The sequence below is a fragment of the Niveibacterium sp. genome (assembly GCF_041909475.1).
In the GTDB taxonomy this organism is placed as follows: domain Bacteria; phylum Pseudomonadota; class Gammaproteobacteria; order Burkholderiales; family Rhodocyclaceae; genus Niveibacterium.
Map to the genome: position 1 here is coordinate 1 of NZ_JAYRDJ010000031.1, position 48,598 is coordinate 48,598.

Annotated in this window: 39 protein-coding genes; 21 read left to right on the plus strand and 18 right to left on the minus strand. The window is 64.0% G+C overall.

The window, feature by feature from the left end:
- On the minus strand, positions 1–1,819 hold a 1,819-nt coding region (locus ACE3P0_RS16965), incomplete at its 3' end, for a transglycosylase SLT domain-containing protein (protein WP_374403911.1).
- A gap of 119 nt (positions 1,820–1,938) precedes the next feature.
- On the opposite strand from ACE3P0_RS16965, the gene ACE3P0_RS16970 reads away from it, so the two are divergent.
- From ACE3P0_RS16970 to ACE3P0_RS16980, 3 genes are all read left to right on the plus strand, one after another.
- A complete protein-coding gene (locus ACE3P0_RS16970; protein WP_374403912.1) occupies positions 1,939–2,574 on the plus strand; it encodes a 5-formyltetrahydrofolate cyclo-ligase in 636 nt (211 codons plus the stop codon).
- Between the two features lie 66 nt (positions 2,575–2,640).
- Entirely contained in the window at positions 2,641–3,273 is a 633-nt protein-coding gene (locus ACE3P0_RS16975; RefSeq protein WP_374403913.1) for a lysophospholipid acyltransferase family protein, read from the plus strand.
- A complete protein-coding gene (locus ACE3P0_RS16980; protein WP_374403914.1) occupies positions 3,270–4,265 on the plus strand; it encodes a phosphatidate cytidylyltransferase in 996 nt (331 codons plus the stop codon). Before ACE3P0_RS16975 ends, ACE3P0_RS16980 begins: the two co-directional genes overlap by 4 nt.
- A gap of 59 nt (positions 4,266–4,324) precedes the next feature.
- On the opposite strand, the gene ACE3P0_RS16985 is transcribed toward ACE3P0_RS16980, so the two are convergent.
- Positions 4,325–5,503 carry an NAD(P)H-dependent flavin oxidoreductase gene (locus ACE3P0_RS16985; protein WP_374403915.1) on the minus strand — a complete coding sequence of 393 codons (1,179 nt, stop codon included), beginning with the start codon at positions 5,501–5,503 and terminating at the stop codon, positions 4,325–4,327.
- 159 nt (positions 5,504–5,662) lie between these two features.
- On the minus strand, positions 5,663–5,848 hold the full coding sequence (locus ACE3P0_RS16990) for a lipoprotein (RefSeq protein ID WP_374403916.1): 186 nt from the start codon (positions 5,846–5,848) through the stop codon (positions 5,663–5,665).
- Positions 5,849–5,948: 100 nt separating this feature from the next.
- Here ACE3P0_RS16990 and cyaY point away from each other — a divergent pair, with 100 nt between their 5' ends.
- Positions 5,949–6,269: an iron donor protein CyaY gene (gene cyaY / locus ACE3P0_RS16995; protein ID WP_374403951.1), complete on the plus strand. Its 321-nt coding sequence runs from the start codon at positions 5,949–5,951 to the stop codon at positions 6,267–6,269.
- 38 nt (positions 6,270–6,307) lie between these two features.
- Positions 6,308–7,756: a cobyric acid synthase gene (locus ACE3P0_RS17000; RefSeq protein WP_374403952.1), complete on the plus strand. Its 1,449-nt coding sequence runs from the start codon at positions 6,308–6,310 to the stop codon at positions 7,754–7,756.
- On the opposite strand, the gene ACE3P0_RS17005 is transcribed toward ACE3P0_RS17000, so the two are convergent.
- A complete protein-coding gene (locus ACE3P0_RS17005) occupies positions 7,746–10,112 on the minus strand; it encodes a penicillin-binding protein 1A (RefSeq protein WP_374403917.1) in 2,367 nt (788 codons plus the stop codon). The two genes, ACE3P0_RS17000 and ACE3P0_RS17005, sit on opposite strands and share 11 nt — an antisense overlap.
- Positions 10,113–10,282: 170 nt before the next feature.
- Between ACE3P0_RS17005 and ACE3P0_RS17010 the strand changes: the two genes are divergently transcribed.
- The 13 genes from ACE3P0_RS17010 (at position 10,283) to ACE3P0_RS17070 (ending at position 28,651) form a co-directional block, all read left to right on the plus strand.
- Positions 10,283–11,362 carry a pilus assembly protein PilM gene (locus tag ACE3P0_RS17010; RefSeq protein ID WP_374403918.1) on the plus strand — a complete coding sequence of 360 codons (1,080 nt, stop codon included), beginning with the start codon at positions 10,283–10,285 and terminating at the stop codon, positions 11,360–11,362.
- A complete protein-coding gene (locus ACE3P0_RS17015) occupies positions 11,359–11,982 on the plus strand; it encodes a PilN domain-containing protein (RefSeq protein ID WP_374403919.1) in 624 nt (207 codons plus the stop codon). The genes ACE3P0_RS17010 and ACE3P0_RS17015 overlap by 4 nt, the downstream gene beginning before the upstream one ends.
- A 35-nt stretch (positions 11,983–12,017) precedes the next feature.
- The gene (locus tag ACE3P0_RS17020; RefSeq protein ID WP_374403953.1) at positions 12,018–12,659 is read left to right on the plus strand and encodes a type 4a pilus biogenesis protein PilO; all 642 of its coding nucleotides are present in this window, start codon (positions 12,018–12,020) and stop codon (positions 12,657–12,659) included.
- A complete protein-coding gene (locus ACE3P0_RS17025; RefSeq protein ID WP_374403920.1) occupies positions 12,656–13,177 on the plus strand; it encodes a pilus assembly protein PilP in 522 nt (173 codons plus the stop codon). The genes ACE3P0_RS17020 and ACE3P0_RS17025 overlap by 4 nt, the downstream gene beginning before the upstream one ends.
- Positions 13,174–15,306 (plus strand): type IV pilus secretin PilQ, encoded by a 2,133-nt coding sequence (gene pilQ / locus ACE3P0_RS17030; protein WP_374403921.1) that lies wholly within the window; start codon positions 13,174–13,176, stop codon positions 15,304–15,306. The genes ACE3P0_RS17025 and pilQ overlap by 4 nt, the downstream gene beginning before the upstream one ends.
- A gap of 31 nt (positions 15,307–15,337) precedes the next feature.
- Positions 15,338–17,179 carry an Ig-like domain-containing protein gene (locus ACE3P0_RS17035; RefSeq protein WP_374403922.1) on the plus strand — a complete coding sequence of 614 codons (1,842 nt, stop codon included), beginning with the start codon at positions 15,338–15,340 and terminating at the stop codon, positions 17,177–17,179.
- A 55-nt stretch (positions 17,180–17,234) separates the two neighbouring features.
- Positions 17,235–17,768 (plus strand): shikimate kinase, encoded by a 534-nt coding sequence (locus ACE3P0_RS17040; RefSeq protein WP_374403923.1) that lies wholly within the window; start codon positions 17,235–17,237, stop codon positions 17,766–17,768.
- Positions 17,738–18,832 (plus strand): 3-dehydroquinate synthase, encoded by a 1,095-nt coding sequence (aroB, locus tag ACE3P0_RS17045; RefSeq protein WP_374403924.1) that lies wholly within the window; start codon positions 17,738–17,740, stop codon positions 18,830–18,832. The genes ACE3P0_RS17040 and aroB overlap by 31 nt, the downstream gene beginning before the upstream one ends.
- Complete coding sequence (locus ACE3P0_RS17050; RefSeq protein WP_374403926.1) at positions 18,829–19,950, plus strand: deoxyguanosinetriphosphate triphosphohydrolase; 1,122 nt, start codon at positions 18,829–18,831, stop codon at positions 19,948–19,950. Before aroB ends, ACE3P0_RS17050 begins: the two co-directional genes overlap by 4 nt.
- 9 nt (positions 19,951–19,959) lie before the next feature.
- The gene (locus ACE3P0_RS17055; RefSeq protein ID WP_374403927.1) at positions 19,960–20,655 is read left to right on the plus strand and encodes a transposase; all 696 of its coding nucleotides are present in this window, start codon (positions 19,960–19,962) and stop codon (positions 20,653–20,655) included.
- A gap of 195 nt (positions 20,656–20,850) precedes the next feature.
- Positions 20,851–25,533: a glutamate synthase-related protein gene (locus ACE3P0_RS17060; protein ID WP_374403928.1), complete on the plus strand. Its 4,683-nt coding sequence runs from the start codon at positions 20,851–20,853 to the stop codon at positions 25,531–25,533.
- Positions 25,534–25,555: 22 nt separating this feature from the next.
- The gene (locus ACE3P0_RS17065; RefSeq protein WP_374403930.1) at positions 25,556–27,040 is read left to right on the plus strand and encodes a glutamate synthase subunit beta; all 1,485 of its coding nucleotides are present in this window, start codon (positions 25,556–25,558) and stop codon (positions 27,038–27,040) included.
- A gap of 177 nt (positions 27,041–27,217) precedes the next feature.
- Positions 27,218–28,651: a M48 family metalloprotease gene (locus ACE3P0_RS17070; RefSeq protein ID WP_374403931.1), complete on the plus strand. Its 1,434-nt coding sequence runs from the start codon at positions 27,218–27,220 to the stop codon at positions 28,649–28,651.
- Positions 28,652–28,667: 16 nt separating this feature from the next.
- On the opposite strand, the gene ACE3P0_RS17075 is transcribed toward ACE3P0_RS17070, so the two are convergent.
- Positions 28,668–31,595, minus strand: a complete 2,928-nt coding sequence (locus ACE3P0_RS17075; protein ID WP_374403933.1) for an EAL domain-containing protein — start codon at positions 31,593–31,595, stop codon at positions 28,668–28,670.
- A gap of 79 nt (positions 31,596–31,674) precedes the next feature.
- Entirely contained in the window at positions 31,675–32,076 is a 402-nt protein-coding gene (locus ACE3P0_RS17080; protein ID WP_374403934.1) for a DUF488 domain-containing protein, read from the minus strand.
- A 216-nt stretch (positions 32,077–32,292) separates the two neighbouring features.
- On the opposite strand from ACE3P0_RS17080, the gene ACE3P0_RS17085 reads away from it, so the two are divergent.
- On the plus strand, positions 32,293–32,910 hold the full coding sequence (locus ACE3P0_RS17085) for an MliC family protein (protein WP_374403935.1): 618 nt from the start codon (positions 32,293–32,295) through the stop codon (positions 32,908–32,910).
- A 71-nt stretch (positions 32,911–32,981) separates the two neighbouring features.
- On the opposite strand, the gene ACE3P0_RS17090 is transcribed toward ACE3P0_RS17085, so the two are convergent.
- Positions 32,982–34,022, minus strand: a complete 1,041-nt coding sequence (locus tag ACE3P0_RS17090; RefSeq protein WP_374403936.1) for a S66 peptidase family protein — start codon at positions 34,020–34,022, stop codon at positions 32,982–32,984.
- A 129-nt stretch (positions 34,023–34,151) separates the two neighbouring features.
- Between ACE3P0_RS17090 and ACE3P0_RS17095 the strand changes: the two genes are divergently transcribed.
- Positions 34,152–35,159, plus strand: coding sequence for a diguanylate cyclase domain-containing protein (locus tag ACE3P0_RS17095; RefSeq protein ID WP_374403937.1), 1,008 nt, complete (start codon positions 34,152–34,154; stop codon positions 35,157–35,159).
- 10 nt (positions 35,160–35,169) lie between these two features.
- Here the strand turns inward: ACE3P0_RS17095 and ACE3P0_RS17100 are convergent, their stop codons facing one another.
- Genes ACE3P0_RS17100 through ACE3P0_RS17110 form a run of 3 tightly spaced genes read right to left on the minus strand, consistent with a single transcriptional unit; the run spans position 35,170 to position 36,817 of the window.
- The gene (locus tag ACE3P0_RS17100) at positions 35,170–35,427 is read right to left on the minus strand and encodes a YkgJ family cysteine cluster protein (RefSeq protein WP_374403954.1); all 258 of its coding nucleotides are present in this window, start codon (positions 35,425–35,427) and stop codon (positions 35,170–35,172) included.
- Positions 35,427–36,155, minus strand: coding sequence for a hypothetical protein (locus ACE3P0_RS17105; RefSeq protein ID WP_374403938.1), 729 nt, complete (start codon positions 36,153–36,155; stop codon positions 35,427–35,429). The genes ACE3P0_RS17100 and ACE3P0_RS17105 overlap by 1 nt, the downstream gene beginning before the upstream one ends.
- A complete protein-coding gene (locus ACE3P0_RS17110; protein WP_374403939.1) occupies positions 36,152–36,817 on the minus strand; it encodes a YceH family protein in 666 nt (221 codons plus the stop codon). Before ACE3P0_RS17110 ends, ACE3P0_RS17105 begins: the two co-directional genes overlap by 4 nt.
- Positions 36,818–37,065: 248 nt before the next feature.
- Here ACE3P0_RS17110 and ACE3P0_RS17115 point away from each other — a divergent pair, with 248 nt between their 5' ends.
- Complete coding sequence (locus tag ACE3P0_RS17115) at positions 37,066–38,679, plus strand: methyl-accepting chemotaxis protein (RefSeq protein ID WP_374403940.1); 1,614 nt, start codon at positions 37,066–37,068, stop codon at positions 38,677–38,679.
- A gap of 103 nt (positions 38,680–38,782) precedes the next feature.
- Here ACE3P0_RS17115 and ACE3P0_RS17120 read toward each other — a convergent pair whose 3' ends face one another.
- The 8 genes from ACE3P0_RS17120 to ACE3P0_RS17155 all read right to left on the minus strand — a co-directional run bounded on the left by ACE3P0_RS17120 (position 38,783) and on the right by ACE3P0_RS17155 (position 48,430).
- A complete protein-coding gene (locus ACE3P0_RS17120) occupies positions 38,783–39,193 on the minus strand; it encodes a hypothetical protein (RefSeq protein WP_374403941.1) in 411 nt (136 codons plus the stop codon).
- Between the two features lie 10 nt (positions 39,194–39,203).
- Complete coding sequence (locus tag ACE3P0_RS17125) at positions 39,204–40,436, minus strand: hypothetical protein (protein WP_374403942.1); 1,233 nt, start codon at positions 40,434–40,436, stop codon at positions 39,204–39,206.
- Between the two features lie 137 nt (positions 40,437–40,573).
- The gene (locus tag ACE3P0_RS17130; RefSeq protein WP_374403944.1) at positions 40,574–42,022 is read right to left on the minus strand and encodes a diguanylate cyclase domain-containing protein; all 1,449 of its coding nucleotides are present in this window, start codon (positions 42,020–42,022) and stop codon (positions 40,574–40,576) included.
- Positions 42,023–42,132: 110 nt separating this feature from the next.
- A complete protein-coding gene (locus ACE3P0_RS17135) occupies positions 42,133–43,332 on the minus strand; it encodes an ABC transporter permease (RefSeq protein ID WP_374403946.1) in 1,200 nt (399 codons plus the stop codon).
- A gap of 13 nt (positions 43,333–43,345) precedes the next feature.
- Positions 43,346–44,566, minus strand: coding sequence for an ABC transporter permease (locus tag ACE3P0_RS17140; protein WP_374403947.1), 1,221 nt, complete (start codon positions 44,564–44,566; stop codon positions 43,346–43,348).
- Between the two features lie 81 nt (positions 44,567–44,647).
- Entirely contained in the window at positions 44,648–45,340 is a 693-nt protein-coding gene (locus ACE3P0_RS17145; RefSeq protein ID WP_374403948.1) for an ABC transporter ATP-binding protein, read from the minus strand.
- A 17-nt stretch (positions 45,341–45,357) separates the two neighbouring features.
- On the minus strand, positions 45,358–46,149 hold the full coding sequence (locus ACE3P0_RS17150; RefSeq protein ID WP_374403949.1) for a nucleotidyltransferase domain-containing protein: 792 nt from the start codon (positions 46,147–46,149) through the stop codon (positions 45,358–45,360).
- 1,096 nt (positions 46,150–47,245) lie between these two features.
- Positions 47,246–48,430: an efflux RND transporter periplasmic adaptor subunit gene (locus tag ACE3P0_RS17155; RefSeq protein WP_374403950.1), complete on the minus strand. Its 1,185-nt coding sequence runs from the start codon at positions 48,428–48,430 to the stop codon at positions 47,246–47,248.
- Between the last annotated feature and the right edge of the window lie 168 nt (positions 48,431–48,598).

A 48,598-nucleotide genomic window follows, 5' to 3' on the forward strand; every position in this document is an offset into this window, starting at 1 on the left:
TGTTGGCGAGCACCTTCTTCACATAGTCGCGCGTCTCCGAGATCGGGATCGTCTCGGCAAATACCGCGCCCTCGAGCGGCTCGGCCGCCTTCCAGCGCGGAATCCTTCCGGGGCCGGCGTTGTAGGCCGCCGACGCGAGCGCCGGATGGCCGTCGAGCCGGTCCAGCACCATCTTCAAGTATGCGGTGCCGAGCATCACGTTGGTATCGAGGTCGATCACCTGGCCCTTGGTGTAGGGCATGCCGATCTTCTTCGCGACGTAGCTCGCCGTGCCCGGCATCACCTGCATCAGCCCCTGCGCGCCGACCGACGAACGCGCTGCGGTGACGAAGCGGCTTTCCTGCCGCATCAGGCCGTAGACCCAGTACACATCGAGCCCCCAGCGCCGGCTCGCCGGCTCCACCTTGTCGTAGTACGGCACCAGGTAGCGCATGCCGAAGTCGTGCTCGGTCTGCGTGCGTTCGGCGCTGTAGATTGCACGGTCGTAGAGCTGCTCGCGGCGCGCGATTTCGGCCGCTGCCAGCAGAAAGCGATCGTCTGCGGCGCGCATCGCCCAGTTCCACTCGCGCACGCCGTCCAGCCGCCCTTCCAGACGGAACAGCGCCAACGCACGCCGCACCGACACATCGGATTCGACGCGCGCGATTTCGGCGCGCGTTGGCGGTTTGGCACCCTTCGGTGCGACAAACGGGCGGCCCAGCTCTTCCCCCGCCAGCATGCCGTAGAAGGTCGGCGCGCCGGCAATACGTTCGAGTTCTTCGCGCCCCTGTGCGGCGCGGTTGGTTTCGATCAGCGCACGGCCGTACCAGTAGGTCCATTCCGGCTGGCTGCGTTGCGCCGGCGTCATCGCCTCAACCGCGCGGCGCACTTCACCCCAGGCGCGACCACGCAACGCGGCGCGTACCTGCCACGCGCGCGATTCTTCCGACAGCGGTGCGCTGCCCGCGGCGCGATACCAGGCCAGCGCTTCCGGCTGGTTGCCGCGCGCGGCCTGCCAGCCCAATACGCCGGAGAGCCAGGCGCGGTCGCCCGGCGCCAGCGCAGTGCCGAGCGCTTCGACCCGTGCGGCGGCGCCGCGGTCGTCGGTCGGCGCGCGGCGCGACAGCGCCAGCACGGTGATCTCGCGTTGCGCACGGGTGCTGGGGTTCGGATTCTTTGCGAGCCAGCGCAGCGGATTGTCGAGCGCTTCCGCCACCGCGTTGCCAGACACGGCATTGCCCGGCAACGCTTCCAGCGTGGCGCGGGCGGCGCCGTAGCGCCGAGCATCGACCAGGCGGCGGGCGCGCTGCCAGTGGGCGTCGTCAGACTTGCTGGCGCTCAGCGCCGCGATCACCGGGGTGCAGGCTTCGCCCGGTTCGGCTGTGCTGTCCCACAGCGGTTCGGCATCCTTCAGCGCTTGCGGGTCACCGGTGTTGAAGCGGGCCTGCAGCACCCAGCAGCTCATCTCTTGTTCGGGCTGACGCAGCATCGCACCTTCGCGCATCACCACGTCCCAGCGCTGTGCGCGTGCCGCGGCGCGAATCCAGTCGCCACGCGCGCGCTCGGCGAGCAGGGTGCCTTCTTCCCGTGCGGTGAAGCTGGCCAGGTCGGCGTCTGCATCGTCCTTGCGAGCAAGGCGGATCGACAAGGCCCAATAGTCGATATAGGCGTCTAGCGGATCACCACCACGTTGTGCCGCAAGCTGGTTTATCCGCGCGAGGTCGCCGTTGCGGGCGGCTTCGCGGGCGGCCAGGAAGCGCTCCTCGCCGCCGGCTGCGTGGGCACCAGCACCCAGAGACAGGGCACCAATCGCGAGCGCCACGCACAATACCTGCTTCATTCCCTAAACTCCTCAAGGCCGCACTCTCGGCGACGGTACGGCACCGACCCGATCGCCTCTGTGCTGCGACAGCGGCATCGCTGGCAAGTTGCCGCGTGCCGAGCGGATACGGATCATTCATGAAGGATAGCACTTTGTCGTCCCCCTCCACCGTGCCGGAAGCCGCGCCGGACAAGGCTTTGCGGCAGGAAATGCGGCGCCGCGCGATCGCCGTGCGGGAAGCGCTCGGTGCCGCCGAACGGCAGCATCTGACGGTGCAGTTGTGCGCGCAGCTGAGTCCGTTGCTGAGTCGCCTTGCGCCGCGCAGCATTGGTTTCTGCTGGCCCTACCGCGGCGAGCCAGACCTCGTCGCCTTCGTTGGGGATTGGCTGGCGCAAGGCCGGGAGCGGCTGGCGGCGCTGCCGGTGGTGCTGGCGGCGGATGCGCCACTCATGTTTGTGCTGTGGCGGCCGGGGATGGCGCTGATGGACGACGCGTTCGGCATACCGGTGCCGGCGCAGCGCGAGGCGGTGGATCCGGACCTCGTGCTGGTGCCGCTGAATGCCTTCGATGATGCAGGCTACCGCCTGGGCTACGGCGGCGGTTTCTTTGATCGCACCCTGGCTGTGCGCCACCCCGCGCCGCTTGCCGTCGGTGTGGGCTTTGAACTTGGGCGCGTCGCGAGCATCCGGCCCGAGCCGCACGACCTGCCGCTTGACTGGATCGTGACAGAAAGCGGCACGTTCGGCCCGTTTCGCGGCAAGAACCCGATTTGATCTGGCTGCTTGCACTAAATACCCGCGCGGTACACCATTCGCGCCTTCCAAAATGCCGTACTGCTGATGTCTCTTGCATCTTTCGTTGCCTGGATGATCTGCGGGTTCGCCCGCATGCTCACCGGTGTGCAGGCCCGTTGGCTGGGCTGTGCGCCCGCACCGGTCCAGCGCATCTATTTCGCCAATCACTCCAGCCATGTCGACTTCGTGCTGATCTGGGCGAGCCTGCCCAAGTCGTTGCGTCGCCGCACGCGCCCGGTGGCCGGCTCCGACTACTGGGAGAAGTCGGCCGTGCGCCGCTTCCTGATCCACCAAGTGTTCCGTGCTGTGCTGGTGGATCGCGCCCGCACCGGCGGCGGTGACCCGCTGGAGGTGATGCGGGCGGCGCTCGACGCGGGCGATTCGCTGATCATCTTTCCCGAGGGCACGCGCAATCTCGGCGACGAACTGCTGCCCTTCAAGGGCGGGCTGTTCCATCTCGCCGAGAGCCATCCGAAGGTCGAGCTGGTGCCGGTGTGGCTCGCCAACCTCAACCGCGTGCTGCCCAAGGGCCAGATCCTGCCGGTGCCGTTGATCTGCACCGTCGGTTTTGGCGAACCGATCGCGCTTGCGCAGGACGAAGATCGCGACGACTTCCTGCACCGGGCGCGCAGCGTGCTGCAGTCCTGGGCGCCGAAGGGCGAGGAACCGCTCGAATGATGCCTTTCGACCCCTCCAAGTTGCCGGTACCGCCGTGGACCGGCCCCACGCTCGGGCCACGCACCACCACCGCGCTGTTGTTCGCTGGCGTTTTCCTGGTACTGATCCTCGCCACGCTGTTCGGCCGTTATCTACGCCGCCGCGTGCGGGGGCGCCGCGTTGGCGTGATCGAGAGCTACGTCGCGCGCGTGCGCGGCTGGTGGATCATGGTCGCGTGGATCGGCGTCGCCTTCCTCGCCGGTCGAAAGGGGGTGGCGCTGCTGTTTGCCTTTGCGTCGTTCGGCACGCTGCGCGAGTTCATCACGCTGTCTCCGACGCGCCTGGGCGACCACTGGACGCTGCTGGCGGCCTTCTTCCTCGTGCTGCCGCTGCACTACCTTGGCGTGTGGCATGGCTGGCTGACCTTCACCGAACTCTGGGTGCCGGTCTTTGCCTTCCTGTTCCTACCGATCATTTCGGCGCTGCGTGGCGACGCCAAACGTTTCATGGATCGCGCGGCCAACGTGCAGTGGGGGCTGATGATCTGCGTCTACTGCCTCTCCAACGTGCCGCAACTGCTGGGGCTTCGCATCAACGGTTATGCCGGACGCAACCTGCTGCTGATCGCCTTCCTGGTGCTCGTGGTGCAGAGCGGTGACGTGTTGCAGAAGTTCTTCTCGGCGCGCCTCGGGCGTACGCCGGCCGCGCCCGGTGTTTCGCTCACCCGGACTTGGGAAGGCCTGGTGCTGGGCGGTTTCGGTGCCGCGCTGCTCGGGGCGCTGCTGGCGTGGATCACGCCCTTCGGTGTGTGGGCGGCCTTTGGTATTGCGCTTGCGGCAACCTGGATGGGTTTCCTCGGCAGCTTGGTGATGACGGCCATCAAGCGCGACCGCGGTGTGCGCTACTGGGGGCATTCGATCGTTGGCCACGGCGGCATGCTGGATCGCGTGGCGCCGGTGGCCTTCGCAGCACCGATCTACTTTCACCTCGTCCGCTACTTCTACGCGACCTGAAGCGCGGCGGCAGATAGCAAAAAGCCGGCTTCGCGCCGGCTTTTTGTGAGGGCTTGGCCTCAGACCGCCAGCGGGCGGCGATCGGCGAGCAGGTATTCGACCAGTTCGCGCACCGAACGCATCTCGGTGCCGAAGGGCAGCGTGCCTTTGCCGCGGAAGAACAGGCCCTTGGCGATGTCGCCCTTCACCGCGTGCGCGAGCTGGTTGTCGATACAGAACTGTCCGAACTTCGCGAGCTTGTCGCGCAGGCCGCACTGCAGCAGGCAATCCCACTTCAGCGTGCATTGGCGCTCGCCGCCATCTTCGCGCGCCGCCGCGCTTTGCAGCTTCTCTTCGCGCTTGAGATAGTTGCTGAGCCAGGGCGTTGCGACAGCGCGTGCCGGCAGGCCCGCACAGCTTGTGAATTCGACGATGTCCTCCGCCCGGGCGCCCATCAGCACCTGCTTGAACTCGTCGGCGGCGTCGCCTTCGGCGGTCACGGCAAACGCGGTGCCCACCTGCACCGCCGAGCTGCCCAGTGCCATCATGCGACGCACCTTGTCGTGCGTGTCGATGCCGCCGGCCGGAATCAGCGGGATCTGTTCCGACGCGAGGCCAAGGCCGCGGATCGCTTCGAGACACTCCGGCACGACTTTTTCGAAGTCGAAACGCTGATCGGCGGTACCTGCCACGTTGGGTGCGCCAAGGTGGCCACCGGCCCAGCCCGGGTGCTCCAGCACGATCGCATCGGGCAGGCGGTTCTTCTTCATCCAGCGCTTGAGCACCACGCTCACGCCACGTGCGTCTGACAGGATCGGGATCAGCGCGATATCCGGGTGGTCTGCCGTCAGGTCGGGCAGATCGAGCGGCAGGCCTGCGCCCATCACGATCGCGTCGGCACCGCTGCGGCAGGCCTGGCGCACGAGCTCGGCATACTGGCTTACTGCGCGCATCACGTTCACCGCAACGACGCCCATGCCTTTGGCGAGTTCTCGCGCCGCGGCGATTTCGCGGTCGAGCGCGGTGAGGTTGGCAGCCTCGATCGCGGCCTTGTCGCGGCAGCGCGCGGTCGCTTCTTCGAGATCCGGGTGCATGCGGCGCAGGTCGACGCTGGCGATCGTGCCAACGCCGCCGAGAGCCGCAACCGCGCCCGCGAGGCGATGGGCCGACACGCCGACGCCCATACCGCCCTGCACGATCGGCAGGAGTTGCTTGCCGCGCAGAACGAGCGGTTTGAAGGCGTGCTGGATCGTCGACATCGGCGTGTTCCCTGAAGGCAAAGGCGCAGACTGTTGCATTGCCAGTGCGAGGGGGCCTTGATGCGACGCAAACGCGGCGGGACTATCGAGGCCGCGCGTGCCTGCCGTCGGCAGTGTGGCAACACTGCAGGGCGTGCGGCGTGCGCGCCCGCGGTGGTGTCAGGGCGTTACGGCTGCAGGGCTTTTGCTACCATCCGCGGCCGGTTGCGCGGGCGCAGACTGCGTTGCAGGGGGCGGTGCCGGCTGTGCGACCGGTGCAGGAAGATACAGCGGCCCCTTGATTCCGCAGGCCGCGAGAAGCAGAGCGGTGGAACAAAGCAGGGCGCGGGGCAGTCGGTAAGGCATGCGGGTTCCATAGGGCGGCGCGGTGTTGATGCCGGCCCGCTGTGCGCCAATCAAAGCAGTATCGTCCGGCTGGGCCGGATGCTAGCAGACAGGAACGATGATGGACGAAACGCAGTTCAACCCTTTGGCGGAACAGGAGCTTGACCGCATCGAACGTGCCTTCGATGCGGTCGGTATCGATGTCGAGGTGCAGCCGGGGGGCGTGTTGCAGGTCGAGTTCGATGACGGCAGCCAGATGATCATCAATCGCCACAGCGCGGCGCGTGAAATCTGGGTGGCGGCGAAGCTGGGCGGTTTTCACTTCCGCCCCGATGCCGGGCAGTGGATCGGCACCCGCGATGGCGTGGAGCTCTGGGCTGCACTGAACCGGCTTGCGAGCGCGCAGGCGGGGGAGACGATCGCGCTGGTCCGCCCGGCGTGAGCAAGGGGCTGCTGGTGCGCCCGCGTGCTGCGAGCCTGATGGTGCAGGGCACCACCTCGGACGCGGGCAAGAGCACGCTGGTGGCCGGCCTGTGCCGCGTGCTGGTGCGCCGCGGCGTGCGCGTGGCGCCCTTCAAGCCGCAGAACATGGCGCTGAACGCCGCCGTGACGACCGATGGCGGTGAGATCGGGCGCGCCCAGGCCTTGCAGGCGGCGGCCTGTCGCATCGCGCCGCATAGCGATATGAACCCGGTGCTGCTGAAGCCGACGACGGATATCGGCGCCCAGGTCATCGTGCAGGGGCAGGTGCGCGGCAACTACGCCGCTCAGGCCTATCACGCGCTGAAGCCGGCGCTGCGCGAAGCGGTGCTCGATTCCTGGCAACGCCTCGGTGCACAGTACGAGGCAATCGTCGTGGAGGGCGCGGGCAGCCCGGCCGAGATCAATCTGCGCGAAGGCGACATTGCGAACATGGGCTTCGCCGAGGCCGCGGATTGCCCGGTCATTATCGTCGCCGACATCGACCGCGGCGGGGTCTTTGCCCATCTGGTCGGCACGCTTGATCTGCTGGCGCCGAGCGAACAGGCGCGCGTGATCGGCTTTGTCATCAACCGCTTCCGCGGCGACATCGCCTTGCTCAAGCCCGGGCTGGATTGGTTGAAGCAGCGAACAGGCCGACCGGTCTTGGGGGTGCTGCCCTATCTGCAGGGCCTGACGCTTGACGCCGAGGACGCATTGCCGACACCCCAGCTGCGCAGCGACGCGGCGTTTCGCATCGTCGTGCCGGCCTTGCCAAGAATCTCGAACCACACTGACTTCGACCCGCTGCGCGCGACGCCAGGCGTGGAACTAGAATTCGTGCCGGGCGGACGAACATTGCCGCCCGCCGATCTGATCATTCTGCCCGGCAGCAAGAACTCGCGGGCCGATCTCGCCTGGTTGCGAGCGCAGGGCTGGGATACGGCCATCCGCCGCCATTTGCGCTACGGCGGCAAACTGCTGGGTATCTGCGGCGGATTTCAGATGTTGGGCGAGTGGGTAAGCGATCCGCTCGGGCTCGAAGGCGACGCGGGCGATACAGAAGGGCTCGGCCTATTTTCGATGCGCACAGAGTTGCGACCTGACAAACAGCTGCGCCGCGTAACAGGTCGGCTCTGTCGAGGCGGCGAGCGCCTCAGCGGCTACGAGATCCACGCCGGGGAATCATCCGGCTCCGCGTTGGAACGCCCGCTGTGCCGACTGGACGAAGGCTGGCCAGATGGCGCGCTGAGCGAGGATGGCTGTGTCGCGGGCACCTATGTGCACGGCATCTTCGATGAGCCGGACGCATGCCGCGCCCTGCTTGCATGGGCGGGCCTTGCTGTGGCCGAGGTGCCGCCGATTGGTTTGTTGCGCGAGACCGCGCTGGATCGGCTGGCGGATGCAATCGAGGCGCACTTGGATCTGGCGCGCCTCGATCAACTCACCGGACTGGGGTTCAGCCGGTAACTTCGTTGTGCGGCTGTGGCGGCCGAACCACCGGCGTCGGTGTTGGCTGCGCCGGAACAACCGGGGCCGGCGCAGGCGCTGGTGCGCTCTGCTGCGCAGGGGCTTCGCCATCGGCGGGCATTTCCGTCTCCGGTGGCGGGGTACCAAGCCGTTCTTCGTAGACGAAATCTTCCTTCCCGTCAGCGGTGGTAATTGTCAGCAAGCCGTGCGGCATCTCCAGGAACTTTTCCGGCACGCCTTGCAGCGCCTTGGCCATGAAGTTGATCCATACGGGCAACGCTGCGGCGCCGCCCGTCTCGCCGGAGCCCAGCTTGCGCGGTGTGTCGTAGCCGATCCATGTGATGCCGACGAGGGTCGGCTGGTAGCCGCAAAACCATGCGTCGACATACTCGTTGGTCGTACCGGTCTTGCCCGCGAGGTCGCCACGTTTGAGCGCGAGCGCCTTGGTGGCGGTGCCGCGGCGCACGACATCCTTCATCATGCTGTCCATCATCCAGGCGTTGCGCGGGTCGATCACGCGTGGCGCGCCATCGCCCGCGCTGGTGGTCTGCGTACGCGCCAGCACGCGGCCCTGACTGTCCTGCATCTCCTTGACGATGAACGGCTGCACCCGATAGCCGCCATTTGCAAACACCGAGTAAGCCTGCGCCATTTGCCACGGCGTTACCGACCCGGCGCCGAGCGCCATCGTCAGATACGCTGGATGCTTCTCCGGGTCGAAGCCGAAGCGGGCGGCGTAGTCCTGCGCATATTGCGGCCCGATCGAGTTGAGCAGGCGGATCGACACCATGTTCTTCGACTTCGCCAGCGCGGTACGGATCGACATTGGACCGTCGTACTTGCCGTCGTAGTTCTTCGGCTCCCAGGCCTGGCTACCTGTCTGGCCCGAGGAGAACGACAGCGGTGCATCGTCGACGACGCTGCTCGGGCTATAGCCCTTCTCCAGCGCCGCGGAGTAGATGAAGGGCTTGAAGCTCGACCCAGGCTGGCGCCAGGCTTGCGTCACATGGTTGAACTTGTTGCGGTTGAAATCGAAGCCGCCCGCGAGTGCGCGTACGGCGCCGGTTGCGGGTTCGACCGCGACGAAGGCGCCTTCGACTTCTGGCACCTGGACAATTTCCCAACCCTTGGCGCCCTCGGCGACCCGCACCACCGCACCGCGCCGCAGGCGCTTTGCCGGCGCCGCGTTGTCTGCCAGCATCGGCGACACGAACCTCAGCGCAGGGCCGGTGAACTCCATGACCTCGCCACCTCGACGATAGGCGCGGATACGCTTTGCGTTTGCCTCAAGCAGGATCGCCGGCACCATCTCGCCGTTATCGGGGAAATCCTCCAGCAGCACGTCTAGTTGTTCGTCCGTGTCGGAACGAACAGCCGACATATCCACGTATGCTTCGGCGCCGCGGTAGGCGTGGCGGCGCTCGTAATCGAGCAGGCCGCGCCGCAGCGAGTTGTAGGCAGCCTCCTGGTCGGAAGCCTTGATCGTCGTGATCACCCGGATGCCGGCCGTGTAGGCGGCGTCCTTGAACTGCTCGACGGCCATCTGACGCGCCATTTCGGCGACGTATTCGCCGTGCACCGGATAACTTTCCGCGCCGCCGCGAACGACCTTCAGCGGCGTCTTCAGTGCCTGTTCGTATTGCGCTGCGTCGATGTAGTTGAGCTCCCGCATCCGGCGCAACACGTAGTGCTGGCGCTGGGTCGCGCGCGTCGGATTGCTGATCGGGTTGTAGGCGGAGGGCGCCTTGGGCAGGCCTGCCAGCATTGCGGCCTCGGCAACATTCAATTGCGCAAGACTTTTGCCGTAGTAGATCTGGGCAGCCGCCGCGAAGCCGTAAGCGCGTTGGCCGAGGTAGATCTGGTTGAAGTACAGCTCGAGGATCTGGTCCTTGCTGAGGTTCTTTTCGATCTTGATCGACAGCAGGATCTCGTAGAGCTTGCGGCTGTAGCTCTTTTCCCGTGTCAGAAAGAAGTTGCGCGCGACCTGCATCGTGATCGTGCTGGCACCCTGACGCTTGCCGCCCGAGGTCAGGTTTGCCACTGCGGCGCGGGCAAAGCCGGCAACGTCGATGCCGCCATGCTCGTAGAAGCGGTCGTCCTCTGCCGCGAGGATCGCGTTCTTCATGTACGCCGGCACTTCCTGGATCTTGGCGAAGGTCCGGCGTTCCTCGCCGAATTCGCCAATCAATTGGCCGTCGGCGGTGAAGACGCGGAGCGGGATGCGGGGCCGGTAGTCGGTCAACACTTCCAGTGTTGGCAGCTTGGGCCATGCGAAGGCGACGGCAAGGCCGACGGTGGCCGCGGCGAGAAGCAGCAGTCCGACAAAAATCGCGAATATGTAGGTTGCGATGCGCATGGATCGGAGGGTGGGATGGGATGCCGGATTATAGGCGAGCCAAGGCCTGCGGCCCGTCGAACATTCCTAATTCATACTTTTGTCTTTACATACGCTGAAAGATGCTGCTAGGATTTCAAGTAAATTGTGGCAATTGTGCCTAATTTGTTGATTGAAAAGGGAATTTTCCCGTGATCGACTTCTCTTCGATCTTCGCCGGAAAAGCGCGCCCGCTGATTGGTCTGGACATCTCATCGTCCGCCGTCAAGCTGGTCGAGTTGTCCGACGTAAATGGCCGCCAAAGGCGCCTGGAACGCTACGCAATCGAGCCTCTGCCTCGCGATGCGGTGAGCGATGGCAATATCGCCCAGCTCGACGTTGTTGCCGATGCAGTACGACGAGCGTGGAAGCGGATGTCGACCACCACCCGGAACGTTGGAATGGCCTTGCCTGCTGGCGCGGTGATCACGAAGAAGATCATCCTGCCCGCCGGTCTGCGCGAGACCGACATGGAAGTTCAGGTCGAGTCCGAAGCAAATCAATACATTCCCTTTGCGATCGAAGAGGTCAATCTCGACTTTCAGGTCCTTGGTCCGGCGCCAGGCGGTGAAGAAGAGGTTGAAGTGCTGATTGCGGCATCACGCAAGGAAAAGGTCGAGGACCGCGTGGCAGTCGCCGAAGCCGCTGGCCTGAAGCCGCTGGTGATGGACGTCGAATCCTTCGCCTCGCAGAGCGCACTTGACCTCATTCGCGCACAACTGCCTGAAGGCGGAAAAAACCGCATTGTTGCGCTGGTCGATGCCGGCGCAAACATGCTCAAGACCACGGTATTCAGAAACGAGCAGCAACTCTATACACGTGAGCAGGCTTTCGGCGGTAACCAATTGTCGCAAGACATTGCCCGCCAGTACGGCATGAATGCCGACGAAGCCGAGTCTGCCAAGCGTACCGGCAGCCTGCCCGAGAACTACGAAGTGGAGTTGCTGCGTCCCTTCATGGATAGCCTCGCGCTCGAAGTCTCTCGCGCACTGCAGTTCTTCTTCACCTCGACGACCTTTAACCAGGTTGACCACGTCATCCTCGCCGGCGGCTGCGCCGTCATCCCGGGGCTCGATCAGGTGGTGGCCGCACGCACCCAGATCCCGACGACGATTGCCAATCCATTCTCCGGCATGGCCCTCGCCCAGCGAATCCGCCCGAAGACACTCTCGGCAGATGCCCCGGCACTGATGGTCGCTTGTGGCCTCGCTCTTCGGAGGTTTGACGAATGATCAGAATCAACCTCCTGCCGCACCGTGAGGAAGCCCGCAAGCTTCGGCGTCAGCAGTTCTATGCTTTTGCAGTGGCGGTTGTCGTTGTCGGCGCTGTTCTCGCCTTGCTTGTGCACTCGTTTAATCAGGCACGAATTGAAGCGCAACAAGCAGATAATGATTTTCTGAAGAGCGAGATCGCTAAACTTGACAAGGATATCGCCGAGATTCAGAGATTGAGGGAGCAGACGCAGGCGTTGCTTTCTCGCAAACAGGTCATTGAACTTCTCCAAAGCCACCGGGCCGAAACGGTGCATATCTTTAACGAACTCGCACGCCTCGTCCCGGACGGAGTCTACCTCGGGTGTGCCAAGTTGGATAAAGACTGCAAGGCGCTGAAGCAGACCGGAATGAAGATTACGCTAAATGGCGTGACCCAATCTAACGCACGTGTCTCTACTTTGATGCGAAACTTGGACGCATCTCCAATTTTCGAGCGGCCGCAGCTCTTGGAGATCAAGGCGGTTGAGGCAAACAAGCGCCGGCTGTCCGAGTTCACGCTGGAAGTGTTTGTCGAGCGGGCAAAGGTTTCTGCAGATGGCGACAAGCCTGTCGTCCCGAAAGCGGAGAAGAAATCGTGAAGACAAAAACGATTGGTACGCTTCGCGACATCCGCATGGATCAGCTGGCCCAGGACTTCAAAAATCTGGATCCAAATGACCCGGGTATGTGGCCTCTGGCGCCCCGGATTGTGGCGCTAGTGGGTTTGCTGGTTGTAATCCTTGGCCTGGCTTGGTGGTTTGACTGGAAAGGTCAGAGCGAGGATCTGGAGCAGCGCCGTACGCAAGAGACGCAGCTCAAGGATGAATGGTTGTCCAAGAAACGCCAAGCCGTGAATCTTGATGAATATAAGCGACAGCTCACTGAGATCGATCGACAGTTTGGCGCCCTGTTGAAACAGCTTCCGAGCAAAACGGAGATGGAAAATCTCCTCATCGATATTAATCAGGCTGGGCTGGGGCGTGGTTTGCAGTTCGAGTTGTGGAAGCCGAATTCAGAGTCTCCTCGCGACTTCTACGCGGAGCTTCCGATTGCAATTCGCCTGACCGGCAACTATCACGATCTCGGTAATTTCGTGGGTGACGTGGCGAAACTTCCTAGAATAGTTACATTGAACGATATCGCTATCGATACAGCGAAAGACGGCATACTGAAGATGGATGCGTTGGCTGTGACCTATCGATACCTTGATGATGAGGAGATCGCAAAGCAAAAGAAAGAGAAGGCGGCGAAAGTAAAAGAAGGAGGGGCGAAATGACCCGATTTCCAATTGTCGCTGGTTCCTTTTTCTTGCTCTGCCTGGCCGGCTGTTCAAGCGAGGAGCACTCCGGTGTCAAACAATGGATGGTCGATTCGTCGCGAGATCTGCGCGGTCGAGTTCCAGCGCTACCAACGATCAAGACTTTTCCTGTAGTGGCATATGAGGCAGGGGCTTTGGTGGATCCGTTCCGACCCTCGAAACTGGAGGCGGCGAAAGGGGCTGGCGGCGGGGGTATTCGCCCGGATATGAACCGTCGCCGCGAGCCTCTCGAAGCGTTCCCCCTCGAAAGCCTGAAAATGGTGGGGACTCTCACGATGAAGGGCAAGCCACTCGCAATCATTAACGCTGACCGTACGCTGTATCAAGTCGGGGTGGGGAATTACATGGGCCAGAATTTCGGCGTCGTAACGCAGGTATCCGAGAGCGAAGTCACACTCAAAGAGCTGATTGAAGACGCTAACGGCGATTGGGTGGAGCGCGTCAACACGCTGCAACTGCAGGAGGCATCAAAATGAATAGTGTCGTACGGCTAGCAGCGGCAGCGTTCTGCAGCGCTTTAGCGTTTGCGTCGCCAAATGTTCCCGCTCAGAGTGCACCCCAAACGACCGCGAATAGCATTGAATCGGTTGGCGTTGCGAAACAGGGAAATGGCGTCGTCGTGAAGATCACGCTGAAGAAACCCCTGGCGACTGCCCCCGGCAGTTTCTCAGTCGCTAATCCGGCGCGTATCGCCGTTGATTTTCCTGGAACGACGAATGGAACAGGGAAGAATGCTCAGGTCTTCAACGAAGGAGATTTGCGCAGCGCTAACATCGTTCAAGCTGGCGACCGTACCCGACTGGTTTTGAACTTGGCGAGGCCTCTTGCCTACGAAACGCGCGTTGATGACCGTACGGTAGTCATCGCGCTAGCCGGTGGGATTCCGACTGCGGCCACGTCGCAAACCGCGCGGTTCGCAGAGTCGGCGAATTCGGTGAGCGAGCACTCGATTCGAGATATCAATTTCCGGCGGGGCAAAGATGGCGAAGCTCGCATCCTTGTTGATCTCTCTGATCCGGGGGTTGGTATCGACATCCGGAACCAGGGAAGCAATCTGGTCGTGGAATTCGCCAAATCTTCGCTGCCGGATCAACTCCGGAAGCGTTTGGATGTTACCGACTTCGCCACGCCTGTTACGTCAGTTACGACGTCTGCGCAGGGGCAGACCGTGCGGATGGTAATTGCTCCGAAAGGAAACTGGGAGCACAACGCTTATCAGAGCGACAACCAGTTTGTGGTTGAGGTGAAGCAGGCGCTGGAGGACAGTAGGAAGCTGGCCGATGGTCGCCAGAAGTACTCAGGCGACAAGCTGTCCCTGAACTTCCAGAACATTGATGTTCGTTCGGTTTTGCAGGTGATCGCGGACTTCACGAACTTCAATATCATTACCAGTGACTCCGTTACCGGCGCGCTGACGCTCCGCTTGAAAGATGTGCCGTGGGATCAAGCCTTGGATATCATCCTTCAGGCGAAGGGTCTCGATATGCGCAAAAATGGTAATGTGATCTGGATTGCGCCCAGGGACGAGTTGGCGACGCGTGAAAAGCTCGAATTTGAAGCGAAGCAGGCGATCACGGAGCTGGAGCCTCTGCGAACTGAGACGTTCCAAGTGAACTATCACAGGGCAACCGCTGTTGCTGCGTTCCTAAAGAACAAGGACCAGACGATTCTCTCTAAGAGAGGCAGCGTCGTGGTTGATGACCGGACGAACAAGCTCTTTGTTTCGGACATTGGCTCGCGCCTTGATGATATTCGTCGTGTTGTTACTGAAATCGACGTTCCGGTTCGCCAGGTCCTGATTGAGGCGCAGATTGTTGAGGCGGCTGACACGTTCACGCGCAATCTCGGCGTGCGGCTGGGGTTTGGCGGTAGCGGTGGAGGCGTAATCGGCACGACCTCGGATGGGCGTCAAGTCGGTCGCACAACCTATGGCGGCGGCATTGCGCAGACCGGATACCAGTCTGGTCTGATAGAGACTAAGCCGGACACGCTGGCGCAGGCGCTGGGCGTGAATTTGCCAGCAGGTTCGATTGCTGGGGCGGCCGCTGGTGCTCTTTCGTTCGTGCTGTGGAATAGCAACGCTACGCGTTTTCTCGCGCTCGAAATATCGGCGCTTGAAGCAGACGGCAAGGGTAAAGTTATTTCGCGGCCGCGCGTCATGACGGCAGATCAGATTGAAGCGCTAATTGAACAGGGCGTGGAAATTCCGTACCAGCAGGCCACCAGTTCTGGTGCGACCAGTGTTTCGTTCAAAAAGGCCAACTTGTCCTTGCGCGTGAAGCCTCAAATTACTCCAGACGGAAAGATTTTGATGAGCCTTGATGTAAACAAGGATACGCCGAACACACAAATTTCGAATAACAGCGGGATTGCGATTGATACCAAGCACGTTAAGACTGAAGTCTTGGTTGAGAATGGCGGCACTGTGGTTATTGGTGGGATTTACACTCAAGAGACAACGAATAGAACGAACAAAGTTCCTTTTCTTGGCGACCTACCGATCGCAGGTTACTTGTTTAAAGATAATTCGCGTGTCGATAACAAGACGGAATTGTTGGTGTTCATCACTCCGCGCATCGTGTCCGAACAAACGGCGAGCCGTTGATCGGTCAGCTGGCATCATCAAGGAGTCATAAATGAAGTCAAAGAAGTTTGCGGCTTGGGCGTTGGCCGGAAGCCTGCTTGCGTCGCTAGTTGGGTGCGGTGGAGGAAGTGGTGCGCCGAGGATCGAACAGCCAACACCAGAAAAGCAACTTGCTCTCTCGCTCAATTTCGATTCTCCGCAGGTTATTACGGATGGTCGCAGTACAGTAACGCTTACCGCTGAAGTACGTGACAAAGCTTCGAACGCGGTCTTGGCGGATCAACCGGTCACTTTCTCGGTTGACTCTGGACGCCTGTCTGCCGCGACTGTAAGTAGTGATGCAGGTGGTACTGCTGTTACGGTGTTCGATTCAAATTCAAACAAGTCCAACCGGACCGTTACAGTGACTGCAAAAGCTGGAACTGCCACGGTGACTGCCCAGCTTCAGGTGCTGGGTACTTCGATTGTCTTTGGCGGAAGCCCGTCTACCGTAGTTGGTGAGGCGACGGACATTGTCGTGTCGGTCCTCGATGGCGCGGGTAAAAAGGTTCCGTTTGCTGACTTGGCGTTAAGTGTATCTGGAGGCGCACTCGATCAAACTGCGATAAAGACAGATAGCACTGGCAATGCTACGGTCAAATTTAGCGCAACTGTCAGCGGCACGGCCACAATTTCTGCATCCGGTATGGGTGCAAATAGCGCGACGAAGGTTAGCGTTTCAGGCCTAAATTTCAAGTTCCGTCCGTTGGCAACAACGACCATTGGAATTGACACTTGCACAGCGCTTAAAGTCGACTTGCTTGGATCTACGGATCCCGTGGGCTTCGCGACAACCCGTGGGACGCTGCATACTGATGCGGCGTGTGCCTTGGCCGGAACAACCTCGGTGACAGGGGTTCCGTTGGTCGGCGGTACCGCAACGATTTACACCAAATCAGGTCAGGCGGGCAGCGCCAGCGTGCAGGCTTACGTCGCAGGTGCGTCGACAATTCAGACTCTGAACTATGTCAGTGTGGCGCCAACTTCGCTACAGATCTCTGCATCACCAACCACAGTTGCTATTGGAGGTGATTCAGAGGTGCGTGCTATTGTGCGTGACGCCAAGGGGAATCCAGTCGAGAATCAGCAGGTGTTCTTTTCTAGCTCCGGAGCATCGCCATTCCCCCAAATCGCGACCACAAACTCTTCTGGCGTAGCGGTCTCCAAGTTCACGGCTGACAAAGTTCCGTCCGGGCAGGGTGCGGTGGAGATCAAAGCCGAAATGCCAACGTTTGGGCTTAGCGCTACATCAAATTTGACGATCTCGGGATCGCCCGTCCAGGTTAGCATTGGTTTGAACGATAAGATCGAAACTATTGAGTCGCCGCCGACCTATCGCTACGTTATGTCCGTTACCGTTAAGGATTCTAATGGTTCCCCGGTGCCGGGGCAGCTTGTAACGATGTCGTTGGCTATCCCAGAGTATCGAAAGGGGTGGTACGATCTCGGTACGCTCTGGGTACAAAGTGTTACTGCGACTTGTGACGCTGAGGATCCAAACGGGAATGGCGTCGTTGATCCATTGGAGATCGGTGACGTCAACGGGAATAAGGTGCTAGATCCGCAGAACGGCACAACGATTCGCGCCGCAAATTCGACCGCTGTCGGAAGCACATTCAATGTGAAGGTCGGCGATGACGGACGTGCAGCAATCTGGTTGGAATATCCGAAGAGTGAGGCTTCGTGGCTGAAGGTCGATGTAAGTGCGACCGCTTCTGTATCGGGCCAGAATGCAGTAGCTCACTCGACTTTCTACACCACGGTGCCCGCGGATGTCATTAAGAATAAGGACGCAACGCCTGCATTTGTCGTCAGCCCATTCGGTATGAGGGCTCCCTGTTCTGATCCACGCTAATTCGCGTGGCTTCTTTGCGACTAGAAACCGGCCTTCTGGGCCGGTTTCTTCACTTATGGGCTACTTTAAATCGCTGGTGCTTGTTGGGCTCATGGGGTCTGGCAAGACAACAATTGGCAGAGCCGTGGCTCGCCGGCTTGAACTACCTTTTTTTGACACCGACCACGAGATAGAGCGTCGTACGGGTGTCAGGATTCCGACGATCTTTGACGTCGAGGGCGAGGCTGGATTCCGTCGTCGTGAAGCACAGACAATAGCTGAGTTAATGCGCACTCCGAGGATCGTACTGGCGACGGGGGGCGGTGCTGTACTTGATTCGGAGAGTCGTGCTGTTATGAAAGAGAGCGGTTGGGTCGTCTATCTGGATGTTCCAACACGACAACTTTATGAACGAACGCGCAACGACCCGAACAGGCCGTTGTTGAAAGTGCGGGACCCACTCGCGCGACTGGAAGAGTTGCGCGTCGAGCGCGATCCGCTCTATCGCGAAGTCGCCGACTTCATTCTCGACGGCTCGCGGTACCATTCGTCTTCCGCGGTTAACAGGATTTTGAAGGAATGGGAGAAGCAGTCCGCGTCCTCGACGTAGCGCTGGGCGAGCGCAGCTATCCGATCCGTATCGGTTCCGGGCTCCTCGACAATCCGGCGCCTTTGCTTGCGGCGCTAGGCCGCAGGCGTGCGTTTGTGGTTACCAACGAGACCGTCGCACCGCTTTATCTAGGACGGGTTCTCGCAGGACTTCGCGCAAACGGTGTCGATGTTTCGGCGGTCGTATTGCCGGATGGCGAAGCGCATAAGGACTGGACAACGCTCAACCTGATTTACGACGCCTTGCTATCCGGCATGGCAGAGCGTTCGACCACCCTGGTCGCGCTGGGCGGTGGCGTGATCGGTGACATGACCGGTTTCGCCGCGGCGACTTATCAGCGCGGCGTCCCCTTCATCCAGATTCCCACCACCCTGCTTTCCCAGGTCGACTCCTCGGTGGGAGGCAAGACGGCGATCAATCATCCGCTAGGCAAGAACATGATCGGCGCCTTCTACCAGCCCAAATTGGTCCTGGCGGACATTGCGACCCTGAATACCTTGCCTGATCGCGAACTGAAGGCAGGCCTGGCCGAGGTGATCAAGTACGGGTTGATTCGCGATCTCACCTTCTTCGAGTGGTTGGAAAGCAACGTCGAGCGCTTGCTCGCGCGGGATTCGTCGGCGCTGGCGGAGGCTGTCGAGCGTTCGTGCCGGAACAAGGCCGAGGTGGTCGCCGCTGACGAAACTGAACAGGGTGAGCGCGCGACGCTCAATCTCGGTCATACCTTCGGGCATGCGATCGAAACCGGCATGGGCTACGGGGTCTGGCTGCACGGAGAGGCGGTCGCGGCCGGCACCATCATGGCGGCCGCCTTGTCCCGTATGCTTGGCTGGCTGAGCGAAGCGGATACAGCGCGGATCGCGCAGCTGTTCGCCCGCGTTGGACTGCCGGTGCAGGGCGCCCCCCTGGGGGCTGATCGATATTTGGAACTGATGCGCCACGACAAGAAAGTGGCCGACGGGCAGTTGCGGCTCGTACTGCTCAAGGCAATTGGCCGAGCAGTCGTATCGTCGGAGGCCAACGAAGCACAGATTCGGGCCGCGATCGAAGCCTGCGGGGGATGACCATGCTTGCGCCATACGCCGTTACTGAAGCGAATTCGAGAGGGCGGCGTGTCGCCGAGCCTGCGCCGCAGGGGCGCGGTGAGTTTCAGCGCGATCGCGATCGCATCGTGCATTCGACTGCGTTTCGCCGGCTCGAATACAAGACGCAGGTCTTCGTGAATCATGAGGGTGATCTGTTTCGCACCCGCCTGACGCACAGCATCGAGGTGGCGCAGATCGCGCGCTCGATCGCTCGTGTGCTGAATCTCAATGAGGACCTGTCCGAGGCGATCGCTTACGCACATGACCTTGGCCATACGCCGTTCGGCCACGCGGGGCAGGATGCGCTTAACGAGTGCATGCGAGATCACGGCGGGTTTGAACACAACCTGCAGTCCTTGCGCACCGTGGAGTCGCTCGAAGAGCATTACGCGGAATTTGACGGCCTCAATCTCGTGTACGAAACACGCGAAGGGATCCTCAAACACTGTTCCCTGCGGAACGCGCAGCAGCTTGGCGAGCTTGGGCTTCGCTTCATCGAGAAGCGCCAGCCTTCGCTTGAAGCGCAGCTCAACAACTACGCGGACGAGATCGCGTACAACAACCACGACATCGACGATGGGCTGCGAGCCGGGCTGATCACGCTGGCGCAACTCGAAGGCGTGGAACTGGTCGCCAAGCACCTCGCTGCGGTGAGAGCTACGTATCCCGGGCTGGGCGAACGTCGTTTGATCCACGAGACGGTGCGGCGCCTGATCAACGAGCAGACGCTCGATTTGCTGCGCACGACCGAGGCTGCGGTTAAGGCGAGCGGTGTCGCGAGCCTTGAAGATGTGCGGGCGGCGGGCCGGCTTGTGGGCTTCAGCGAACCCATGCACGCTGCACTCCAGCCGCTGCGCAAATTCCTTCGCGAGAATCTTTACTGGCACTTCCGCGTCTTGCGGGAGATGGCGAAGGCCAAGCGTGTGATCGCCGACCTGTTCGACGCCTTCATGAACGACCCGCGTCTCTTGCCCCCGCAATACCAGTTGCGAAGTGCGGACGACAAGCCCCGCGCGATCGCTGACTACATAGCCGGCATGACGGATCGCTATGCGATGAAAGAACATCATCGCCTGTTTTCGATCTCGCCAATCTGAGGCTGCTCGATGGCGCGGCTTGCGCGACTCTATGTGCCGGGGCTGCCGCAGCTGGTTACTCAGCGGGGTAACAACCGCAGCCTGATCTTCATCGACGAGACGGACTACCAGCAGTTTCTCGCCTGGCTGCGCGATGCGCTCAAGGAGTGCGACGTTGCGCTCCATGCCTATGTGCTGATGCCGGATCATGTGCATCTGCTGCTGACCGCCGCCGACGCCAATGGCGTCTCGCGCGTGATGCAGCGGCTCGGCCGTCGATACGTCCGCTGGTTCAATGATCGCCATCGGCGCACAGGCACCCTGTGGGAAGGGCGCTACCGTTCCACTGTCGTCGAGCCGGGCAGGTGGTTGCTGCCGGCCTATCGCTACGTCGAGATGAATCCGGTTCGGGCCGGGCTGGTGCCGGATCCCGCATTCTGGATCTGGTCCAGCGCGCGCGCTCATCTGGGGCACGAAAGCGACCCGTACCTGACTGACCATGCAAGCTTCTGGGCGTTGGGCAATACGCCGTTCGACAGGCAGGCGGCGTATCGCCGATCCATCGAGTCCGGCCTGACAGCCGAGGACCTTCAGGCAATCCGCTTCGCGGCGCATCGCGCCTGGATGCTCGGTGATGCGCCGGACGAGCCGGGCGATCCCGCGCCAAGTCGTCGCATTCGCCCCTTGCCCAAAGGCCGGCCCAGCAAGCGGGTCGCCGCCGAGTAGCCATGTGCAAGTAAACGACGCAGTACGCACCACATTAATATGTCCCCAGTTAATATCCGCACCGCGAATGGGCATTCTTATAATTCACTCTGACCCCGTTTTATAGTGCTTGAGCCTGCTGTTGCAGCGCGCTATCTTTGCGCCGTCCCGGCCTAGGGCCGGCCTACGCGCGCACGCGCCGCCAAGGGAGCATTTATGGAACAGCGCCAGGGTCTCTACGATCCCGCCAATGAGAAAGACGCCTGTGGTGTTGGCTTCGTTGCCCACATCAAGGGGCAGAAGAGCCACGAGATTGTTCAGGGTGGCCTGAAGATCCTCGAGAACATCGATCACCGCGGTGCAGTGGGCGCCGACCCGCTGATGGGTGACGGTGCGGGCATCCTGGTGCAGATTCCGGATCAGCTGTATCGCGAGGAAATGGCTGCGCAGGGCGTCAAGTTGCCGCCGCCTGGCGAGTATGGCGTCGGCATGATCTTCCTGCCGAAGGAAGCCGCATCGCGTCTCGCCTGCGAGCAGGAGATGGAGCGCGCGGTACGTGCCGAAGGCCAGGTTGTACTGGGGTGGCGCGATGTGCCGGTCGATCGCGACATGCCGATGTCGCCGACGGTGCGAGCGAAGGAGCCGGTGATCCGCCAGATCTTCATCGGTCGCGGCCCGGACGTGATGGTGACCGAGGCGCTGGAGCGCAAGCTCTACGTCATCCGCAAGATGGCGAGCCACGCGATTCAGAGCCTCAAGCTCAAGCACGGCAAGGAGTACTTTGTGCCGTCGATGTCGGCGCGCACGATCGTCTACAAGGGCCTGCTGCTCGCCAACCAGGTTGGCGTGTACTACAAGGATCTGGCCGATCCGCGCTGCGTGTCGGCCTTGGCGCTGGTGCACCAGCGCTTCTCGACCAACACCTTCCCGGAATGGCCGCTGGCCCACCCGTACCGGATGATCGCGCACAACGGCGAGATCAACACCGTGAAGGGCAACTTCAACTGGCTGCGTGCGCGTGAAGGCGTCATGAAGTCGGCGGTGCTGGGCGACGACCTGAAGAAGCTGTACCCGATCGTGTATGAAGGCCAATCCGACACGGCGACCTTCGACAACTGCATCGAGTTGCTGACGATGGCGGGCTATCCGCTCGCGCAGGCCGCGATGATGATGATTCCGGAAGCGTGGGAACAGCACACGCTGATGGACGAGAACCGCCGCGCCTTCTACGAATACCACGCCGCGATGATGGAGCCGTGGGATGGCCCCGCTGCAATCGCGTTCACCGATGGCCGCCAGATCGGCGCCACGCTGGACCGCAATGGCCTGCGCCCCGCGCGTTACATCGTCACCGACGACGACCTCGTCGTGATGGCTTCGGAATCCGGCGTGCTGCCGATCCCTGAAAGCAAGATCGTCAAGAAGTGGCGTCTGCAGCCGGGCAAGATGTTCCTGATCGACATGGAAGCCGGCCGCATCATCGACGACAAGGAACTCAAGGACGCGCTGGCGAACGCCAAGCCCTACCGCGAGTGGATCAAGCGCATCCAGGTCAAGCTCGACGAAGTCGATGGCCCGGAGGCACAGCAGGAAGTGCGCGCCTCCTTGCTCGATCGCCAGCAGGCCTTCGGCTACACGCAGGAAGACATCAAGTTCCTGATGGCGCCGATGGCGGCCAGTGGCGAAGAAGCGATCGGCTCGATGGGCAACGACTCGCCGCTGGCGGTCATGTCCAACAAGCACAAGCCGCTCTACAACTACTTCAAGCAGCTTTTTGCGCAGGTGACGAACCCGCCGATCGACCCGATCCGCGAACAGATCGTGATGTCGACGGTGTCGTTCATCGGTCCGAAGCCGAACCTGCTCGATCTGAACAACATCAACCCGCCGATGCGTCTCGAAGTCTCCCAGCCTGTGCTGGACTTCAAGGACATGGCGAAGCTGCGCGAGATCGAGAAGTACACCGACAACAAGTTCAAGTCCTACGAACTGAACATCTGCTACCCGGTCGCCTGGGGCCGTGACGGCATCGAGGCGCGTATCGCCTCGCTGTGCGCGGAAGCGGAAGATGCGGTGCGCTCGGGCTACACCGTGCTGATCGTGTCGGACCGCAAGATCGATTCGCAGAACGTCGCGATCCCGGCACTGCTCGCCACCTCGGCGATCCATCAGCACCTCGTCGCGAAGGGTCTGCGCACCTCGACCGGCCTCGTCGTCGAGACCGGCTCTGCGCGTGAAGTGCATCACTTCGCGCTGCTCGGCGGCTATGGCGCTGAAGCCGTCCACCCCTACCTCGCGATGGAGACGCTGCGCGAGATGGCGAAGGACATGCCGGCCGAACTGGGTCCGGACAAGGCGGTCAAGAACTTCGTCAAGGCGGTCGGCAAGGGCTTGAACAAGGTCATGTCCAAGATGGGCATCTCGACCTACATGTCCTACTGCGGTGCGCAGATTTTTGAAGCGATCGGCCTGAACTCCGATCTGATCAAGAAGTACTTCAAGGGCACGGCTTCGAACGTCGAAGGCATCGGCATCTTCGAAGTCGCCGAGGAGGCGCTGCGTCTGCACGCGGCTGCGTTCGGTAGCGACCCGGTGCTGAGCAACGCGCTTGATGCCGGCGGCGAGTACGCCTTCCGCGTGCGCGGCGAAGAGCACATGTGGACGCCGGACGCGATCGCCAAGCTGCAGCATTCGACGCGTTCGAACAGCTTCCAGAACTACAAGGAATACGCCCAGATCATCAACGACCAGACCAAGCGTCACATGACGCTGCGCGGTCTGTTCGAGTTCAAGATCGATCCGGCCAAGGCGATTCCGCTCGATGAAGTTGAACCGGCGAAGGAAATCGTCAAGCGTTTCGCCACCGGTGCGATGTCGCTCGGCTCGATCTCGACCGAGGCGCACTCCACGCTCGCAATCGCAATGAACCGTATCGGCGGCAAGTCGAACACCGGTGAAGGCGGCGAGGACGAAGCGCGCTACGCCAAGGAGATGAAGGGCATCTTCATCAAGAAGGGCGAAACCCTTGCGGGCATCGTCGGCAAGGCACAGATCGAGCGTGACATCGAGCTGCAGGAAGGTGACTCCCTGCGCTCGAAGATCAAGCAGGTCGCGTCGGGCCGCTTCGGTGTCACCGCCGAGTACCTGGTGTCGGCCGACCAGATCCAGATCAAGATGGCGCAGGGCGCGAAGCCGGGCGAAGGCGGCCAGCTGCCGGGCCACAAGGTGTCCGAGTACATCGCGAAGCTGCGTTTCTCGGTGCCGGGTGTCGGCCTGATCTCGCCGCCGCCGCACCACGACATCTATTCGATCGAAGATCTGGCCCAACTGATCCACGATCTGAAGAACGTGAACCCGAAGGCCAGCATCTCGGTGAAGCTGGTGTCGGAGGTGGGCGTCGGCACGGTTGCCGCGGGCGTCTCGAAGTGCAAGGCCGATCACATTGTGATCGCCGGTCACGACGGCGGCACCGGCGCATCGCCGCTGTCTTCGATCAAGCATGCGGGTTCGCCGTGGGAACTGGGTCTGGCGGAAACGCAACAGACCCTGGTGCTTAATGGCCTGCGTGGCCGCGTGATCGTGCAGGCCGACGGCCAGATGAAGACCGGCCGCGACGTCGCGATTGCCGCGCTGCTCGGCGCCGACGAGTTCGGTTTCGCGACCGCGCCGCTGGTCGTCGAGGGCTGCATCATGATGCGCAAGTGCCACCTGAACACCTGCCCGGTGGGTGTGGCGACGCAGGATCCGGAACTGCGCAAGAAGTTCTCGGGCCGCCCGGAGCATGTCGTGAACTTCTTCTTCTTCATCGCTGAAGAAGTGCGCGAGATCATGGCCCAACTGGGCATCCGCAAGTTCGAGGATCTGATCGGCCGCGCCGACCTGCTCGACAAGAAGAAGGCGATCGAACACTGGAAGGCCAAGGGCCTGGACTTCAGCCGCATCTTCCATCTGCCGGAAGTGCCGGAGAGCGTGGCTCGCCGTGCGACCGACACGCAGGATCACCTGCTCGAGCGCGCGCTCGATCACAAGCTGATCGAGCAGGCCAAGCCGGCGCTGGAGAAGGGCGAGCGTGTCTCGTTCATCACGCCGATCCGCAACGTCAACCGTTCCGTTGGCGCGATGCTGTCGGGCGAAGTGGCGAAGCGCTACGGCCACGCCGGTCTGCCGGACGACACGATCCACATCCAGCTTGCCGGTACCGCGGGTCAGAGCTTCGGCGCCTTCCTGGCGCACGGCGTGACGCTGGATCTGGTCGGCGAGGGCAACGACTACGTCGGCAAGGGTCTTGCCGGTGGTCGCGTTATCGTGCGCAGCCCGAACGACTTCCGCGGCTTCGGCCCGGAGCACATCATCGTCGGTAACACCGTGCTGTTCGGTGCGACCGGTGGTGAGGCCTACTTCAACGGCGTCGGCGGTGAGCGCTTCGCGGTGCGTAACTCGGGTGCGGCGGCGGTCGTCGAAGGCGTGGGCGACCACGGTTGCGAATACATGACCGGCGGCACCGTGATCGTGCTGGGTGACACAGGCCGCAACTTCGCGGCAGGCATGTCGGGTGGCGTGGCCTACATCTACGACCCGGATCGCACGTTTGCGCAGAAGTGCAACCTCGCGATGGTCGACGTCGAGCCGTTGCTCAGCAGCGCCGAGCAGGAAGCCAAGGGCGAGCGCGCACTGTGGCACGCCGTCACCCGCGGCGGCCAGGGCGAAACCGACGAGGCGATCCTGAAGCGCCTGATCGAGCGCCACTTCCGTTACACCGGCAGCTTCCGTGCGAAGACGCTGATCGAGAAGTGGAACGAGTCGCGCGCTGCCTTCGTCAAGGTGATGCCGAAGGAATACCGCCGTGCGTTGAAGGAAATGGCTGCCGCGCGCGAAGCTGCCGCCACCACCACCGCCTGATCGAGAACCGGAGAAAACGAAAATGGGTAAGGTCACCGGATTCATGGAATTCGCGCGCGTCGAAGAGGGCTACGAAGCCGCCGACAAGCGCAAGCAGCATTACAAGGAGTTCGTGCTCACGCTGAGCGACGAACAGGCCAAGGTGCAGGGCGCACGCTGCATGGACTGCGGCATCCCGTTCTGCAACAACGGGTGCCCGGTCAACAACATCATCCCGGACTTCAACGACCTGGTTTATCACCAGGACTGGAAGCAGGCGATCGATGTGCTGCACTCGACTAACAACTTCCCGGAGTTCACCGGCCGCATCTGCCCGGCCCCGTGCGAAGCGGCCTGTACGCTGGGCATCCACGAGCTGCCGGTCGGCATCAAGTCGATCGAGCACGCGATCATCGACAAGGCCTGGGCGAATGGCTGGGTCGTGCCGCAGCCGCCGCTGGCGAAGACTGGCAAGAAGGTTGCGATCGTCGGTTCCGGCCCTGCCGGCCTTGCCGCCGCGCAACAGCTGGCGCGCGCTGGCCATGACGTGACGGTGTTCGAGAAGAGCTCGCGCGTTGGCGGCCTGCTGCGCTACGGCATCCCCGACTTCAAGCTCGACAAGGCTCACATCGACCGCCGCCTGGAGCAGCTCAAGGCCGAAGGCGTCGTGTTCAAGACCGGCGTGTACGTCGGCAAGGGCGGCCTGCCCAAGGGCGTCGGCTCCGATGCCAAGCAGACGATCGACCCTGAGCAGCTCAAGGCTGAGTTCGACGCCGTCGTGCTGGCTGCGGGCTCCGAGATTCCGCGCGATCTGCCGGTGCCGGGCCGCGAGCTCGAAGGCGTGCATTTCGCGATGGAGTTTCTGCCGCAGCAGAACAAGGTCAACGCAGGCGACAAGCTCAAGGACCAGATCAAGGCGACCGGCAAGCATGTCATCGTGATCGGCGGTGGCGACACCGGTTCGGACTGCGTGGGTACTTCGAACCGCCACGGCGCGAAGAGCGTGACGCAGTTCGAGCTGATGCCCCAGCCGCCGGAGAAGGAAAACAAGATGCTGGTTTGGCCGTACTGGCCGACCAAGCTGCGTACCTCTTCGTCGCACGACGAAGGCTGCGAACGCGACTGGTCGATCACGACCAAGTCCTTCAAGGGTGAGAACGGCAAGCTCAAGGCCATCGTCACCGCGCGCGTCGAATGGACGAAGGACGAGAAGACCGGCCAGATGAAGATGACGGAAGTCGCGGGCTCTGAGAAGGAACTGCCGGCCGACCTCGTTTTCCTCGCGATGGGCTTCGTCAATCCGCTGGGCTCGATGCTGGAAGCCTTCGGCGTCGACAAGGACGGCCGAGGCAACGCCAAGGCCAGCACCGAAGGTGCGGGCGCTTACGCGACCAACGTGCCGAAGGTCTTCGCGGCCGGTGACGTGCGCCGTGGTCAGTCGCTGGTCGTTTGGGCGATCCGCGAAGGCCGTCAGGCTGCACGCGCTGTCGACGAGTTCCTGATGGGCCAGTCGGTGCTGCCGCGCTGATCCCCGGATAGCGCCGCACGGATACGGGCGACCTTCGGGTCGCCCGTTTTCATTGTGGCTTAGCCACGCCGCCGCACCGCGTATTCGCGCGGGCGGGCATTGATTACACTGCAGCCCGGCTTACGCCTTTCCTGGCTCGCGCCGGGTGCTACCAGCTCTCATTCAGGACAGACCGCCATGCCAACCCGACTTCTGCTTGCCTTGTGCTCATCCGTGCTGCTTGGTGCCTGTGTCGGCATGCCGAGTACCGATGTTGACCGCCGGATGGGGCAACAGGCTGCCCAATCGGTTGCGATGAACATGGGGCTGGTGGGCGATCCGGCGCTGACTGCTTACGTTGATCGCGTCGGTCAGCGGGTTGCTGAAGCGCTGCCGAACCGCCAGTTCAACTACCACTTTGCGGTGGTGGATCAGGTGGAGCCCAACGCCTTTGCGGTGCCCGGCGGCTACATCTATGTGTCGCGGGGCCTGCTGGCGCTGCTGCGTTCGGAAGACGAGCTCGCTGGTGTGCTTGGCCACGAGATCCAGCATGTCGAACGTCGCCATTCGGTGCGCCAGATGAAGAAGGAGCGGCGGCTCGGTCTGTTGGCGCTGCCGGGCGAACTGGTGGGCGGCATCATCAGCGACGACCTTGCGACGCTGGCCGGCAAACCTTTCGAAGCCGTTGCCGCGGGATACAGCCGCGACCAGGAGCGCGAAGCGGATGCACTGGGCCAGCCGCTCGCCGCGGCAGCTGGCTATGACCCACAGGGCATCGCCGCGATTCTCGATCGCATGGAGCACTTCATCGAGACGATGACGGACGAGAAGCGCGCACCAAGCTTCTTCGACAGCCATCCCTCGACACCCGAACGCGTCGCGAACCTGCGCCGAGACGCGGCCAGGCTGACCCCAGCCGCCTTGCCCCCGATCGCAGCGAACGAGGCCGCATTCATGAAGACCCTCGATGGTCTGCTGATCGGACCCGATCCGGCCGAAGGGCTTGTGCGCGACGAGACCTTCGTGCACCCGGCGATGGGTTTTCGCCTCGTGTTCCCGAAAGGCTGGCTGGTCGAGAACACACGCAATACCGTGAATGCGATGGCGCCGACGAAAGATGGCATCGCCGCCTTCGGCCTGGCCGGCGAAGGCACGGCGGAAGACCTGCCGAAAGTCGCCAAGGCGTTTTCCGAAAAGCTCGCGCGCAAGTACGGCAGGGTGCCGCAGCAGATCGAGGGCAAGACTGCCGCCGGGCTGCCCGCGCAGGCGCTTTACCTGACGGACAAGAGCGGCAAGGAGCCGGTGCATCTGTACTTCCTCTGGCTGGTGCTGGATCGCAAGATCTACCAGATGATCGGCCTCGCGCCCGAGAGTCAGCGCGCACAGGTACGCAGCATCGCCGACAGCCTGCGACCGCTCAGCGAAAGCGAACGCGCATCGATCTCCGAGCTGCGCTTGCGTGTGATCGGCGCACGCGGCGGCGAGACGCTACCGGCCGTTTCGAAGCGCGCGGGCGGGTCGATGGCCGCGTCGCTGCTTGCAGCCATGAACGGCGTGAGTGAGACCGTCCAGTTCAAGGGCGGTGAATGGGTCAAGGTGCCGGTGCGCACGCCGTATCGCGCACCGCGTTGAAGCGGCGCCCCATCTGCTAAGGCAACTGCGCGCAGCCGCGCTGAAGCAGCGTGTCGAGTGCGGCGGCAGCCACGGGTCGGCCGAACAGATAGCCCTGCGCCTGGTCGCAACCGGCGGAGCGCAGGAAGTCGAGCTGTTCGCGTGTCTCGACGCCCTCCGCGATGACTTCCAGCTCGAGTGCATGACCGAGCTGGATCATCGCCCTCACGATCGATGCGCCGTCGGCGCCGCCGAGCATGTCGCGTACGAAGGACTGGTCGATTTTCAGCTTGTCGACCGCCAGTTGCTTCAGGTACGCGAGACTTGAATAGCCGGTGCCGAAATCGTCGATCGATAGCTTCACGCCGAGCGCCTTGAGTGCGTGCAGCGTGTTCATCGTGGCGCCCAGATCCTGCAGCAGGAGCGACTCGGTGAGCTCCACCTCCAGGTAGCCGGCGGGCAACCCGGACTCGGAGAGCGCACGGGTCACGCTGTCGATCACGCAGCCGCGGCTGAACTGCAGTGCCGAGAAGTTGACCGCCACGATCGGCGCGTCGGCATGCTGCATCCGCCACGCATTGGCTTGCCGACAGGCTTCACGCAAGATCCATTCGCCCAGCTGCACGATGTAGCCGCTGCGCTCGGCCAGCGGAATGAAGCGCCCGGGTGGCATCAGCCCTTCTACCGGATGCTGCCAGCGCACCAGGGCTTCGACGCCGACGACGCGACCGCTCGTGATGTCGATCTGGGGCTGGTAGTGCAGCAGGAATTCATCGTTGCGCAAGGCGCCGGGCAGCGCGCTGGTGATGCGCATCTGCGCGAGCAGATCCGGGTTCATGTCGCGCTTGTAGAAGCGATAGGTATTGCGGCCCGCTTCCTTGGCGCTGTCGACGGCCGTGTCGGCGCGTTTGAGCAGGGTATCGAAATCCTCTCCGTCGTTCGGGAACAGGCTGACGCCAATCGAGAAGCTCACGCTCAACTGGTCGCCATCAATCGCGATCGGTTCGGTGAAGGCCTCGCGAATCGCCTCCGCCAGCGTGCTGACGTCCGCGGCGTCGTGCAGCCCCGGCAGCAGGATCACGAACTCGTCGCCGCCCAGCCGGCTGATCGTGGCGCTTGCTGGCACGCTGTGCTGCAGGCGCTTGGCGGCAACGCTCAGGACCTTGTCGCCGGCGTCGTGGCCGAGGCTGTCGTTGATCTGCTGGAAGTGGTCCAGATCGAGGTAGAGCATCGCAAGCGTCGTACCTTCCCGTGTGGCGAGCTGCATCGCCTGCTCGAAGCGGTCGCGCAGCAGCATGCGGTTGGGCAATTGCGTCAGCGGATCGAAGTTCGCCAGAAACGCGACCCGCTCTTTCGCTGCGGCGTGCTCGGCGCGCGTGCGCAGCGTTGCGATGCCGTAGGCCAGATCCGTTGCGAGCTCTTCGAGCAGCGATACCTCTTCCGTGTCGAAGGCGTTTACTTCGCGGGCATAGATCGTCAGCGCGCCGAGCAGCTGCGAGTTCCCGATCAGCGGTAGCGCGATGCTGGACCGATAGCCGCGCTGGATCGCGGCGTCACGCCATGGTGCGAGGCTGGGATTGGTCAGCACGTCCGGATTCACGCAGGTCTTGCCGGTGCGAATCGCCGTGCCGGTGGGGCCGCGGCCGCGCTCGTTGTCGTCCCAGCTGATGTGTACGCCATCGAGGTAGCCATTCTCGTAACCCGACTGCGCGATCGGCCGCACGCTCTTCGCCGCATCGTGTTCGGCATAGCCCACCCAGGCCATCAGGTAGCCGCCGCGATCCACGCACAGGCGGCAGATCTCGGCCAGCAGCTTGTACTCGTCATCGGCATGCACCAGCGTGGTGTTGCAGTCGCTCAACAGGCGCAGGGCTCGGTTGAGCCTGCGCTGCGCGAGGTTGCTGGCGCGCAGCTCGTCGGTCATGCTGCCTGCGAGCACGAGTGCGCGCATGCGGCCGGTGCCCAGCAGCCATACCACGAGCGCCAGCAGCGCACTGCTGCCGCTGCCCGCAACGGCGATGATGTTGGCCGTGTCGCTCGCGAGGCGAGCCTCGAAGTCCGGCAGGGAACTTATCTGGACTGTCCAGGGGTGGCCGAACAGGCGCATCGTTTTGGTCGACTGCAGTGCTGGCGCTGGCCCCGCTTGCCGGCTCGAATCGAACATCAGGGCCGCCGCGTCGGCCCGTTCGCCGTCGAAGACTTTCAGATTGATCTGGCTCCCGATGTCACCCTGCCCGGTACCGAGCAAACCCGCCATCAGATCGTGCATGCGGAAGGGGGCATAGACCCAGCCGATGTGGGCAGCACGCCGCTCGTCCAGCGTGCCGCGCGCGGCGTCGGCGCGGTACACCGGCAGATACATCAGGAAACCGGGCTGCACGTCCGTGGCGGTTTCCTGCACCAGCGTGACGCGGCCCGATATGCGTGTCTGTGCTTCGTCACGCGACGCCGCCATCGCGGCGCGCCGCACCGGTTCGGCATACATGTCGTAGCCGATCGCGCGCTGGTTACGCCAGTTCGCTGGTTCCAGATACACGATCGCCGTGTAGGCCTCGCGTTCGCCGGCAGGGCGGATCGCATAGTCGGTAATGCCCGACGCGCGCATCGCCGCAATATGGCGGGCCTTGTCCGGCGGGGTGATCCATTGCGCGAAGCCGACGCCCTGGATGCCGGGGTATTTGCCTTCCGGCTTGAGTGCGCGCACATAGGCAAGGAACTGCTCGCGCGTGACATTGGGCGATGCCGCGAACAAGCCGCTCGCCCCTTCAAGTACCTGCTCGTAGGCACGCATGCGGCGCTCGATGGTGTCGGCGATGCTCGCGGCGCGAAACTCGAAGTCGTCGCGGAGTTCGTGCCGGCTGGCCTCGCGTGCGTTGTGCTGCAGCTCGTAAGTCACGGCCAGACCAAGGATCAGGATGATCCACGGCAGGAACAGCAGGCGGGCAGAACGGTGTTGATCCGTCATCTTTCCACACTAGCAAAGCGGCTGAAACGCAATGCGTCGTGCATCAAAGAGCCGCGAGCGTTCAGCGCCGTGGCGCCTTTCAGGTGCCGGCTGCGCCAGCCAGCAGCGCGCCACGTTCGAGTAACAATTCGCGCAGCACCGAGCGGTGGCAGTGCGCTTCATGCTCGCAATAGCAGCCGACCGAGAAATTGCTGTCGCGCGACAGCGCCGCGAGCAGTGCGATCGAATGGCAGGCCTCGGGCGTCGTCATCTCGGCGCGGTACTTCTTGATGAACGCAGCCCATTCGGCGGGTGTCGTGGCGTGCTGGCCGAGCTTCATCGTCTCGACGCTCGGTGCGAGATTGGGAAACCATACGTCGTACCAGTTCTGCGTCGCGAATTCCGCTTTGGGCACGCCGCGCGGCGGGCGGCGCACGGTACCGATGCGAAGACCTTCGTCCGCAGCACGTGGGCTGCCGAGTCTGACGATACGTATGGCCATGCTCCCTGGCTCCTTCTGTTGCGAGTTGTCACCGTTGCGCCCGGCTGCTCTGCCGGGTCGTTACGGGTGCGGGTGGCGGTGCTGCACATGATGGCGCGCGGCGCAAAACGGCTGGCCTGACCGGTAAAGGCAGCTGGGGGGAATCATGGCAGGATTCCGCTACCCCATCACCCATACCGTGCGCTCCGCGCGAACGGACCGCGAAAGGAAGTAACGATGTCTTCGATGCGTGGCAGCAAGCTTGTTGGCGCGGGTCTCGGCCTGCTTGGCCTCGTCGCCGCGAGCGGCGTTCTGGCGGCAGCGCAGGGGCCGTCGTTCTCGTGCGCGAAGGTGGCGGAGGGCAGCATTGAGGCGATGGTCTGTGGCGATGCGGCGCTATCAGCGCTGGATCGCAAGCTGGCGTCGGTCTACGCCGCCGCATCGGCGAGAGCGAAGCAGGAACACCCCAGCACACTGAAAGCGGAACAGCGCGGTTGGGTGAAGGGGCGCGACGACTGCTGGAAGAGCGAGGAGGTGCACTCCTGCGTGCAGGGTGAGTACCAGCGCCGTATCGCGGAACTGCAGGCCCGCTACCGGCTGGTCGACAGCCTTGGGCCGGTGCGTTTTGCATGTGACGGCAACGCTGCCAACGAGCTGGTTGTGACCTACTTCAAGACGGAGCCCGCAACGCTCATCGCTGAACGTGGCGACAGTAGCGCGCTGATGTTCCAGCAAGCCAGCGCCAGTGGCACGCGCTACGCGGGGCGCAACGAGACCCTCGCCGAACATCAGGGCGAAGTGCGCGTGGTGTGGGGCTACGAAGCGCCGGAGATGCGCTGCACCAGGGCGAACTGACGGCGGGCAACGCTTTGGCGCCTCGCCGCGCCGGCCGAGACGGCGTGGTTCCGTTGCGCGGTGCGATCCGCCTACACGAAGCGTTGCTCGATCTCCGCCGCGCCGTCTGCGTAGCGGACCTCGGCCAGCGCGCCGTTGACCAGCAACCACTGCGGCGGCATGTGGCCTATGTCGCAGCCGAGAATGACCGGGCAAGCCAGATCGGCAAGCCCCGCCACCAGCGCCTCGCGCTGGTTCAGCCATTCCGCCGTGCGCACATCGCCCGCGCTGCTGCGGCCCACCAGTACGCCCGCGAGCCCGTCGAACCAGCCAGCGAGTTTCAGCCCCTGCAGCACACAGAGGAATTCACTCGGGCGCAGGTTGCAGTTTTCGAAATACAGGATCGCCCCCGCCTCGCCCGCATCGCGAACGAAGCGCGGCACATCGCCGCAGGGGCTGCCGGCGAGGTTGCGTACAGTGTCGAGGCAGCCGCCGATCAGGCGCCCAGAAAAGCGCACCGCGCGGCCCGGGTTCACATCCAGCAGCGCCAAGCGGGTCGGGATCTGGGGTGCGAATACCCGCTCCGGATGAACCGTGTAGTCGCCCCAGTCGGCTTGCCACGCAAGCGAGCTGCGCTGTGTGAAGCGCCCGCCCGCCATCGTGCCCAGCGCGGGCAGCAGGCCGGTGATCAGGGGATCGTTCTGACCCGGTACCAGATCCATCAGGCAGGGGCCGTGTGCGGTGGCCCAGCGCAGCCGAAGGGTCAGCGCCATCAGCAAGGTCGATGTGTCGGAGTAACCAAGCAACCAGCTTGGTTCGGCGCGCTCCAGCGCAGCCCAGTCCAGTCGCGGCAATACTTCGATAGCGAGCTCGCCGCCCCAGGGCGGGATCACGGCCGCGATATCCGCCGCGAGCAGGCAGTGCATCAATTCGGCGCTGCGGTGCGCTGCCGGCGCGCTGGCCTGTTTGTGCTGGGTACGCAGGTGGCGCCCTTCGAGCGGCACCAGCCCTTGCTGCCTCAGCCATCCAAGCGCGAGGTCGAGTCGTGTATGGCAGTCGGCGCCGACGCCAGATGAAGGCGCGGTGATGGCGACACGTGCGCCAGTGTGCAGGGGGGCGGGGTAGCGGATCATGCGCGTACTATGCCAGCCCGCGCGCTGCGTTCATCCCGGATCGGATCAAACCCCAGCAAGGCTGCATGGCGTGGTTCAGCTATAAAGGAAACGTGGGGCGCGTGGATTTTCTGCATACCGGGAGGGCGGATGTTCACAGCGGAAAAACTACTGCAGGTCATCGCGATCCAGACCGGGATCGCGCGCCTTGGCGTGGATCTGGGGCGGGTGATGCAGCAGGTGACCGAGGCAACCCTGAGCCTGATCGATGCTGACGGCGCGGCGATCGAGCTGGCCGAGGGCGATGACATGGTCTACCGCGCCAGTTCGGGCATCGCGCGCAACTTCCTCGGGCTGCGGCTGGCGCGCGGTGGCAGCCTGTCGGGCGCCTGTGTGGCGCAGGGGGAGACGCTGCGTTGCGATGATTCGGAACTCGATCCGCGTGCGGACAAGGTGGCCTGCCGCAAGCTCGGTGTGCGCTCGATGATTGTCTTGCCGCTGCGCTACGGCGACACCACGGTGGGGGTGTTGAAGGCCATGTCCGCCAGGGTGGCCGCTTTTTCCGAGACCCACGAGGGCCTGCTGGCGCTGCTCGCCGGGCATGTTGCGGCGACGATGTTTCATGCCGCCCACTACGACGCCGACACCTTGTTCTATCGCGCCACGCATGACGAAATGACCGATCTCGCCAACCGCTCCCTGTTCATGGATCGCCTGCGTGGGTTGGGCTCGCGCATTGGTCGTGAGCATCTGCGCCTGGGCGTGCTGATCGCCGATCTTGACGGGCTCAAGCAGCTCAACGATGGCTTGGGGCATCGCGCAGGCGACGCGCTCATCGTTGAGTTCGCGCGGCGCCTGCGGGCTTGCGCGCGCAAATCCGATCTGCCGGCGCGTCTCGGCGGGGACGAGTTCGCCGTGATTCTCGATCCGCTCGATTCGCCCGAGGGTGCGCGTTCCGCGGTTGAGCGCTTGCAATCTGCCCTCGGTGCGCCGCTGATGTTCGAAGGGCGCGTGCTCGAAGTGCGGGCCAGTGTGGGCTATGCGCTGATGCCGGACGACCATGTGGACGTCGACGCGTTGATCGATCTTGCCGATCGCCGGATGTATGAAGCGAAGCGCAGTGGCCGCACGGGTGGCCGCGATGCTCGGGCCAACTGAGGTGCCGGCTTCAGGGGCTGCGCGTAGCGGCTTCCAGTTGCGTGAGGAAATGCATCGCATGGCTGCGATCGGCCCCGCACATTTCGGCCGAGGGCTGTAGCCCACCACACACTGCAGGGCGGCGCGGGTCGCCGAAGAGCTTGCAGCGCAGTTGCGCGTCGAGTTGAACACACGGCACGCCGGCGGGCTTGCCGTCCGGCATGCCCGGAATCGCCGACGAGATCGACGGCGCGATGCAGCACGCGGCGCAGCCGGCGCGGCATTCCATCATGCGGCCTCCGCCGTATGGCTGACCCAGCCGACCAGATGGTGCTGGCCGGGTCGCAGCGTCCAATCGACGCACTGGAACGCATCGCCGCCAGCGAGCGCAAGGCTGCCGTGGTCTGTTACTTCCAGCCTGCCGCCCTGCCAGAAGCGGCCAAGCAGCGCGTCGAAACTGCTGCCGGCGGGAATCGTCTGTTCGCCGGGCTGGTCCGGCGCACGCGCCGACGAGGCGATGTCGTGCCAGCTGGCCCACGCGAGTGGTGCCAGCGTCGCGCGCAACTCTGCGCACCACGCAGCACTGTCGTCGTCCGGCGCGAGCTGGCCGAGCACGTTGCAGAACAGCACGGCGTGGTCGGCGTAGTGATCGCGCAGCGTGGCCAGCCCGCCGGGGGCGAAGGCATCGAGCGTGTCGAAGCGCGGCGCGCTGTCGACGAAGCGCTGTGCCAGCGTCAGTCGCGCGAGCGGGTCCGGTTCCAGCACACGCACCTCACGAAAGCGCTGCGGGAAGGCCGTGGGCAGCGTCCAACCCGCGCTCGGGCCCACCAGCAAGAGCCTGTCACGTTCCGGTTGCCAGCCGGCCAGCCAGTTCGCGAGACAGGCCATGAACGGCTGCCAAGCGCCATGCCGGTGGCGCAGCGCGCTCAGGTGCCAGCGCAGGCCACCACTTGCATGCAGCAGGTGATTGGCGAGGCGCGGCGCGGCCGCGGGCAGCTCGTCGGCGGGGCAGATCACGCCGCGTCGTCGGGCGATTCGCCCAGCTTCTCGTACAGGCGGGCGAGCTGTTTGCGCAACGTGGCCACTTCGTCTTCGAGGCGCGCGACGCGGTCGGCCAGCAGCGGATCGCGGCTCGCGCTGCTGCTGGCGGGGGCGGCGCTTGCTGCGGGCAGCGTTGGCGTGCCCGAGAGCAGGTGCGCCCAGCGGTTTTCGCGCGCGCCGGGGGCACGCGGCAGTTCCAGCACCAGCGCACCGGCCGGGCGCTCGGCCAGTTCGGCGAGGAAGGCTTCGACCGACGATACGTCGGCAAAGCGATGCAGGCGCTCGCAGTTTGCGCGCAGCTCGGCCGCCGTCTGCGGGCCGCGCAGCATCAGCGCGGTGAGTAGCGCGACCGCTTGTGAGGGCACCTGCAGCACGCGGGCGACGTTGTGGCTGTAGCGGCTGACGCGGCCGCCGGAGTTTTCCATGATCAGCGTGTGGCTGCGCAGGCTGTCGAGCGCCTCAAGCACCTCGGCGTCGCTCGCGTCGATCACCGGGTCGCGGCTGGTTTTCTGGTTGCAGCCGGCGACCAGTGCGTTGAGCGAAAGCGGGTAGGTGTCAGGGACAGTGTGTTCCTTCTCGACCAGCACACCGAGGATGCGCGTTTCGAGCAGGGACAGGGGAGGGAGCGGGTGAGCCATGCAAAGCATCCTGAGGCGTGGGGATTCGGATTGTGCCACTGCATGCGGGCGACTTGCCGTGCCCGCTAAAGTTGTTGGCGCCGCTGCCGTGAAAGGGCGTAAGCGGTCCGGGAAGGGGGTGGGTGTGCCCGGGCTGTTTGCGCGGCGCCACAGGTGCTGCGTCTGGAGCGCTGCGCTGCGCGGGTGGGGGCCCGCATGGCGGGCGCAGGCCTGCCCCGCATCGCTTGAAACCAAGACGGACACCAAACATGTCGATTTCAAAACGGCTGATGCTGATGCTCGCCATTGCGGTAGCGTCGCTGCTGACGATAGGGGGAATCTCTTTTGTCTCGTTCGCGAAGATCCGCGGCGAGGTCAACATGCTCACGACCAATGCCGCGCCAAGCCTGATGCTGATCGGCGACATCGGCAACAACTACCGTGACCTGCGCTCGCAACTGCTGTCGCTGCTGATGGAGCAGGACGCGGATCTGAAGAAAGCCTTCGCCGAAAAGGCCAAGCTGACCGAAGACGACGGGGTGAAGCTGATCGCGAAGTACGAACCGCTGGTGAGCGACGAACAGGATCGCAAGCTGTTCGACAAACTGAAGGCGGATTTCAAGGCCTACATCGACGCCTATCACGCCACCGCCGAGGCCTCGATCGGCGGCAAGGCCGACGAAGCCACCACGATCATGTTCAGCAAGGTGATGCCGGCGGCGGCCGAACTTGAAGCGACGCTGGCCAAGATCACCAAGTACAACGCCGATGGCTTCCGTGAATCGGAGGCCCGCGTGAACAGCACCCAGCACACCGCACAGGTCGTCAGCATCGGTGTGAACCTCGCAGCGATCGTGGTGCTGCTGGTGTTTGGCGTGTTCGTGATCCGTGCGGTGAAGGTGCCGCTGGCGTCGATGGAGAGCACGGTTGAGGCGATCGAGCGTGAGCTCGATTTCACGCGCCGCGTGCCGGTGCGCAGCCGCGACGAGATCGGCCTGACGGTGCAGGCCTTCAACCGCTTGCTCGACAAGCTGCAGGCGAGCTTCCGCGAGATCCTGTCGGCGTCGGAAGGCGTGACGCGGCAGGCGAGTGATGTGGCGCATGCTGCGCAGGAAATGCTGGACGGCGCGCGGGTGGCGAGTGACGCATCGAGCGCGATGGCGGCGACGGTCGAGCAGGTGACGGTGAGCATCAACCATGTGGCTGATCGTGCGAATGATGCGGCGGTCGAGTCGCGCCAGTCGGGGGAACGCGCGCAGCAAGGCGAAGGCGTCATCAACGGCACGGTGGGCGAGATCAACGGTATCGCCGATCGGGTGCACGAAGCGGCGCAGAAGATCGAGGTGCTGGCGTCTGAGGCGCTCAGCATCAACGCGGTCGTCACCGTGATCAAGGAAGTGGCGGACCAGACCAACCTGCTCGCGCTGAATGCCGCGATTGAAGCCGCACGCGCCGGCGAACAGGGGCGCGGTTTCGCCGTGGTGGCCGACGAAGTGCGCAAGCTGGCCGAACGGACTGCGCACTCGACGCAGGAGATCAGCACCCTGATCGGCCGCATCCAGACCAGCGCAGAGGGTGCGGTGACGCAGATGCGCGGGGTTGTCGACCGCGTTGAAATCGGCGTGACGCAGGCCACCGAGGCGGGCTCGGCGATTCAGGAGATCCGCAGCAGTTCCGAGCAGGTGGTGAACATGGTGGGTGACATTTCCCATGCGATCCGCGAGCAGAGCGCCGCGTCGACCAACATTGCACAGCAGGTGGAGCGCATCGCCCAGGTCTCGGAAGAGACCAACGCCTCGGCTGCGCAAACCTCGGAAGCCGCGCATGCGCTGAAGTCGCTTGCGCACCAGATGCAGGAGGCGGTGTCGAAGTACCGCATCTGAACCGGTGTCGTCCGTGGGGGCCTGTGCCGGCCCCCGAAAAAGGGAAGGCCCGCGATCTGCGGGCCTTCTTCTGCGGGCCTTCTTCTTTGCGCGACCCCGTTGTTTACGGGAACACGGCCTTCAGCGAACCGTCCAGCTGGTTCTTCTCCAGATAGATCAGTACGGATGGATCATCGGCCGCCATCTTCTTGGCGTCCGCGAGCGAGCCGACTTCCTTCGGCGCGCCACCGAGGCCGGTGAATTGCAGCTTGGCGTAGTGGGCCTTGAGCTGGTCGGGCGTCTTGCCGATTACGCCGTTGGCGAATTCATCCCTCGGCGAGCCGGTGTAGTCGATCGGCTTGGCGGGGTTGCCGCCGACGCTTTTGGCCTTGCCCATGAACACGTCGGCGACCTGCGCCTTGCTGAGGCCCGCGAGCGGCGATTTCGCGCCGGCCGCAACAACTACTTCGGCGTTGGCGATCCACGGCAGACCGGCCAGCAAGGCGGCGATGCAGAGCTTTCGCATGCTTGTCATGTGCGGTCTCCTAGAACACGAAATCGAGCGTGGCGGTGTAGAGATTGACCTTGCCGTCATACGCAGTGGGGCCGGTCGTGGTCCGAGGCCAGGCGCCGCTCATTTGCCGCTCCGGGTACTTGTGGTCGACGAAATCGGCTTGCAGCTTCAAGGCCACGTTGCGGTAGAAGTCCCAGCGGGTACCGACCGAGAACGTCGTGCGGTCGGTGGCAAAGCTCTCGTAGAGGCCATTGACCCCCGCAGCGAGCGCACCCAGCGATGTGGGCAATACCGCCTGGTTGTTGCTGTCGGTCTTGTAGCCGGACACCGATACGAACGGTGTGAGGGTGCGCCAACGGTATGCGCCCAGCAGTTGATACCCCATTGTGTCCGGGATCGCAGCCGAGGCCTTGCGGATGCCCACTTCGCCCAGTGCATACCAGGTGCCATCGTCATACATCGTACCCAGCCCGAAGAACGTACCATCGGCGCCTTCGACAATGTCGGCGAACTTCTTCGACTCCTCGGCGCAGGCCGGACACACGGCGCTTGGCACGGCGGCCATGATGTTTGATGCAGTCGTCAGGCTGGTCGCGCCGGAGCCGACCACCTTGAGCTTCACACCGGTGGCACTGGCGCGGAAGGTCCAGTCGTTCCAGGTGTAAGTGGCGGCGGCGCCGTACACGGCGTCGGCCTTGTATTCCAGCGTCGACGTCGCGTAGCGCGTGGTGCCGCCATAGGCCTGCAACTGAATGCGGCCAGGGCCCAGTTCGGAGCCGAAGATCACCTCGGCGCCGTCGTGGCGCGAAAGCGGGTAGTTGCCCGACATCTCCGGCGAGTAGCGCACGGGAATCAGTGCATAGCCCACGTTCTGGTAGTCCGACTGCATGAATACCGGGGTGACCATGCGGCCCGCGCGCACGCGCCAGTTCTCGTTGATGGTCCACATTGCGTTGGCCCATTCGACCTCGAAGCTGAAGTCGCCGTCCTCACGCTGCTGGCCCATAACCTGCAGTACACCGCTGAAGGTGCCGCCGCGGTTGATGTCGAACTGAGCGCCGACCCGAGAGTCGATGTCCGTCGCCCACTGGTTGGCCTTCGCGTTCTTCTGGAACGGGTAGCGGAAGGCGATATTGTCGTCGTCGGTCATCGAGGCACCGATCGTGCCGAATCCCGATACCGCGAGCCAGTCGAAGCGCCCTTCTGCCGCGTGAGCTGCAGGTACGAGCGCAAGCGCCACTGCAATCGCTAGTGGTTTGTGCATGAATCTTCTCCCCCAAAAGAAGTGGCTCCGGATCTGCTTGAGCTGATCGGAGCAAAGCGTCCAGGACTTCGCGCGGGATTCCCCTTCCCGGCGATTCCACAGAGCCTTACGGCCAAAATGCGACGGTCTTTAGGGCTTCAGCGCTGAGGGTCGTCTGATGAGGCGCGCCGCAAGGTGTGGCCGCCAGCCATCTTTGCCGCGTACATCGCGCGATCGGCCGCGGCCAGCAGGTGTTCGGCGTCGAGCCCGTTGTCCGGCGCCAGGGCGAGTCCGATGCTGGCGTTGAGCGGCACGCTGACTTGATCGAGGGCGAGCGGCTGGATGAGGGCATCGAGCAGCCGCGCGCCGAGGGCGTCGAGCTCAGCGCGATCGTTCAGGTCGCAAAAGACACACACGAACTCGTCGCCGCCTAAGCGCGCCACCGTGTCGCCGGCCCGCGCACAGGCCGTCAGCCGCTGGCCGACTGCGAGCAGCACGCTGTCGCCCACCGCGTGGCCAAATGCGTCGTTGATCGGTTTGAAGCCGTCGAGGTCCACCATCGCGACACCGACCTTGTGGCGTGCGCGCTGCGTTTGCGCCAGTGCGATCTGCAGACGATCGTCCAGCATGCGGCGGTTCGGCAGCCCGGTCAGCGGGTCGTGCAGCGCAAGCTGGCGCAACTGCGCCTCCGCATCGACCCGCTCGCTCATGTCGAGCAGCGTGGCGAGCGGGATACGGCCTTGCTCGGTCTCGACCTCGCCGAAGCTCAGCGTAACGTGAAACGGCGTGCCGTCCGGGCGCTCGCCGCGCCATACCCCCGCCTGTTCGTGCAGTGCGTGCTCGACACGGCGGCCGATCAGGTCCTGCTCGGTTTCGCCGAGGATGCGCAGTGCCGCTGGGTTTGCTGCGGTCACCTGACCGTGTTGGTCGAGCAGGCATACGCCGGCCGCGACCTGATCGATCATGCCCTGCAGCTGTTGGCCACGCAGGCTGGCGGCCCGGTAGCGCGCAAACAGCAGCACGATCACCAGCGCGAAATTGCACAGCGCAAGGATGAAGGCGCCCGTCTGGATACCGCGCAGGATGCGCGTGCGTTGCAGCGACACCGTTTCGATCCGTGTGGTCAGCCGGTTCATCAGATCCAGCAGCTCGCCCTCGTGAACCGTCAGCGCCTGTGCGATCTGTTCGCGTGCCGGCGCCGCGCCCTCCAGACCGAGGTTGCGAATTGTCTGCATGATCGGGCGCCACAGGGTGCGCGCCTGTGCCAGCAGTTCGACCGCGACCGGGTCAGCGATCGCCTGCATGCGGATGCGGCGGCCGTCGCCGGCAGTGAGCTCGCCTCCGTCGGCGAAGGTTTGCAGCGTCTCGTCGAACAGCGCCGCAGCATCAAGCAGTTCGACTTCGCTGGCGGCAATGCGCGAACCATCGGGCGCCGCGATGTTCTTCAGCGCCGCCTTGGTCATGCGCTGCGACAGCATGCGCTGGCGCCCGGCAAGGTTGATCTCGACCGAGGTTTCGTCGAGCTCGTGCGCGATCCACAGGTTGATCGCCAGCACACTGATGTCCAGCACCACGAAAAGCGCCACGGCGGCGGCGATCGCGCTCATCGGACTTCGGCGCAGGGCGAGCAGCAGCATCGACGGCCTCGCGGGGCTGGGGTGGCTTCATGCTACCGCGATCGCGCGAGGCGCGGCACGCCCGGCAGGCGGCGCTGTGGCTATTCCGCCCTCAAGGCATCGAGCGGATCGAGCCGCGCCGCGTGGATCGCTGGTGCCACGCCGGCCGCCAGCCCGACGCTCACCGCCACGCCTTCGGCGAGCAGCGCGTACAACCACGGAATGCTCACCGGCAGCGCCGGCACCGCCAGTTTCAGCAGCCCGGCAATGCCGCCTCCGAGCAGCAGGCCGGCGACGCCGCCGATCGCGGCGAGCAAGGCCGCTTCGGCGAGGAACAGCCACAGGATGCGCCGCCGCGTTGCGCCGATGGCGCGCAGCAGGCCGATCTCGGCGGTGCGTTCCGATACCGCGATGGTCAGGATCGTCAGGATGCCGACGCCACCCACCAGCAGCGAGATGCCGCCGATCGCCGCCACGGCGAAGGTCAGCGTGTCGAGGATGGTGCCGAACACATCCAGCATCTGCTGCTGCGTGATGATCGTGAAATCCTCGCCGCCGTGCCGGGTTGTCAGCACCTGTTTGATGCTCGCCACCACATCGTCCACCGGCGCGGTCGGCTCATACACGACATGAATCTCCATCAGCCCCTCGCGGTTGAACATGTCGAGCGCGCGGCCGACCGGGATGTAGGCGGTGTCGTCGAGGTCGAAGCCCAGCATCTGCCCCTTCGGTGCCATCACGCCGACCACGATGTAGCGCTCGCTGCCGATGCGCACATGCGCGCCGAGCGGTTGCACGCCGGCAAATAGTTCGTGCGCCACCTTGCTGCCCAGCACCGCGAAGGCGCGCGCGTTGCGCGGGTCGTCGTTCGGCAGGAACTGGCCGCTCGCCACCTTCATCTGCAGCGCATCCGGGAACTGGTGTCCGACGCCGTACAGCGCAACGCGCCGCGTGCGGGTGCCGTAACGCACCTCCGCGTTGCCCTGCACGAGCGGGTCGGTGACGCGCACCCACGCTGCACGCCGCAGCGCGATGGCATCGTCGATCGACAGCGGCCGCGTGGTGTTGATGCCACCGAGCGGTGCGCCGTGTGTCTGGCTCTTGCCCGGCTGCACGGTCAGCAGGTTGGTGCCGAACTGCGTGAACTCGGCGATCACGAAGTGGTGCAGGCCTTCGCCGATCGCGGTGAGCAGGATCACCGCAGCGATGCCCACCGCCACGCCGAGTGCCGACAGCGCGGTACGCATGCGGTGTGCCGTCAGCGAGGTGAGCGTGAAGCGGGTGAGGTCGGCGGTGCGCATCGTTAGCCCCAGTTCATCGCCGTGAGAGGGCCTGCACCGGGTCTAGCTTCGCAGCCCGGCGTGCCGGCATGACGGTGAATACGACCGCGGTGACAATGGCGGTGAGCGGGGCGGCCACCAGCGCCCACCAGGGCGCGGCGAACGGGATGTTCGGGAAGGCCGCCACCAGCACCTGCTGGCCCAGCAAGCCCACCGCCACGCCCGCTGCGGCGCCGCCCAGTGCCAGCAGCACCGCTTCGCTGAAGAAGATGCGGCGGATCTCCGCTGCCGTGGCACCGAGCGCCTTCAGCAACCCGATCTCGCTGCGCCGTTGTGCGACCGAAATCAGCATCACGTTCATCACCAGAATGCCAGCCACGGCAAGGCTGATTGCCGCAAGCCCGCCGATCGCCAGCGTCAGCGTGCCGAGGATGCGGTCGAAGGTGGCCAGCACCGCGTCCTGCGTAATCACCGTCACGTCGCGCTCGCCCTCGTGCCGCTGCTGCATGATCGCTTCAGCGTCCGCTTTCGCCTGTGGTACCTGATCGCGCTGTTTGGCCTCAACCAGCACGCGGAACAGGCCCTCGGTATTGAACAGCGCCTGCGCCGCGGCGATTGGCACGATTACGAGTTCGTCCGTGTCGAGCCCCAGCGAGGTGCCCTGTTTGGCGAGTACGCCGATCACGCGGAACCGCCGGTCGCCGATGCGCAACCAGCGGCCCAGCGGTGGCTGCGTGCCGAAGAGTTCGGCTGCTATGGTTCCACCAATCACGCACACCTGTGCGGCATGGTGCGGATCGCCACCGGGCAGGAACACGCCCTGCGACAGCGTCATGTTGCGTACTGCGAGGAAGTCCGAGGTCGAACCCAACACCGGCCCTTCGCGCACCCGCGCGTCGGCGCCCTCGGCCGCGCGCACCGCACCCAGCCCCACGATCAGCGGTGCCAGCCGTCGCACCGCAAGGCTGCGCGACAAGGCGAGCGCATCGTCCAGCGTGATATCGCGCGTCGTCTCGCCGCTGGCAATCGCGGGCCCGGCGCCGGCGGTTTCGGATCGCCCCGGCAACACGATCACCAGATTCGTCCCCAGCGCGCCGAACTGCTCCGCAACGTAGCGCCGCGCGCCTTCGCCCAGTGCGCTAACCAGCACCACCGCCGCCACGCCGATGCCCATCGCCAGCAGCACCAATGCGGTCCGCACCACGCCACAGCGCACCACGCGCGCCGCATACTGGAGCAGGTCGGCGTTGCGCATGGCCGTCAGCGCTTGTCGCGCAAGGGCAACACCACCATGTCGGGTGGCTGAGGGAGGGGGCGGCGTGGCAAGGCGTTCATCTCAAGCGGCTTCCGGAACGATCTCGCCGTCCACCATGTGCAACTGGCGCTGCGCGCGGCCGCCCAGTTCCGGGTCGTGGGTCACGATGATCAACGTGGCGCCCGCGGCCTGCAGGCCTTCGAGCAGAGCGATGACATCCTGCCCGGTGTGTCGGTCCAGATTACCGGTCGGCTCGTCGGCGAGGATCAACGAGGGCCGCATCGCCATCGCGCGGGCAATCGCCACCCGTTGGCACTGCCCGCCGGAGAGCTGGTTCGGCCGATGATCCGCACGCTGCGTCAGGCCGTAGTCGCGCAGAAGCAGCTCGACACGCTCGGCGCGCTCCGCCGGGGCTATGCCCGCCAGCACCATCGGCAACTCGATGTTCTCGCGCGCCGACAAGCGCGGAACGAGGTGGAAGGACTGGAACACGAAGCCGATCTTCTCGCGCCGTGCCCGCGCCAGCGCATCGTCGTCCAGCCCGGTCACATCGCGCCCGTCCAGCAGGTAGTGCCCACTGTCGGGTCGGTCGAGCAGACCCAGCACGTTCAGCAGCGTCGACTTGCCCGAGCCGGACGGGCCCATGATCGCGATGTACTCGCCCTGCGCGATCGACAGATCCAGCCCGCGCAACGCGCTCACCGTTTCGTCACCGACCGTGAAGTGGCGGGTGATCGCGGCGAGCTGGATCAGCGGTGTCGGTGGCGACTGCATGGTGTGGGCTCTCGTGCCTAGAGGTCGTCGACCGGCGTGAAGCCGTGGCGCCAGTTCAGTTCGCTGTCCTGCATGAACTGCATCGGCCACGGCTGCGCCGGCTGCGGCCAGTCGCGAAATGTCTTGATTGCGGCGTAGAACGCATCGACCGCGGGCTTGCCGGGCGAAGTGAACATCGCATCGAAGTGTTCGATCAGTCCATCCGGCTGGTCTGCGCAACTTTCGAGTTCGCGACGGAGCCACTTGTGGAACGGGAACAGGCGCTGTCGTTCATTGAGGATCAGGCGCGCGCCGAACAGCGCGAGCTTGCTGCTGGCGAGTGCGCAGAGGTAAGGGTTCTGCTGTGCCAGTGCTTCGTGCGCGTACCAGTGCCAGGCCTCGAACTGGGCCAGAAAGCGGTCGCGGCGCGCGCTGGCATGCTCGACCGGGAAGCGCGCGGCCGCCGCCAGCAGTGCAGGAAGACCCTCGACGCGGCTGTGGAGGATCTGCGCGTCCTTGAAGGCGTAGCGAGCGGCGTCGCTGCCCCGCGCCGCGACATCTTGGATGAAGGCTATGTCGACGAACTTGCCGTCGACATAGCCGCCGTCGTAGGTGCTCAGCGTCGGCTCGTACAGCGTGAGTTCGTTGCGCGCCACGCGGTCGGCGTAGCGTGCCGAGTCGACGACCAGCATGACGTCGACGTCCGACTGCGGGCGCGCGAAACCTTGCGCGATCGAGCCGACCAGCAGAATGGCCTCGACATCCGCTTGAGCGGCGAAGCGGGCGATCACCCTGTCGATCGTCGCCGCGTGGTGGGGCAGATATTCCATGGCAGGTATTCAGGAATGTTGACGCTGCGGATTATCGATTTGCCGGGCGGTGCGGCTGCGTGTGTGGCGCAATTGAGCAAGCGGAGCATGGCGTTGTGCGGTTGTTTGTGTTGGCTGGCCAAAATTCGTGGTGGCCTTGGTCACGATGCGCACGCCTTGGCTGATCGACAGTTTCGTAGGTTGGGCTGAGTTTTACGAAGCCCAACGCTTGGTGTGGGGGTTCGCGATTGCGGCTTGCAGTTGGTGTTGTTGATTTGCAGTCGTGCGTTGGCCGGGGTCCCGCCCCCGGCGGGCGTGTTACTTCTTTTGCTTCGCCAAAAGAAGTAACCAAGAAAAGGCGACCCGGCGTTCGCGGTCAGACACTGCGTGTCTGACTCCCCTGCGTTGCTCGCACGACTGGGGGCCTGCGGAACTCGCCCTCGCTGCGCTCGGTGCTCAAACCGGCCCACGGCGGGCTTTGCACAGCCCGCCGGCTTCAGCGGCGCGAAGCGGTGCTTCGCGAAACCCCGCCTACGCCCTCGGCCTTCTTCCCGGTCGCGCTCCGCTACTCGGCGCTCTCGACGGGACCCGAAAGTCAAAACCACCCGTTGAGCAACAGTCGTCGGTTGTTCGTAGCTTGGATGGAGCGCAGCGGAACCCGACGCGGGCGTATCCGGATGCGTAACTCCATCTCCCGGATTCTGGCCTACGGCCAGCATCCGGGCTACGAGAATCAGACAACGGAGAAACGTCGACGCTTTTCCCTCCCCCTCTGAAACGCCGAGCAGCGCAGAAGCATCGGGTTCCGACGCACGCAGTGCGGCGGTGGCGAGCACTGTTCGAGCACCGAGCGCAGCGAGGGCGAGTTGCGCAGACACCCGATGGTTCGAGCAGCGCAGGGGACCGTGCGCGAAGCGCGCGGCGTTGAAGCGGGGGGCACTTCTTTGCCTACTTTCTTGTTGCCACAAGAAAGTAGGGCGCCAGCCGGGGCGCGACCCGGCTTGATAGGGAAGGCCGACACACGGCGCCGACGCAGATCGCGAGCCATAAGCCGAGTGTTGGGCTTCGCATAGCTCAGCCCAACCTACGCGGGGTGGCGTCGCCGGCCAGCGCGACTTCATTTCTTCAACACCTCAACTGCCGCCTTCGCCCCCGCCTTCACGCCGGCGCGATCGAGCGAGGTTACGACGCGATCGCCCTTGGCGAGTCCGCTCGCAACTTCGGTGAATTCCCAGTTCGACAGGCCGGGCGTGAACGTCACTTCCTTCAGCACGCCATCGCCGCCGAGCACCAGCACCCGGTTGCCGGGCATCACCGCTGCGGTCGGAACACGCAGCACGCCGTCGTGCGCGGTGACGATGATGTCGACGTCGGCGCTGTAGCCGATCAGCAGTGCTTGCGCATCGGCGGTGTCGGTGAAGTGCACTTCCACTTCGGCAGTGCGGGCCTGTTTTTCGAGTGCGAGCACGTAGGGCGCGATGCGCTTTACGGTGCCGTTGAAGTGGCGGTCGCGGAAGGCGTCGAGCGTGATGCGTGCGCTCATGCCGAGCTTGAGGCGTGCGGCGTCCACTTCGTCAATCGGTGCGCTGACGTAGAGGCAGCTGTCGTCGATCAGATCCACTGCTGGCAGCGTCGGGATGCCGGGCGGCGAGGGGGTCAGGTATTCGCCAACCTCGCCGTTGAGTTCGGCGACGATGCCGTCGAAGGGGGCACGCAGCACGGTGCGCTCAGTATCGGCTCGCGAGGCACCGATGCGCGCTTCCGCTTCGGCGATCTGGGCGGTTGCCGCGCTGCAGGCCGCGGCGGTGGATTGCGCTTCGGACTGGCTGCGCTGAATGCCTTCCGGCGACAGGAAGCCTTGGTCGCGCAATTGCTGCGCGCGGCGCGCGTTGGCCGCGGCGGTGTCGGCAACGGTGCAGGCCTGGCGTGCGGAAGCGCGGGCACTCTGCAACTGTTCGCGGGCGACGCGTTCGCGGGCGATGAAATCGTCGTTCCACAATTCCAGCAGTAATTGCCCGGCCTTGACCCGCTGCCCCTTCTTCACCGCCAGCGTGCCGATGCGGCCACCCGCAGGCGGCGCGAGCTTGGCACGCCGGCATGCGGTGACCGAGCCAGCACGGGTGTTCGACACGGTGGCTTCGACACGACCGGGCTGCAACTCGGCGACGATGACGGCGATTGGCTTCGGGCGGCTCATCAGCGCGGCGATTGCAGCGCCCGCGATGACTACGGCGAGCGCGATTGCGGCATTGCGCCGCGTTGTGCTGCGGGGTTTGCGTGCAGCGGCTTGGGGCGAGTCCATCGGGGCCTCGTAAGCGGGTGAGCTTGACAGTGACACTACACCCCTTGCGGGTAACGGGGGTGTTGCGCAGGGTCAGTGCTGATCGGGAATGTCGCTGCGTTCCGAGCGTGGCGCGGCGGCCGGGCATGGCCGCCGCTGTCGACTCGCTGGAGCCGACGCTGCTCAGCG

What these genes read in the sequence shown, in the direction of transcription:
- ACE3P0_RS16970 (WP_374403912.1), top strand. Translation starts at nt 1,939, where the DNA reads ATGAAGGATAGCACTTTGTCGTCCCCCTCCACCGTGCCGGAAGCCGCG.
- ACE3P0_RS16975 (WP_374403913.1), top strand. Translation starts at nt 2,641, where the DNA reads ATGTCTCTTGCATCTTTCGTTGCCTGGATGATCTGCGGGTTCGCCCGC.
- ACE3P0_RS16980 (WP_374403914.1), top strand. Translation starts at nt 3,270, where the DNA reads ATGATGCCTTTCGACCCCTCCAAGTTGCCGGTACCGCCGTGGACCGGC.
- ACE3P0_RS16985 (WP_374403915.1), bottom strand. Translation starts at nt 5,503, where the DNA reads ATGTCGACGATCCAGCACGCCTTCAAACCGCTCGTTCTGCGCGGCAAG.
- ACE3P0_RS16990 (WP_374403916.1), bottom strand. Translation starts at nt 5,848, where the DNA reads ATGCCTTACCGACTGCCCCGCGCCCTGCTTTGTTCCACCGCTCTGCTT.
- cyaY (WP_374403951.1), top strand. Translation starts at nt 5,949, where the DNA reads ATGGACGAAACGCAGTTCAACCCTTTGGCGGAACAGGAGCTTGACCGC.
- ACE3P0_RS17000 (WP_374403952.1), top strand. Translation starts at nt 6,308, where the DNA reads ATGGTGCAGGGCACCACCTCGGACGCGGGCAAGAGCACGCTGGTGGCC.
- ACE3P0_RS17005 (WP_374403917.1), bottom strand. Translation starts at nt 10,112, where the DNA reads ATGCGCATCGCAACCTACATATTCGCGATTTTTGTCGGACTGCTGCTT.
- ACE3P0_RS17015 (WP_374403919.1), top strand. Translation starts at nt 11,359, where the DNA reads ATGATCAGAATCAACCTCCTGCCGCACCGTGAGGAAGCCCGCAAGCTT.
- ACE3P0_RS17020 (WP_374403953.1), top strand. Translation starts at nt 12,018, where the DNA reads ATGGATCAGCTGGCCCAGGACTTCAAAAATCTGGATCCAAATGACCCG.
- ACE3P0_RS17025 (WP_374403920.1), top strand. Translation starts at nt 12,656, where the DNA reads ATGACCCGATTTCCAATTGTCGCTGGTTCCTTTTTCTTGCTCTGCCTG.
- pilQ (WP_374403921.1), top strand. Translation starts at nt 13,174, where the DNA reads ATGAATAGTGTCGTACGGCTAGCAGCGGCAGCGTTCTGCAGCGCTTTA.
- ACE3P0_RS17035 (WP_374403922.1), top strand. Translation starts at nt 15,338, where the DNA reads ATGAAGTCAAAGAAGTTTGCGGCTTGGGCGTTGGCCGGAAGCCTGCTT.
- ACE3P0_RS17040 (WP_374403923.1), top strand. Translation starts at nt 17,235, where the DNA reads ATGGGCTACTTTAAATCGCTGGTGCTTGTTGGGCTCATGGGGTCTGGC.
- aroB (WP_374403924.1), top strand. Translation starts at nt 17,738, where the DNA reads ATGGGAGAAGCAGTCCGCGTCCTCGACGTAGCGCTGGGCGAGCGCAGC.
- ACE3P0_RS17050 (WP_374403926.1), top strand. Translation starts at nt 18,829, where the DNA reads ATGACCATGCTTGCGCCATACGCCGTTACTGAAGCGAATTCGAGAGGG.
- ACE3P0_RS17055 (WP_374403927.1), top strand. Translation starts at nt 19,960, where the DNA reads ATGGCGCGGCTTGCGCGACTCTATGTGCCGGGGCTGCCGCAGCTGGTT.
- ACE3P0_RS17060 (WP_374403928.1), top strand. Translation starts at nt 20,851, where the DNA reads ATGGAACAGCGCCAGGGTCTCTACGATCCCGCCAATGAGAAAGACGCC.
- ACE3P0_RS17065 (WP_374403930.1), top strand. Translation starts at nt 25,556, where the DNA reads ATGGGTAAGGTCACCGGATTCATGGAATTCGCGCGCGTCGAAGAGGGC.
- ACE3P0_RS17070 (WP_374403931.1), top strand. Translation starts at nt 27,218, where the DNA reads ATGCCAACCCGACTTCTGCTTGCCTTGTGCTCATCCGTGCTGCTTGGT.
- ACE3P0_RS17075 (WP_374403933.1), bottom strand. Translation starts at nt 31,595, where the DNA reads ATGACGGATCAACACCGTTCTGCCCGCCTGCTGTTCCTGCCGTGGATC.
- ACE3P0_RS17080 (WP_374403934.1), bottom strand. Translation starts at nt 32,076, where the DNA reads ATGGCCATACGTATCGTCAGACTCGGCAGCCCACGTGCTGCGGACGAA.
- ACE3P0_RS17085 (WP_374403935.1), top strand. Translation starts at nt 32,293, where the DNA reads ATGTCTTCGATGCGTGGCAGCAAGCTTGTTGGCGCGGGTCTCGGCCTG.
- ACE3P0_RS17090 (WP_374403936.1), bottom strand. Translation starts at nt 34,022, where the DNA reads ATGATCCGCTACCCCGCCCCCCTGCACACTGGCGCACGTGTCGCCATC.
- ACE3P0_RS17095 (WP_374403937.1), top strand. Translation starts at nt 34,152, where the DNA reads ATGTTCACAGCGGAAAAACTACTGCAGGTCATCGCGATCCAGACCGGG.
- ACE3P0_RS17100 (WP_374403954.1), bottom strand. Translation starts at nt 35,427, where the DNA reads ATGGAATGCCGCGCCGGCTGCGCCGCGTGCTGCATCGCGCCGTCGATC.
- ACE3P0_RS17110 (WP_374403939.1), bottom strand. Translation starts at nt 36,817, where the DNA reads ATGGCTCACCCGCTCCCTCCCCTGTCCCTGCTCGAAACGCGCATCCTC.
- ACE3P0_RS17115 (WP_374403940.1), top strand. Translation starts at nt 37,066, where the DNA reads ATGTCGATTTCAAAACGGCTGATGCTGATGCTCGCCATTGCGGTAGCG.
- ACE3P0_RS17120 (WP_374403941.1), bottom strand. Translation starts at nt 39,193, where the DNA reads ATGACAAGCATGCGAAAGCTCTGCATCGCCGCCTTGCTGGCCGGTCTG.
- ACE3P0_RS17125 (WP_374403942.1), bottom strand. Translation starts at nt 40,436, where the DNA reads ATGCACAAACCACTAGCGATTGCAGTGGCGCTTGCGCTCGTACCTGCA.
- ACE3P0_RS17130 (WP_374403944.1), bottom strand. Translation starts at nt 42,022, where the DNA reads ATGAGCGCGATCGCCGCCGCCGTGGCGCTTTTCGTGGTGCTGGACATC.
- ACE3P0_RS17135 (WP_374403946.1), bottom strand. Translation starts at nt 43,332, where the DNA reads ATGCGCACCGCCGACCTCACCCGCTTCACGCTCACCTCGCTGACGGCA.
- ACE3P0_RS17140 (WP_374403947.1), bottom strand. Translation starts at nt 44,566, where the DNA reads ATGCGCAACGCCGACCTGCTCCAGTATGCGGCGCGCGTGGTGCGCTGT.
- ACE3P0_RS17145 (WP_374403948.1), bottom strand. Translation starts at nt 45,340, where the DNA reads ATGCAGTCGCCACCGACACCGCTGATCCAGCTCGCCGCGATCACCCGC.
- ACE3P0_RS17150 (WP_374403949.1), bottom strand. Translation starts at nt 46,149, where the DNA reads ATGGAATATCTGCCCCACCACGCGGCGACGATCGACAGGGTGATCGCC.
- ACE3P0_RS17155 (WP_374403950.1), bottom strand. Translation starts at nt 48,430, where the DNA reads ATGGACTCGCCCCAAGCCGCTGCACGCAAACCCCGCAGCACAACGCGG.